At 62.4% G+C, this 56540-nt stretch carries 55 protein-coding genes and 1 pseudogene (1 of these 56 running past the window's edge); 25 read left to right on the top strand and 31 right to left on the bottom strand.

From position 1 onward, the window contains the following. The 6 genes from araG to AABE10_RS05020 all read right to left on the bottom strand — a co-directional run. Window positions 1–196, bottom strand: partial view of an L-arabinose ABC transporter ATP-binding protein AraG gene (araG, locus tag AABE10_RS05045; protein WP_428983259.1) — the 5' end (the start) only. The gene continues 1355 nt to the left of window position 1, outside the view; only the first 196 of its 1551 coding nucleotides appear in the window; its start codon is at window positions 194–196; its stop codon lies beyond the left edge, outside the window. Window positions 197–238: 42 nt separating this feature from the next. After that, window positions 239–1243 (bottom strand): arabinose ABC transporter substrate-binding protein, encoded by a 1005-nt coding sequence (locus AABE10_RS05040; protein WP_342932158.1) that lies wholly within the window; start codon window positions 1241–1243, stop codon window positions 239–241. A 48-nt stretch (window positions 1244–1291) separates the two neighbouring features. Next, window positions 1292–2221 (bottom strand): Gfo/Idh/MocA family oxidoreductase, encoded by a 930-nt coding sequence (locus AABE10_RS05035; RefSeq protein ID WP_342932157.1) that lies wholly within the window; start codon window positions 2219–2221, stop codon window positions 1292–1294. A 5-nt stretch (window positions 2222–2226) separates the two neighbouring features. Beyond that, window positions 2227–3186: a dihydrodipicolinate synthase family protein gene (locus AABE10_RS05030; RefSeq protein ID WP_342932156.1), complete on the bottom strand. Its 960-nt coding sequence runs from the start codon at window positions 3184–3186 to the stop codon at window positions 2227–2229. 69 nt (window positions 3187–3255) lie between these two features. Then, the gene (locus AABE10_RS05025) at window positions 3256–3639 is read right to left on the bottom strand and encodes a hypothetical protein (RefSeq protein WP_342932155.1); all 384 of its coding nucleotides are present in this window, start codon (window positions 3637–3639) and stop codon (window positions 3256–3258) included. 19 nt (window positions 3640–3658) lie between these two features. Then, entirely contained in the window at window positions 3659–5410 is a 1752-nt protein-coding gene (locus AABE10_RS05020; protein WP_342932154.1) for an IlvD/Edd family dehydratase, read from the bottom strand. Between the two features lie 118 nt (window positions 5411–5528). Between AABE10_RS05020 and AABE10_RS05015 the strand changes: the two genes are divergently transcribed. Then, entirely contained in the window at window positions 5529–6485 is a 957-nt protein-coding gene (locus AABE10_RS05015) for a LysR substrate-binding domain-containing protein (RefSeq protein WP_342932153.1), read from the top strand. Between the two features lie 45 nt (window positions 6486–6530). On the opposite strand, the pseudogene AABE10_RS36365 reads toward AABE10_RS05015, so the two are convergent. Continuing rightward, window positions 6531–6656 (bottom strand): annotated as a pseudogene (locus AABE10_RS36365) (4Fe-4S dicluster domain-containing protein); the annotation flags it as partial. Window positions 6657–6754: 98 nt separating this feature from the next. On the opposite strand from AABE10_RS36365, the gene AABE10_RS05010 reads away from it, so the two are divergent. Continuing rightward, on the top strand, window positions 6755–8242 hold the full coding sequence (locus tag AABE10_RS05010; protein WP_342932152.1) for an alpha/beta fold hydrolase: 1488 nt from the start codon (window positions 6755–6757) through the stop codon (window positions 8240–8242). Window positions 8243–8593: 351 nt separating this feature from the next. Continuing rightward, window positions 8594–8827 carry a hypothetical protein gene (locus AABE10_RS05000; RefSeq protein ID WP_342932151.1) on the top strand — a complete coding sequence of 78 codons (234 nt, stop codon included), beginning with the start codon at window positions 8594–8596 and terminating at the stop codon, window positions 8825–8827. 120 nt (window positions 8828–8947) lie between these two features. Here the strand turns inward: AABE10_RS05000 and AABE10_RS04995 are convergent, their stop codons facing one another. After that, on the bottom strand, window positions 8948–9556 hold the full coding sequence (locus AABE10_RS04995; RefSeq protein WP_342932150.1) for a DUF3331 domain-containing protein: 609 nt from the start codon (window positions 9554–9556) through the stop codon (window positions 8948–8950). Between the two features lie 616 nt (window positions 9557–10172). Between AABE10_RS04995 and AABE10_RS04990 the strand changes: the two genes are divergently transcribed. From AABE10_RS04990 to AABE10_RS04970, 5 genes are all read left to right on the top strand, one after another. Then, entirely contained in the window at window positions 10173–11594 is a 1422-nt protein-coding gene (locus AABE10_RS04990) for a cytochrome ubiquinol oxidase subunit I (RefSeq protein ID WP_342932149.1), read from the top strand. Next, entirely contained in the window at window positions 11591–12592 is a 1002-nt protein-coding gene (cydB, locus tag AABE10_RS04985) for a cytochrome d ubiquinol oxidase subunit II (RefSeq protein WP_342932148.1), read from the top strand. The genes AABE10_RS04990 and cydB overlap by 4 nt, the downstream gene beginning before the upstream one ends. A 298-nt stretch (window positions 12593–12890) precedes the next feature. Further along, a complete protein-coding gene (locus AABE10_RS04980) occupies window positions 12891–13130 on the top strand; it encodes a hypothetical protein (RefSeq protein ID WP_342932147.1) in 240 nt (79 codons plus the stop codon). 235 nt (window positions 13131–13365) lie between these two features. Then, window positions 13366–15366 (top strand): hybrid sensor histidine kinase/response regulator, encoded by a 2001-nt coding sequence (locus tag AABE10_RS04975; protein WP_342932146.1) that lies wholly within the window; start codon window positions 13366–13368, stop codon window positions 15364–15366. A 342-nt stretch (window positions 15367–15708) separates the two neighbouring features. Next, window positions 15709–17295 (top strand): sensor domain-containing diguanylate cyclase, encoded by a 1587-nt coding sequence (locus tag AABE10_RS04970; RefSeq protein WP_342932145.1) that lies wholly within the window; start codon window positions 15709–15711, stop codon window positions 17293–17295. Window positions 17296–17455: 160 nt separating this feature from the next. On the opposite strand, the gene AABE10_RS04965 is transcribed toward AABE10_RS04970, so the two are convergent. The 11 genes from AABE10_RS04965 to AABE10_RS04915 form a co-directional block, all read right to left on the bottom strand. After that, window positions 17456–17755: a DUF4148 domain-containing protein gene (locus tag AABE10_RS04965; protein ID WP_342932144.1), complete on the bottom strand. Its 300-nt coding sequence runs from the start codon at window positions 17753–17755 to the stop codon at window positions 17456–17458. A 75-nt stretch (window positions 17756–17830) separates the two neighbouring features. After that, complete coding sequence (locus tag AABE10_RS04960; protein ID WP_342932143.1) at window positions 17831–18445, bottom strand: hypothetical protein; 615 nt, start codon at window positions 18443–18445, stop codon at window positions 17831–17833. 49 nt (window positions 18446–18494) lie between these two features. Continuing rightward, a complete protein-coding gene (locus AABE10_RS04955; RefSeq protein ID WP_342932142.1) occupies window positions 18495–19289 on the bottom strand; it encodes a molybdopterin-dependent oxidoreductase in 795 nt (264 codons plus the stop codon). Window positions 19290–19292: 3 nt separating this feature from the next. After that, window positions 19293–19886 carry a cytochrome b/b6 domain-containing protein gene (locus tag AABE10_RS04950; protein ID WP_342932141.1) on the bottom strand — a complete coding sequence of 198 codons (594 nt, stop codon included), beginning with the start codon at window positions 19884–19886 and terminating at the stop codon, window positions 19293–19295. A 522-nt stretch (window positions 19887–20408) separates the two neighbouring features. Next, on the bottom strand, window positions 20409–21041 hold the full coding sequence (locus tag AABE10_RS04945; protein WP_342932265.1) for a LysE family translocator: 633 nt from the start codon (window positions 21039–21041) through the stop codon (window positions 20409–20411). Between the two features lie 173 nt (window positions 21042–21214). After that, the gene (locus tag AABE10_RS04940) at window positions 21215–22567 is read right to left on the bottom strand and encodes an epoxide hydrolase family protein (protein WP_342932140.1); all 1353 of its coding nucleotides are present in this window, start codon (window positions 22565–22567) and stop codon (window positions 21215–21217) included. 21 nt (window positions 22568–22588) lie between these two features. Continuing rightward, window positions 22589–23521: an NAD(P)H-binding protein gene (locus tag AABE10_RS04935; RefSeq protein ID WP_342932139.1), complete on the bottom strand. Its 933-nt coding sequence runs from the start codon at window positions 23519–23521 to the stop codon at window positions 22589–22591. Between the two features lie 106 nt (window positions 23522–23627). Further along, entirely contained in the window at window positions 23628–24665 is a 1038-nt protein-coding gene (locus AABE10_RS04930) for an alpha/beta hydrolase (RefSeq protein WP_342932264.1), read from the bottom strand. 53 nt (window positions 24666–24718) lie between these two features. After that, entirely contained in the window at window positions 24719–25711 is a 993-nt protein-coding gene (locus AABE10_RS04925; protein WP_342932138.1) for a carbon-nitrogen hydrolase family protein, read from the bottom strand. A gap of 73 nt (window positions 25712–25784) precedes the next feature. Beyond that, complete coding sequence (locus AABE10_RS04920; RefSeq protein ID WP_342932137.1) at window positions 25785–26267, bottom strand: MarR family winged helix-turn-helix transcriptional regulator; 483 nt, start codon at window positions 26265–26267, stop codon at window positions 25785–25787. 210 nt (window positions 26268–26477) lie between these two features. Beyond that, window positions 26478–27515: a GlxA family transcriptional regulator gene (locus AABE10_RS04915; RefSeq protein ID WP_342932136.1), complete on the bottom strand. Its 1038-nt coding sequence runs from the start codon at window positions 27513–27515 to the stop codon at window positions 26478–26480. Window positions 27516–27620: 105 nt separating this feature from the next. On the opposite strand from AABE10_RS04915, the gene AABE10_RS04910 reads away from it, so the two are divergent. From AABE10_RS04910 to AABE10_RS04885, 6 genes are all read left to right on the top strand, one after another. Next, window positions 27621–28157 carry a Tautomerase enzyme gene (locus tag AABE10_RS04910; protein ID WP_342932135.1) on the top strand — a complete coding sequence of 179 codons (537 nt, stop codon included), beginning with the start codon at window positions 27621–27623 and terminating at the stop codon, window positions 28155–28157. 13 nt (window positions 28158–28170) lie between these two features. Then, entirely contained in the window at window positions 28171–28590 is a 420-nt protein-coding gene (locus tag AABE10_RS04905) for a hypothetical protein (RefSeq protein WP_342932134.1), read from the top strand. Between the two features lie 59 nt (window positions 28591–28649). Then, window positions 28650–28988, top strand: a complete 339-nt coding sequence (locus tag AABE10_RS04900; RefSeq protein WP_342932133.1) for a hypothetical protein — start codon at window positions 28650–28652, stop codon at window positions 28986–28988. Between the two features lie 176 nt (window positions 28989–29164). Next, a complete protein-coding gene (locus tag AABE10_RS04895; RefSeq protein WP_342932132.1) occupies window positions 29165–30139 on the top strand; it encodes an alpha/beta hydrolase in 975 nt (324 codons plus the stop codon). Between the two features lie 394 nt (window positions 30140–30533). After that, on the top strand, window positions 30534–30857 hold the full coding sequence (locus AABE10_RS04890) for a helix-turn-helix transcriptional regulator (protein ID WP_342932131.1): 324 nt from the start codon (window positions 30534–30536) through the stop codon (window positions 30855–30857). Window positions 30858–30972: 115 nt separating this feature from the next. After that, window positions 30973–32034, top strand: coding sequence for an alkene reductase (locus AABE10_RS04885; protein WP_342932130.1), 1062 nt, complete (start codon window positions 30973–30975; stop codon window positions 32032–32034). Between the two features lie 90 nt (window positions 32035–32124). On the opposite strand, the gene AABE10_RS04880 is transcribed toward AABE10_RS04885, so the two are convergent. Further along, window positions 32125–32655: a GNAT family N-acetyltransferase gene (locus AABE10_RS04880; RefSeq protein ID WP_342932263.1), complete on the bottom strand. Its 531-nt coding sequence runs from the start codon at window positions 32653–32655 to the stop codon at window positions 32125–32127. Window positions 32656–32799: 144 nt separating this feature from the next. Between AABE10_RS04880 and AABE10_RS04875 the strand changes: the two genes are divergently transcribed. Both AABE10_RS04875 and AABE10_RS04870 read left to right on the top strand, forming a co-directional pair. Beyond that, on the top strand, window positions 32800–33411 hold the full coding sequence (locus tag AABE10_RS04875) for a LysE family translocator (protein WP_342932129.1): 612 nt from the start codon (window positions 32800–32802) through the stop codon (window positions 33409–33411). 28 nt (window positions 33412–33439) lie between these two features. After that, window positions 33440–34594 carry an FUSC family protein gene (locus AABE10_RS04870; protein WP_342932128.1) on the top strand — a complete coding sequence of 385 codons (1155 nt, stop codon included), beginning with the start codon at window positions 33440–33442 and terminating at the stop codon, window positions 34592–34594. A 60-nt stretch (window positions 34595–34654) separates the two neighbouring features. Here AABE10_RS04870 and AABE10_RS04865 read toward each other — a convergent pair whose 3' ends face one another. Both AABE10_RS04865 and AABE10_RS04860 read right to left on the bottom strand, forming a co-directional pair. Beyond that, entirely contained in the window at window positions 34655–34963 is a 309-nt protein-coding gene (locus AABE10_RS04865; RefSeq protein WP_342932127.1) for a helix-turn-helix domain-containing protein, read from the bottom strand. Window positions 34964–34998: 35 nt separating this feature from the next. Beyond that, complete coding sequence (locus AABE10_RS04860; RefSeq protein ID WP_342932126.1) at window positions 34999–36423, bottom strand: PLP-dependent aminotransferase family protein; 1425 nt, start codon at window positions 36421–36423, stop codon at window positions 34999–35001. A gap of 256 nt (window positions 36424–36679) precedes the next feature. Here AABE10_RS04860 and AABE10_RS04855 point away from each other — a divergent pair, with 256 nt between their 5' ends. Next, a complete protein-coding gene (locus AABE10_RS04855; protein WP_342932125.1) occupies window positions 36680–39001 on the top strand; it encodes an FdhF/YdeP family oxidoreductase in 2322 nt (773 codons plus the stop codon). Between the two features lie 27 nt (window positions 39002–39028). Here the strand turns inward: AABE10_RS04855 and AABE10_RS04850 are convergent, their stop codons facing one another. Next, a complete protein-coding gene (locus AABE10_RS04850; RefSeq protein WP_342932124.1) occupies window positions 39029–39892 on the bottom strand; it encodes an NmrA family NAD(P)-binding protein in 864 nt (287 codons plus the stop codon). A gap of 149 nt (window positions 39893–40041) precedes the next feature. On the opposite strand from AABE10_RS04850, the gene AABE10_RS04845 reads away from it, so the two are divergent. Continuing rightward, window positions 40042–40974 carry a LysR family transcriptional regulator gene (locus AABE10_RS04845; protein ID WP_342932123.1) on the top strand — a complete coding sequence of 311 codons (933 nt, stop codon included), beginning with the start codon at window positions 40042–40044 and terminating at the stop codon, window positions 40972–40974. A 19-nt stretch (window positions 40975–40993) separates the two neighbouring features. On the opposite strand, the gene AABE10_RS04840 is transcribed toward AABE10_RS04845, so the two are convergent. Beyond that, on the bottom strand, window positions 40994–41389 hold the full coding sequence (locus AABE10_RS04840) for a hypothetical protein (protein ID WP_342932122.1): 396 nt from the start codon (window positions 41387–41389) through the stop codon (window positions 40994–40996). Between the two features lie 307 nt (window positions 41390–41696). Here AABE10_RS04840 and AABE10_RS04835 point away from each other — a divergent pair, with 307 nt between their 5' ends. Both AABE10_RS04835 and AABE10_RS04830 read left to right on the top strand, forming a co-directional pair. Further along, window positions 41697–42605 carry a glutamate/aspartate ABC transporter substrate-binding protein gene (locus tag AABE10_RS04835; protein ID WP_342932121.1) on the top strand — a complete coding sequence of 303 codons (909 nt, stop codon included), beginning with the start codon at window positions 41697–41699 and terminating at the stop codon, window positions 42603–42605. A gap of 110 nt (window positions 42606–42715) precedes the next feature. Further along, entirely contained in the window at window positions 42716–42937 is a 222-nt protein-coding gene (locus AABE10_RS04830; protein WP_152764277.1) for a hypothetical protein, read from the top strand. Between the two features lie 31 nt (window positions 42938–42968). Here the strand turns inward: AABE10_RS04830 and AABE10_RS04825 are convergent, their stop codons facing one another. Together AABE10_RS04825 and AABE10_RS04820 are read right to left on the bottom strand one after the other, a co-directional pair. Then, on the bottom strand, window positions 42969–43892 hold the full coding sequence (locus tag AABE10_RS04825; protein WP_342932120.1) for a recombination-associated protein RdgC: 924 nt from the start codon (window positions 43890–43892) through the stop codon (window positions 42969–42971). 86 nt (window positions 43893–43978) lie between these two features. After that, window positions 43979–44551 (bottom strand): nitrogen fixation protein NifQ, encoded by a 573-nt coding sequence (locus AABE10_RS04820; RefSeq protein WP_342932119.1) that lies wholly within the window; start codon window positions 44549–44551, stop codon window positions 43979–43981. Window positions 44552–44989: 438 nt separating this feature from the next. On the opposite strand from AABE10_RS04820, the gene AABE10_RS04815 reads away from it, so the two are divergent. After that, entirely contained in the window at window positions 44990–46630 is a 1641-nt protein-coding gene (locus AABE10_RS04815; RefSeq protein ID WP_342932118.1) for an L-lactate permease, read from the top strand. Window positions 46631–46980: 350 nt separating this feature from the next. Next, window positions 46981–49050 carry a putative bifunctional diguanylate cyclase/phosphodiesterase gene (locus AABE10_RS04810; protein WP_342932117.1) on the top strand — a complete coding sequence of 690 codons (2070 nt, stop codon included), beginning with the start codon at window positions 46981–46983 and terminating at the stop codon, window positions 49048–49050. Window positions 49051–49116: 66 nt separating this feature from the next. On the opposite strand, the gene AABE10_RS04805 is transcribed toward AABE10_RS04810, so the two are convergent. The 4 genes from AABE10_RS04805 to dapA all read right to left on the bottom strand — a co-directional run bounded on the left by AABE10_RS04805 (window position 49117) and on the right by dapA (window position 52431). Beyond that, complete coding sequence (locus AABE10_RS04805) at window positions 49117–49569, bottom strand: polymer-forming cytoskeletal protein (RefSeq protein WP_342932116.1); 453 nt, start codon at window positions 49567–49569, stop codon at window positions 49117–49119. A 57-nt stretch (window positions 49570–49626) separates the two neighbouring features. Next, window positions 49627–50019, bottom strand: a complete 393-nt coding sequence (locus tag AABE10_RS04800) for a hypothetical protein (RefSeq protein ID WP_342932115.1) — start codon at window positions 50017–50019, stop codon at window positions 49627–49629. Continuing rightward, on the bottom strand, window positions 50012–51199 hold the full coding sequence (locus AABE10_RS04795) for a M23 family metallopeptidase (protein WP_342932114.1): 1188 nt from the start codon (window positions 51197–51199) through the stop codon (window positions 50012–50014). Before AABE10_RS04795 ends, AABE10_RS04800 begins: the two co-directional genes overlap by 8 nt. Before the next feature lie 368 nt (window positions 51200–51567). Next, the gene (dapA, locus tag AABE10_RS04790) at window positions 51568–52431 is read right to left on the bottom strand and encodes a 4-hydroxy-tetrahydrodipicolinate synthase (RefSeq protein WP_342932113.1); all 864 of its coding nucleotides are present in this window, start codon (window positions 52429–52431) and stop codon (window positions 51568–51570) included. Window positions 52432–52855: 424 nt separating this feature from the next. Between dapA and AABE10_RS04785 the strand changes: the two genes are divergently transcribed. Both AABE10_RS04785 and AABE10_RS04780 read left to right on the top strand, forming a co-directional pair. Further along, window positions 52856–54148 (top strand): aspartate carbamoyltransferase, encoded by a 1293-nt coding sequence (locus AABE10_RS04785; RefSeq protein ID WP_342932112.1) that lies wholly within the window; start codon window positions 52856–52858, stop codon window positions 54146–54148. 352 nt (window positions 54149–54500) lie between these two features. Then, window positions 54501–55256, top strand: coding sequence for an SDR family oxidoreductase (locus AABE10_RS04780; RefSeq protein WP_342932111.1), 756 nt, complete (start codon window positions 54501–54503; stop codon window positions 55254–55256). 96 nt (window positions 55257–55352) lie between these two features. Here AABE10_RS04780 and AABE10_RS04775 read toward each other — a convergent pair whose 3' ends face one another. After that, on the bottom strand, window positions 55353–55925 hold the full coding sequence (locus AABE10_RS04775) for a YbhB/YbcL family Raf kinase inhibitor-like protein (protein WP_342932110.1): 573 nt from the start codon (window positions 55923–55925) through the stop codon (window positions 55353–55355). Between the two features lie 215 nt (window positions 55926–56140). On the opposite strand from AABE10_RS04775, the gene AABE10_RS04770 reads away from it, so the two are divergent. Continuing rightward, window positions 56141–56335 carry a hypothetical protein gene (locus tag AABE10_RS04770; RefSeq protein WP_342932109.1) on the top strand — a complete coding sequence of 65 codons (195 nt, stop codon included), beginning with the start codon at window positions 56141–56143 and terminating at the stop codon, window positions 56333–56335. Window positions 56336–56540 lie beyond the last annotated feature (205 nt).

The following is a 56540-nucleotide window of genomic DNA, read 5'->3' as shown; positions in this document are numbered from 1 at the left end:
TGGATTTACCCGCGCCGTTCTCTCCCATCAGGCCGTGTACTTCACCCGCGCGCACTTCCAGCGACACCCTGTCGAGCGCGCGCACGCCCGGAAAACTCACGGTGATCCCGTGAAGTTCCAGATAGGCGCGCTTGCCCTGTTGGGCTTCAGCGTTCGCCGCTTCCGTCGCGCCCGCACCAGTCATGGTTTCAGTCATTGCATCCCTGCTCTTCTTTCGCCTTTACACTCGACGCGATCGTCAGATACCCAGTTCCGTGCGCACCGCCTGCCAGTTGTCGCGCGTCATGAGCTTGCCGGTGGTCTGCGTATCCGCGGCCGGCTCTTTGCCGCTGCGAATCCAGTCGATCAGGTTCTGCGCGCTTTGCTTGCCGTGGTTCGTCGAGCTGACAGCGATCGTGCCGAAGAAGCCCGTCGGTTCCTTTTTCTGGAACTCGGCGAACGCCTCACCCGCGCCATTGATGCCGACGCCAATCACATCCGCGGAAGGAATGTGCAACTGCTCGGTTGCACGCACGCCGCCCAGCACGCTTTCCTCGTTCAACGCGAAAACCACCCACTTCTTGATGTTCGGATGCTTGGACAACACCGGCGATGCCGCATTGAAGCCGCCTTCGTCGTCAGTGGTCTTTTGCGGCGCGTCGAAGATGTTGTCCTTCTTGAAACCGTTCGCGAGCAGCGTCTGCGTCGCGCCATCCGTGCGCAGCTTCGCCGTCGGCAGCTCATAGTCGGTGATGCGGATCGCACCCACTTCTTCCGGCTTCCAGCCGCGCTTCTTCATCTCATCCGAGATCGCCTGACCGACCTGATTGCCGATCTTGAACGCGGACATGCCGAGGTGCGGGACGTCCCCGAGCGGTTTGCCCGACGAGTCGACCAGTTGATCGTCGACGGTGACGAACTTCATGCTGTAGCGTTTTGCGCGTGCGCGGATGGCCGGTCCGAGACGCACGTCGGGCGCGCAGATCACGAAGCCCTGTGCCCCTTGCGCGCCGAGGTTGTCGATCGCGGCGAGCACCTTCTCGCCGTCGGGCGTCCCGATGTTGACGACCGAGAAGTTCTCCTTCTGGCCAAGCGCCGTGGCAGCCTTCTGTTCGTTGATGAACCACGCCTGCTCGGGCATCTTGACGAGAAAGCCGATCTTGGTTGGCGAATCGGCGTGGGCCGCCATGTTCATGCCGAGCGGCGCGATGCACATCGCCGCAAACATTGCACGAAGCGTGAATCGGCGGATTTTGCTGGTCATGTTTCTAGTCTCCTCTGATATGGTCGTTGCTAAGGGTCGATAAAGCGTCTAGCGGCCGAAGGCCTCAACTTCAATCTGCTTGCCAAGCAGGAATGCATCGGCAACGAGGCGCAACGGTCGCACGTCGACGTCGTCGGTGCCGTGCGCGATGAGCCAGTGAAAGCGTTCATAGAGCGCCGCGTACTCACGCTCCGGGCCGAGTTCGATCGAATCGCCCGCGATTGCGAGGCGCTTGCCGCCTTCGCTGATCGAAAGCAGGCCATCCGTCGTTTCGACATCGATCTGCCATTGCTCGACAGGGCCGTGACGCCAGTCGAATTCGACGCGCACGGGCACGCCATCGGCGTCGATGCAGTCGAGTCCGGCAGCGATGGGCGTCGCGCAATCTGCCGGCACATGCAGCGTTGCGCCGCGCAGCAGCACTTCATGCGGCAGGATGCGCGTCACGATCGACAGCGCGTTGATGCCCGGATCGAACACGCCGAGGCCGCCCGGTTGCCAGATCCATTGCTGCCCCGGATGCCAGCGCCGTACGTCTTCCTTCCAGCGCACGCGCACGGCGCGGATCGTGCGTTCCGCGAGCCAGCGGCGCGCGGGTTCGACAGCGCTGGCACAGCGGGAATGCCAGGTGGCGAACAACGTGCGGTTCTGCTTGCGTGCGAATTCGGCAAGCGCGATGACCTCGCTCACGCTCGCACCAGGCGGCTTTTCCAGCATCACATGCTTGCCCGCTTCGAGCGCGGCGCGCGCCTGTTCATAGCGCACTTGCGGCGGCGCGCACAACGCGACGGCATCGAGGTCGGTTTCGGCCTCGAGCATTGCGCCGATGTCCGTGTAGTTGCGCACGCCGTTGACCTGCGCGTTGCGGCTCGAGGCCGCGACGAGCGCAAACCCCGGGTTGCCCGCGATCGCCGGCAGATGTTGGTCGCGTGCGATCTTGCCCACGCCGACGATGCCCAATCTGTAGGGTGCGTTCATGCTTTTTATTTACCCCACTGCAACACAAGCGGATTCAGACGACGCGCGATGTCGACCAGCTCGGCGCGCGTGTCCGCATGCATCGCGGGCAACGGATGACGCGGCAGTTCGCACGCAATCACGCCGCCTTCTTTCATCAGTGACTTGCAGGCGAGCAGACCGGCCTGGCGGTTCTCGTGATTGATGAGGGGCAGCCACTTCTGATAAAGATTGAAGGCATCGTCGATGCGGCCTTCGCGATGCGCTTCGATGATCGGGCGAATGCCGTCCGGAAACCCGCCGCCCGTCATCGAGCCCGTCGCGCCCGCGTTCAGGTCCGCCAGCAGCGTGATCCCCTCCTCGCCGTCCCACGGCCCTTCCACCGCTTCGCCACCCAGCCTGATCAGTTCTCGCAGCTTGTTTGCCGCTCCCGGCGTTTCGATCTTGAAGTACGAGACCTGCTCGATCTCGCGCGCCATGCGTGCGAGCAGCGGCGCCGAAAGCACGGTGCCGCTCGCGGGCGCGTCCTGAATGATGATCGGAATATCGATCGCATCGGACACGCGTGCGTAGAACTCGTAGATCTGCGACTCGGGCACGCGGAAAGTCGCGCCGTGATACGGCGGCATCAGCATGACCATTGCCGCGCCCTGCTCCTGCGCGCGCCTGCTGCGCGCGGCGGCCACGTTGGTGCCGTAATGCGTGGTGGTGACGATCACGGGCACGCGGCCCGCTACGTGTTCGAGCACGGTACGCGTGATGACGTCGCGCTCTTCGTCCGAGAGCGAAAACTGCTCGGAGAAGTTCGCGAGAATGCACAGGCCGTCCGAACCCGCGTCGATCATGAAATCGACAGCGCGCTTCTGGCTGGCAAGATCGAGTTCGCCGGTCTCCGTGAAGGTAGTCGGCACGACGGGGAAGATGCCCCGGTAGCGGGGCGTACGGCTCGTGTTCTTGCCGGGTTGCGGCACCTGTGGATTCGTCATCCTGTCTCCTCATTCATGTCACCAGTCCGCGTCGCATCGCAACTTTGCGTGGCGCGCGGATCTTTCCCGTCAGCGCTTTACGAAGTGCGCTGTGTTTCCGGGTTGCCCGCGAAGCGTCGACGCCGGTCGAGTGGATCGGCGTGCGCGCGCGCCGCAGCCCACTTTCTGCCATCGCGCGCTCGATGAGTTGATCGCCGGGTGCTTCGATACGCGCCGCGCAATCGTCGAGAAATTGCGCGTGCTTTGCGGCATGCAACGCTGCAACGCGCGATAGACGTCGACCGTTTCGTCGGCAAGCCCGCAGGCTTTGTCGACGTCGGTGCTCAATGCACTGCGAAATACGGGTTGCGCGATGGGCTCGCGCGTCGCCGCGTCGATCGCCTGGAACGGCGCGCCTTCGTCGCGCTTTGCGCGGCCCGCGATCAGCAGTTCACCCGTGAGTTGAATCGTCATGATCTGCCTTCGATGCGCGTCAGTGCGAATGACGCGGCACGGCAGCGCCACGTTTCCCGACGAGGAAGTCGAGGTCGCAGCCTTCGTCTGCTTGCAGCACGTGATCGACGTAGAGGCGCGCGTAACCGCCCTTGCCCATCTGCTCGGCGACGCCGGGCGCCGTGGCCGGATCGATGTCGCACAGACGGCGCTTCAGTTCTTCCTCGCTGATGTCGAGATGCAGGCGTCCCGCTTCGCAATCGAGCTCGATCCAGTCGCCGTTGCGCACGGCGGCAAGCGGGCCGCCCGCCGCCGCTTCAGGCGCGACGTGCAGCACCACCGTGCCGTACGCGGTGCCGCTCATGCGCGCGTCGGAGATACGCACCATGTCCTTGACGCCCTGGCGCAGCAGCTTCGGCGGCAAGCCCATGTTGCCGACCTCGGCCATGCCCGGATAGCCTCGCGGTCCGCAGTTCTTCATCACGAGGATCGAGTCCTTGTCGACATCGAGCGATTCGTCTCCGATCGTCGCCTTGTAGTGATCGAAGTTTTCGAACACCACTGCGCGGCCGCGATGCTTGAGAAGCTCGGGTGTTGCCGCCGACGGCTTGAGCACGGCGCCGCGCGGGGCGAGATTGCCGCGCAGGATGCAGATGCCGCCGTCCGCGATGAGCGGTCTGTCGAGCGGGCGAATCACCTCGTCGTTGTAGTTGGGCGCCTCGCGTACGTTGTCCCAGATCGACTTGCCGTTGACGGTCAGCGCGCCGGGATGCGGCAGCAGGTTCGCCTCGCCCAGGCGCCGCAGCACCGCCGGCAGGCCTCCTGCGTAGTAGAACTCCTCCATCAGGAAGCGCCCCGACGGTTGCAGATCGACAATGGTCGGCGTGCTGCGGCCGATGCGCATCCAGTCCTCCAGTTCGAGCGGCACGCCGACGCGCCCCGCGATCGCCTTCAGGTGGATCACGGCATTGGTCGAGCCGCCGATCGCCGCATTCGTTCGGATCGCGTTCTCGAATGCCTCGCGTGTGAGGATCTTCGAGAGCTTCAGATCTTCGAGCGCCATTTGCACGATACGGATGCCCGACATGTGCGCGAGCACGTAGCGGCGCGCGTCCACAGCCGGAATCGCCGCGTTGTGCGGCAGCGACACGCCGAGCGATTCGGCCATGCAGGCCATCGTCGAAGCCGTGCCCATCGTGTTGCACGTACCCGCCGAGCGGGACATGCCCGCTTCTGCCGACAGGAAATGGTGCAGGTCGATCTCACCCGCCTTCAGCGATTCGTGCAGTTGCCACACTGCGGTGCCCGAGCCGATGTCCTTGCCTTCGAGCTTGCCGTTGAGCATGGGACCGCCCGTCACGACGATCGCGGGCACGTCGACGCTCGCCGCGCCCATCAGCAGCGCGGGCGTGGTCTTGTCACAGCCGCACAGCAGCACGACAGCGTCGATGGGATTGCCGCGGATCGCTTCTTCCACGTCCATCGACGCGAGATTGCGCGTGAGCATCGCTGACGGACGCAGGTTCGATTCGCCGTTCGAGAACACCGGAAACTCGACGGGAAAACCGCCTGCTTCATAGATGCCGCGCTTGACATGCTCGGCGAGCTTGCGGAAATGCGCATTGCAGGGCGTGAGTTCGGACCACGTATTGCAGATGCCGATAATCGGCCGGCCGTCGAATTCGTGATCGGGAATGCCCTGATTTTTCATCCAGCTTCGATACATGAAGCCGTTCTTGTCAGTGGTGCCGAACCACTGTTGAGACCGCAGTTTGGGTTTGATTGCCGACATCGTCTGTCTTTCGGGAGGGTCAGATTTGCGTGCAGTGTATGAACAAAATTGATAACCTACTAATGAAAACTTGGACGCTTTCCATATCAGTTCATATATCGGTATTAATACTTAGTCGATGCTGGATACGAACCCCTGGTACGTGCGCACGCGCCTGAAGACACGGCAATTGCTGCTGGTCGTCGCGCTTGCAGAGGAAGGCAACATTCATCGCGCCGCAGCGGTGCTTAACATGACGCAGCCAGCCGCTTCCAAGCTGCTGCGCGAACTCGAAGAGATGGTTGGCGCGGTTCTGTTCGAACGCATGCCGCGCGGCGTGCGGCCAACGCTCTATGGCGACGCACTAGTGCGGCACGCTCGCGTCGTGCTGGGCAGTCTCGAACAGGCCCAGGACGAGCTCGCCGCTCTCAAGGCGGGACGCCTCGGTCACGTTGCAGTCGGCGCAATCACGTCGCCGGGAGTGCGGGTTCTTCCGGCAGCTGTCGCGGCCGTCAAGCGCATGCACGCGAACATCCGCATCTCGGTTGAAATAGACACCAGCAATGTGCTGCTTGAGCGGCTGTCGCAAGACAAGCTCGACATCGTGCTCGGGCGACTGTCGGCCGAGCACGACAAGCTTCAGTTGCGCTACGAGGCGCTCGCGGGGGAACCCGTCCGCGCCGTGGTTCGCAGCGGTCATCCGCTGTTGGGCGTGACGTCGATCGAACTGGCCGACGTCCAGCGCAGCGCGTGGATCGTGCCGCCGGCGGGCAGTGTGCTACGGCATCGTTTCGAGCTGATGTTTCAGCGTGCGAGCCTCCCACCGCCGTCGAACGTCGTCGAGACGGCCGCTTTGCTCTTCGTCACGCGTGTGCTTGAAAAAAGCGACATGATTGCGGTGCTCGCGGAAGACGTTGCGCGCTACTACGCGACGCATGGCATGGTGGAAATCCTGCCTCTGCCGATGGAATGCAGAATGGACGACTTCGGGCTGATCACTCACGGTGAAAGGCTGCTCTCGCCCGCTGCGGCGCTGATGATCGACGCGCTGCGCGCAGCGAGCCGCGAGACGTATGATCTGCCCTATCGTTCCTGAACGGGCGCCGTTGATGCTAGCGCAACAGCTTGGGCGCAGAAGTTAGACAGCCGCCGCGTAGAAACGCGACTCCGGGCCCGCGCAGGTGCGCAGGGTTCACGTTCACGGCACGCTCGCATCCTTGAACGTAAGAAGGGCCGGCTGGTTTTCCTCGTGGTTCGTATCGGCGATAAGCTGACGCTGTACGGTTGCCGTCTGGATGCCGCAGGCCTGACCTTTGTCGGCGAACGCGATATTTGTAACCCCTTCAAGTCGCACTCAATACGAGCATGAGCGCCGGAGCGTCCAGGCGACGCCTGAACGCAGCACACGATGTGCCGTGCGCACACGGCGGCTTCCCGGACGCGACCGCAAGAAGGACCGCCGCTTGCGGCATGCGCCGAGGTAAATCTGCATACGACGCGCGAAAGGAGGTCGATATGGCCAGGATCATCGAAACGAGGCTGATTACACAGGCACCTGACGCCCTTTGGAGAGAGATCGGGCAGTTTGGCGCCGTCGGTCGATGGCACCCCATGCTGTCCAAGGTCGACAGCGAAGGCGAGCACGAGGGTGGCCTGCGCATGGCCGAGGGCAAGGACGGCAGCCGGCAAATCGAGCGCCTGGTTGAAACGGACCCAGAGCGGCACTTCTATCGTTACAGGATGGAATTCACACCGATGCCCGTTCGCGACTACGTCGCCGAATTTCGGATCGATGCCAACGCGGACGGCACGAGCACGGTCGTCTGGTCCGCGCAATTCGCGCCGCTGTCGGATGATGAGGGAACGACCGGCATGATCAGCGGCTTTCTGAACGCCGGCCTCGACAACATCGCGCTTCTGTATGGCAACGCGCCAATCGACGATCAAGCGGGCACTCGCACCGCGCAACGGAATTTTTTCACTTGCCGCACGAAAGAACTCGAAGTGGCCTACGAGGTATCAGGCCCGGCTGACGGACGGCCGCTCGTGCTCGTCCACGGCTGGCCCGACGACGTCACTTGCTGGGACAAGACGATCGCGCGGCTCGGCGACCAGCACTTCCGGATCTACGCGCCGTATCTACGCGGATCCGGGCCGACGCGCTTCCTGCATCGCGGTACGCTGCGCAGCGGCGCGATCGCTGCACTGACGCTCGATCTGTCGGAGTTTCTGGACGCACTGGACCTGAAGGACGTCGTGCTCGCCGGCTATGACTGGGGCGCGCGCGCCGCATATGGCGTCGCTGCGCTGTTCCCCGACAGACTCACTGGCATCGTTGCCGCCGCGGCTGGCTATGCGACCGCGATTCCTCCCGCCGAGATGCCCTATGAACTGGCGCAGGCGTACTGGTACGAGTGGTACGTCGCAACGACATACGGAAACAGGGCTTACCGCGACGACCGCGAACGGCTATGCAGATATCTGTGGCAGAGCTGGTCGCCCCCGTGGCCGGACAGAGACACGGAGTTCGAAGCGATGGCGGGCTCTCTCAACAATCCCGACTGGGCCGACATCAGCCTGCACGCTTATCGGCAGCGCTGGCATGATGCCCGTGGCGCGGAAGAGCACGAACAGGTTGAACGCCGCCTGGCGGAGCCTCCCACGATCCGTGTCCGGACGATCATGCTTCAGGGCGCGGAGGACCGGGACAATATGCCCGTCACGTCCGAAAACAAGGAGCGCTACTTTACGGGCGGCTACGAACGGCGCCTGCTCGCAGGCGTCGGGCACTTCGTTCCGCGTGAAGCGCCCGATGACTTTGCCGACGCAATATGCGCGATCGCAGAACGCTGAATAAAAGGAATCCATCTCCTTCTGCAATGAGGCCATGAGCGGCCCAGGAAACAGCTCTTGCTCGAACGATTTATCGATGTACCCGACACTCACCGGAGGGATCGAATCTGGCGTGTCGCCGCATGCGATCCTTTCGCTCCTCCTGGTATTTGCGCGATCGTATGACGCCGCCGGCGCGAGGGACGTGTTGATGCGCTGTCCGTCGACGAGCGCCGTGCATGCGCCACATTGGCCCTGATCGCTGCCTGTCTTTGTGCCTGTCAGTGCGGAGCCTCTCGTCGCATCCGGCCCTGTGGTGCCAACACCGGTCTATCAGCTTAAAGTACTGGTATTCAGCGTCGGGGCGCCGCCATGAACCTTGAAGACGAAATGCGGGACCTCCAGCTTGCTGACAATGCCATTGCGGCGGCGCGGTCCCGGATCGCCCGCCAGGTCGAATTGCTGCAGGCGCTTGAGAAGGATGGGCGCAATACCCGGCTCGCTGAAAAACTTCTCGCCGAAATGCAGCGCACACTGCGGACGATGATTGAATTTCGCGCGGTCATTGCAACAGCTATCGACAGCATGACGTCAAAAAAGCTGTAGCTGTTTTTCGCGGCCGCCTTTCGGCCGCCGGAAAGGATCGCGATACCGTCATGTCGTTCGCGCTGCCAACCGGACAGGGAACTGACAGTCTCCGCTAACGCTGCTGTGGCGCGTCAAGCTCTACCTCGCCGGACGATCTGCAGTCGTGTCCCGAGAATCAGATACTCCATCGCTATCGATCGATTCGTCGACAGCGCCTACTTGCGAGGCGAGGATCACCCGATCGCCGTTCGCGGGATAGTAGCGCTTATGTAGCCGGGGCGAGAATACGACATCGCCCCGGTGTACAGCCAAACCCGACAGATCACAAAACGAATCTTTTCGTGCGAGTCCGATCCGCCAGACCTGGTCGGCATAATGACCGAACAGCGGATCGCTCCAGCACAGACGTATCGATCGGGATGACACCCGTTCAATGTCCGAGATCCTCGCAGCGCCGCGTTCGCAGTGCGATGGCCCGACCGCTGCGCCAAAAGCTGCCTTGCGATGACGGAACCTTTCCTTGCGAGTCTCTGTAGCCCGCTGAGCTGCCGCGACGGCGGCGGGTAGCGGCGTCAATACGTCAAGCAACGTCCGGCATACCGAATCCGATCGAATGCATTGAGTCATCGTGATCCCCGGAAAAACGAAAGAAGAAAGCCTGTCGGCCAGGAGATGCGCCTCGTAACCGTTCCTGTTGAAAATCAGGTTCGCATTACCTGTAAGAATGCCTCTCGCTTTCAGTGCCATTCGACATTTACCTTGCCTCGGCGCGCTGTCATTCGACGTTTGATTTTATTTGGCCCGAGATGTGAATGTTAAGTGCGCGGCGCTGTCCGTATCTCCTACCTTGCGGACAAGCCAGTCTCTTCAAAGGCCGCCGACCGGTGGATAAAACAGACCCACCTCGGCCGGTTCGCTGGCCCGCATAAACCGCAGCGAACGCGGCTTCATTGTCTGATCTGTTCGTCGGCCCGACCGTCAGCAAGCTTCGCGCGCCGATCCATGCAAAGAGCGCATCAAGACCGCGCCAGTGGCCTGACGAAACGCTTCCGTTATCAGAAAGTTCGATGACGGCGATGCCATTTAACGCACGGGCAGCGGTTTATGCCCGGGCGAGCAACAGGTCGAGTCGTTGCAGCACCATGAGCGCTTGCTCCAGCCCTCTTTGTTCCGCGACCTTGCCATCCGTGATCCGATAGACCGTCGTGACGAGGCACTGCACGTTCCCTGCTGCTTCATCGCACGGAACGCCGGATGCTCATCCTCGCTCGTTGCGAATGGCGATGTGGCGTTCGCGCATGCGTTCGATATCGCTATTGTCGAACGGCACGTCTGCCACGCCCGTGCTACGACGGAGTTACCGATGCAAATCAGTAGCCTTCTTTTGTCACGCTTTCAGTTCGCGTGGGTCATCGCATGGCATATCCTGCTGCCCGCGTTTACGGTGGGTCTGTCATGCTACATCGCGACACTTGAAGTCCTGTGGTGGCGCACGCATCGTGACGTGTATCGCCGGCTGTCCGCGTTCTGGATTCGCATCTTCTCCGTATCGTTCGGAATGGGCGTCGTATCGGGGATCGTGATGCCATTCCAGTTCGGCACCAACTGGAGCCGCTTTATCGGCGCGACGGCGAGCACGCTCGGGCCGCTGATGACCTATGAAGTGCTGATGGCGTTCTTCCTCGAATCGGCGTTTCTCGGCGTGATGCTGTTCGGACGGCGGCTCGTGCCGCAAGGCGTGCATGTGTTCTCGTCGATCATGGTCGCGGTGGGCACGCTGTTGTCATCGTTCTGGATCCTGGCCGCGAATAGCTGGATGCAAACGCCATCCGGCTACCGCATCGTCGACGGACGCTTTGTTCCGTCGAGCATGGCGGATGTGATCTTCAATCCTTCGTTCCCGTTTCGCCTGATGCACACGGTGACGGGTTTTCTCGTGACGACGGCGTTCGTCGTGCTCGGCGTCGGCGCGCATTATCTGCTGCATCGACGCGCCCTCGAAGAAAGTCGATTGATGGTCAAGATGGCGCTGATCTTTCTGTGCGTGACGGTACCGCTGCAGGTGGCGCTCGGCGATGCGCACGGCCTGAACACGCGCGAGCATCAGCCCGCAAAGCTCGCCGCGATGGAAGGACTGTGGGAGGCGGGCAGCCGCGTGCCCGCGAACCTCTTCAGCATCCCCGACGAAAAACAGGAACGCAATCGCTTCGAGATTTCGATTCCCGTGCTCGGCAGCCTGTATCTGACACACGATCCGAACGGCGTGGTCCGTGGACTCAAAGACTGGCCGCGTAGCGACAGGCCCCCCGTCGCCGTTGTCTTCTTCGCGTTCCATCTGATGGTCGGCCTCGCGCTCCTGATGCTGGCCGTCGTCATCTGGGGTGCGGTGCTGCTCAAGGGCGCGCGGCTCTACGCAAACGGCGCCTGGCTCAAGACCTGCCGCACGACGACGCCGATCGGCTTCTTCGCCGTCGTCGCAGGCTGGACGACGACGGAAGCGGGACGCCAGCCGTGGACCGTCTATGGCCTCATGCGCACGGCCGATTCGGTTTCGCCGTCGCTGTCGACAGGTGACGTCGCACTGTCATTTGGGCTGTACGTGCTGGCCTATCTCGCGATGTTCGGCAGCGGCTTCGTGCTGCTCAGGCGTCTTGTGCGCGCCGGGCCGATCGGGCAGGAACCGGAAACACCCGTGCGCCCGCAGCGCGGCGCGCGTCCGCTATCGGCCGTCTCCGGGCCCGAAGGTACGTACGAGCCGTCCACGACGAATGGAGAAGCACGATGAATCTTGACCTCGTGCCCCTGTGGACCGCCATACTCGGCCTTGCCGTGCTGATGTACGTGCTGCTCGACGGCTTCGATCTCGGCGTCGGCATGCTGTTTCTCGTGCGGCGCGACGAGCCCGACCGTGACCTGATGATCGCATCGCTTGCTCCCATCTGGGACTTCAATGAAACATGGCTGGTGCTCGGCGGCACCGTGTTCATGGCCGCATTTCCCGGCGCGTTCGAGATCGTGATACCGGCCGTGTACTTCCCCATTGGTCTGATGCTGATCGGGCTGCTGTTTCGCGGCGTCGCGTTCGAATTCCGCGAGGTGCCGGGCGCACGCAAGTGGCTGTGGAACGGCGCATTCGGATTCGGCTCGCTGCTCGCGACGCTTGCACAAGGCGCCGTGCTGGGCGCGTTCGTCGAGGGTTTTCCGTCGTCGCATGGCATTTTCACGGGCACGAGCTGGGATTGGGTCCGGCCGTTTCCGCTCTTCTGCTCGCTCGGTCTCGCAGCCGGCTATGCACTTCAAGGCGCGACGTGGCTCGTCATGAAAACGGAAGGCGCCTTGCAGGCCTGGGCGCGTTCGATGGCGCGCGGCTGTGTGGCCGCGGTGCTCTTTTTCATCGCGGCTGTCAGCGTGTGGACGCCGCTCGCGGACGACCGCATCGCCGAGCGATGGTTCACGTGGCCGAACATGCTCGCATTCAGTCCCGTGCCGATCATTACCGTCGCGCTCGCGTGGTGGCTCATACGCTCATTGAACCGCTCGGGCCATGCCGCGCCTTTCGTGTGCTCGGTGGGACTTTTCTTCCTGTCGTTCTCGGGGCTGGTTCTCAGCTTGTGGCCGTATGCGGCCCCGCCGCATGTCACGCTATGGGACGCCGCGTCGTCGCAAGTGTCGCAGGAATTTCTGTTGATCGGCACGATGTTCATTCTGCCGATCCTGCTGATGTATGTGTGCTGGTCGTATTGGGTGTTCCGCGGCAAGGTGCGCGGCGGTGGCTATCACTGAGCAGGCGGCGAACGCTATAGTCTCTGTGACTGTTCCTACCACATACGTCACGGTGATCATCATATTGCGAGGCTGGGCGCCGATGGTTTCACCCGTGCTGTCGGCGACCGCATGAATGAGTTCCCGTTTGCTCATGCGTAAGTGCATCGAACTGCTGATTCAACAGAACGAGAATCATATGACCGGTCCACTCACCGCCGTGGAGATTGCGCCCCGGAGCATTCGACCATCGCACGTCATCGCTATCGCGAAAATGCCCTACAATCACTGAGTTAGCACTACCCCGAGGGGGACGTGCATGTACTTCGTTCATCACGGCGTCGCCATCCGGCCCTCCGTATCACGCACGGGCAACACTTTCGTTGCCCGCGTTTCGATCCTCGAAGAGGATGGCGAGACGACTTCCCTGGGCAACCTGGGGCAATTTGCCAACCGCGAGTCGGCCTTCGCGTTTGCTGTGCGTTGCGGGACCGCGTTTGCGGACGACGAGCCGCTACCCGAACCACCCTGCACTATCGACATCACCGACCGTACGTAGCGCCATGAGCGGGAGGAGCGAAGTTGTGCCCCGGATCATGCCGGCTTGCCCGCTTTGCGCAGGTGCGACCAGGCGGCCCGTCCATTCGCTCGCCGGCAGTCTGCGCCCGGCGTGATCCCGGAGGCAGCAATCCATCCGTTCCCGTTCAGTGAGAACGGAACATCGTTGCGAGGCGGATGTTCCTCAGGTGTGAGGTGTTGCTGGCTCGCACTGCAACAAAACACGAACTGGTCCGATGAAGAAAGACCCTCCCGTCAGGTTTGCCGATGTCGCTGACTATCTCGCCCGACATCGCAGCCAATTGACCCGCCACTGGCTGCGTGCAGTGGGGCAGCGTATGCACATCCGCCCCGTGAGTCGGGACGCGACGGTACGGCTCATCAATCAGCTTCCCCAGCTTTTCGACGAGTTGTGTGCATTGCTGCGCGACGCCGGCCCGACGGATATCGCGGTGCGAGCCCAACATGACGCGCGGGTTCACGCGACCGAACGGTGGCGTCAGGGCTTTGCTCTGGACGAACTGTATCTCGAACTCCATTTGCTGCACCAATGCGTCCAGACGTGCGCGCGGGACTACTACACACTGGCGCCGTCGCCCGATAGCCAGACGGCCACGCGCGACACGATCGAGCAGTTCTTCAGCGATGTCATCCACGGTGCGATTGTGCAGTGGCACGCGCAGCATGACCGGCGGGTCAGCGAAGCGTTTGCAGAGCGCGATCTGGCACTGGCTGCGCAGGCCCGAAGCGATGCACGGCTGCGCATCGCCGCTGCAGCGGCAGGACTGGGCATCTTTGAATGGGACCCCGAGACGGATGCGGCAGTATGGGAAAACGATCGCATGTATGAAATCACTGGACAGCCGCGCGAACGCGGAGCGCTGTCGGCACGTGAATTCGTCGAGCTGGTGGTGGATCCTGGCGACAGGGAGTCCTTGCGCAACGCGCTGAATGCTGCCATCACCTCTTCGGAGGATTTTCACGCGACATTTCGTATTCGCACGGTGCAGACGGGCACGCCGAATGTGCTTGAGGTGTCGGGAAGGTTCCTGCCGGATGCATCGGGTAGCCGGCGGGTTCTGGTTGGTACGATGGCCGATGTGACAAACCGTGTGAGCGCCGAAGAGGCGCTCAGGCAGGCGGACCGGCGCAAGGACGTATTTCTGGCGACACTGGCACATGAACTCCGAAATCCGCTTGCGCCGATCCTCAACGCCGCGCATCTGCTCCGGCAAACCGACCGGTCGCACGATCAGCTTGACTGGTTGCAGGGACTGGTCGAGCGACACGCAACACACCTTTCACATCTGATCGATGATCTGCTCGACCTCTCGCGCATCACCGCCGGCAAGATCACCCTGCGCATGGAGGTGTTCAGCATCTGGTCCGCGATTGACCGCGCCATCGAAATCAACGCGCCTGCGGCTGCCCAGCATGCGCACCGGCTCGAAGTCGTCGACTCGCGAACGGATCCGCTCTTTGTGCGTGGCGACTCCACCCGCGTCACGCAGGTACTGGCCAACCTGCTGGACAATGCGATCAAGTACACGGACGAAGGTGGTCATATCCGACTGAGTGCCGCCCGCGACGATCCCTACGTGACGATCGCGGTCGAGGATAACGGCATCGGCATGGACCCCGCCGCGATACCGTCGCTGTTTGAGATCTTTGAGCAGGCGCCCACTGCGCTCGAATCGACCCGCACCGGACTGGGTATCGGCCTCTCGGTCGCGCGTGCTCTGATCGCCATGCACGGTGGCGCGGTATCGGCGTCCAGTGATGGGCCCGGCAAAGGCAGCCGCTTCGTCGTACGGCTACCGCTCTGCGACGCACCTACGCGTGCGTCGCAGAGCAGCGACGCGGATCGTGCCGCAACCGCCGCGTCACGCCGGGTCCTGATCGTGGATGACAACCATGACGCTGCGCTATCGCTCGCCATGATCCTCGATCAGCACGAAGTGCGCACCGCGAATTCCGGGGAAGTGGCGCTTGCCATCGCCCAAAAGTTTAATCCGGACGTAGTGCTGCTCGATCTTGGGTTGCCCGACATGAGCGGGTATGAAGTCGCGAAGCGCCTGAGGGAGTTTGCCGCGCCTTCCCGTCCGGTGCTCATTGCATTGACCGGCTATGGCCAGCCCGAGGACCGGCGGCGCACGCGGGAAGCGGGATTCGATTATCACCTCGTGAAACCGGCGCGGCCGGAAGACGTCGTGAGTCTGTTGGCGACGGCGTTTTGACCCGCCTTGCCGCGCCGTCTGCCTCAGGCAAAAACATGGGCGAGCCAGTAGCCCGACGTCGTTGTCTCCGTGAACGTGTCTCCCATTCAGTTCGTGCGCCCGGCTCTGGCGCCCATCGAGATGCGACGGAAGCATTCTTCTGACTGACGGGCAGGAGTCCCGATTCCGTTCATACGCCGCCGACGCAAAGCGACTGCGTTGGAGCATCGTCCTGACCGCGTCCCTGGGCAAGCCACGTGTGGACGGTACGCGCCGGCTTTTACCCGATCCGGATGTGGGAAAATACCGCCATCGAGAGCGCGCCGTATCGATGCAAAATCGTCCGATGTCCGAACGAGCTTCATGATGCGGCGCGCGATCGCGCAGCGTGACCATGCAGATCGAATCAAAATCCAAGAGCGACGCGCCGTGCCAGCACCCATCGATAACGAACACGATTCCGTCTCGTCGACTTTCTCGCGCAAGTACTCAGCATCTGGCCTGATCGTGCTCGGCGGCCTTCTGATCTCGCTGATCATGGTTGGGCTGTGCGCGTTAGTGCTCTATCAGGGCCGGCTCGATGCGCTGGAACGGGCCCGGGGCACATCCGGAAACCTGGCGCTGATTGCCGAGCGCGACATCGAACGCAACTTCGAGTTGTATGCGCTTTCGTTGCAAGCTGTCGTCGATGGACTCATGCGCGCCGATGTGATGGCGTTGCCACCCGCATTGCGCAATGACGTTCTCTTCGATCGTGCAGCCTCCGCAAAGTATCTCGGCTCGGTGCTGGTGCTCGACGCCGCCGGAAACATCGTCATCGACTCCGCGAGTACCACACCGCGGCACGGCAATTTCGGCGATCGTCAGTACTTCACGATCCAGCGAGACCATCCTGAAACAGGTCTTTTTATCAGCGATCCGTATGCATCCCGGTTGCGCGGCGGCGCGCCGAGTATCGCATTGAGCCGTCGTTTGTCACATGCGGACGGCTCGTTCGCAGGCATCGTGATGATTGCGGTCAATCTCGAGTACTTCAGAGAGCTTTTTGCAGGGCTTTCGCTTGGCCCGCATGGCGCCGTATCGCTGATCAATCAGAATGGCATCATGGTCATGCGGCAGCCCTATGAGGCGCGCATCGTCGGACGCAACATCAGCAGGGCCGACACGTTCAGGCGTTTTCGCTCTGCGCCGGAAGGCAGCTTTAGTGAAACAGCCTCGATCGATGGCGTGAGGCGTCTCTACTATTTCCGCAATTTCCCGAAGTTGCCACTCATTATCATGGTGGCTGAAGCCGAGCAGGATATCTATGCGGGGTGGCGTCGCAGGGCAATCACGATCGGTTCTCTGATGGCGGTGTTCGCGGTCGTTTTCATGATGCTTTCATTCGTGCTTGCCGCGCAGTTGCGACGCCGGATGCGCGCTGAATCCCAGTTGAAACTGCTGGCGCGCACCGACGGGCTAACCGGCTTGCACAACCGTAGAACGCTAGGCGAGGTTCTCGACCACGAATGGCGCCGGGCACGCCGCACTCACTCGATCTTCTCATTGCTCTTTGTCGACATCGACCGCTTCAAGACTTACAACGATTCATATGGCCATCAGGCGGGCGATGACACCCTCGCGGCCGTTGCGCGCTGTATCGGCGAGAACATCCGCCGACCTGCGGACACGGCGGCACGCTATGGCGGAGAGGAATTCGTGGTCGTGCTGCCCGATACGGCGATCGCCGGCGCTACGATAATCGCGGAAAAAATCCGTGCTGCCATCTGTAATCTGTGTATCGAGCACGCCGGCAGTGAATACGGCCGGGTGACGGCAAGCATTGGACTGGCAAGCTGGCGACCCGAGCTGGACCAGGACGTGGCCGCCCTCATCCGGTCGGCCGATGAAGCGCTCTACAAGGCAAAAGCATCGGGAAGAAATCAGGTCGTGCCGGCATATGCGGCATGAACCCCTCGTCGATTAAAACCGCAGCTTACCGCGTGCATTCGGTGAAAGGAGAGCCGTGGGCCGCGGTTTGCACGCCCACGCTGCAAGGCGTCAGCACCGCGATGCGACGCGCGGTTGCCGCGCGCCAGGTCTGAGGGTATCCGCAGTGGCTCCGGGCTTCTCACCTTGGGCACTCTGTTTCGAACCAATAGTCGACGAGGCGCTGCGCCGCCTGCAGATCCTCTGGGTAGTATGGGTCGTCGTACCATGGCGACGGGTCGTAGCCTGCCTTCCTGAGAGCCGCCAGCTCGCTTTGGTGCTGCGCCATCGACGGAGGTGCGTTGCTTCTAAGCGCAGCCAGGTCGCGGCACTCCGTTGGACTCAGATGCGGCCCGCTTTGCGGCACGCCGCCGACGGCACATCCAGTCAGCAGGAGCGCCAATACAGTGAGCGTCGAGCGGTTTCCCGGAAGGTTTGCCATAGCGCATCTCCACGCGTCCGATTGGCGCAACGCGAGCGGTGCGATACCGCCCGTCGCGCGTGACATCGGCGGCCTTCACATCGGCGGCACCACGCCGTCCTTTTCGACCACGACACGTTGCGCAACGTAAGTTCCCTGCGACGCAGGCGTCGCGACAATGAATACCTTCTTGCCCGGCGTCAGGTCGCTGTGCTCCGCGGGCGTGAACGTGACGACGGGCACGTTGGGCGGCACCGTCACCACGTTGCTGCCGCCCTTGTACGATAGCTTCAGATCCCGGCCGCTCGTGCTTTGCACGACGGTGTCGACGTTCGCATTGGTCATCGAGCTTTTCGGGCCCAGGTCCCACGCATAGTGCCCTTCACCCGTGCCGCGCGCCGACTCTGGGAACACCACCACTTCCGTTGCCGTGAGCTTGCCGTCGGCGCCCGTGGTTGCCGCCGTGCCGATAAACGTACCCGGCTTGATATCCGATAGCTGGATCGCCTTCACGGCCGAAACGCTCGCAGCCGGTTTCACGTCGACCGACACCGTATCGCCGCTGCGGCGATGGACCTTGAGCGTCTCACCGTCGTGCGAGACGATTTCGCCGCGAATGCGCGCGGGCTTCGTGGCGGGCGCCTGCGCGAAAGCAGCGCCCGCGAGTGCAGCAGCCATAAAAGCTGCGCCAAGTTTGATGCGCAAGGACATAGAAGCTCCCACTGGATGATTGAAGGATGGAGGAACAAACATCATTGCCTCACGTGCCGCTGAACCAGTTATAGCCCTGGTTCTCCCAATACCCGCCCGGATACTGGTTCGTGATTTCAATAGCGACGATATGCTTGGGATTCTTGAAGCCGAGCTTGGTCGGCACGCGCAGCTTCATCGGGAAGCCATACTTCGGCGGCAGCACGTCGCCGTCGTAGGTCAGCGTAAGCAGCGTCTGCGCGTGGAGCGCTGTGGGCATGTCGATGCTCGTCCAGTAGTTGTAGTCCGCGCAATGCAGCGACACGTACTTCGCACTCGTGTCCGCGCCCGCGCGGCGAAGGAATTCCGAAAAGCGCACGCCGCCCCAGCGACCGATCGCGCTCCACCCCTCGACGCAGACAAGACGCGTGATCTGGCTTTCCTGCGGCAGCGCGTGCAGTTCGTCGAGCGACCAGGTACGCTTGCCGTGCGCAAGGCCGCTGACCTGCAGACGATAGGTCGCGGCATCGATCTCGGGGACATCGTCGATTTCATAGAACGCGTTGAACGGAAACGGTCGCGTGATCATCGATTCGGGATAGGTGGGCGCCAGCCTGTTCGGATCGAACAGCAGCGCCTGCACGTCGTCGTTGAAGAACGAAATGCGGCGAAGCGCGATATTCACCGCCTTGTCGTTGGTCAGATCGCAACCGGACAGCAGCGCGATGCCGCCCAGCGTCAGCAACCTCTGGCCGAACAGGCGGCGCGCGGGCGATTTGAGTTCGCGCTGCGCGTCGCGGACGATCGATTCACCATGTGTCGCGAGAAAGGTGCCTTGTTGTGCGGTTCGTTTCCGGATCGTCATGATTTATCGTCCGCGTATCATCAGCAGCAGCGAGCGCGGCACGAGCGCAACCATCGCGATATGAACGACGAAAAACGCCACCAGTACGCTCATGCACACGAAGTGCACCACGCGCGCGTTGTCATATCCGCCCATCAGCGTGCGCAGCAGCGGGAATTGCACCGACTTCCACACGGCAAGCCCCGACAACACGATCAGCACGATGTCGGCGATTACGACGAGATAGGCGAGCTTCTGCACTGAGTTGTAGTGCGCGAGATCGTCGTGTTTCAGGCGCCCACGCAGCGCAGCGACGAGATCGGCGGCCAGCTGTTTCGGCCTGACGGGCAGCAGCTTGCGGCGAAAGCGCCCAGACGCCAGATTCAGCGCGAGATAGACGATGAAATTGGCGACCAGCAGCCACATCACGGCGAAATGCCATAGCAGCGCGCCGGCGAGCCAGCCGCCAAGCGTGATCGAAGATGGAAACTGAATGGCGGGAAAGATCGGCGACGCGTCGTAAATCTGCCAGCCGCTCATTACCATCAGGACAACCGCGACAGCATTGATCCAGTGCGTAATCCGCACCCATACGGGTTGAACCGTGTTGCGACTCAAGATCACTCCAGGTCTGGTACCTTCATTCCAGTGCCGCGGGAGCCTTCAAGGCAGACGCCGTCAGCGCCGGCACAAGGCGCAGGCAGGATCCGACAACGAATCGCGCTCCGATCGTCAGATCGCCACTGCATACAAGCGCTAACGCGATAGATCGACGGTTATTCCGTCGTGGAGATTTTTCTTCTTGCAATCGACTTTCAATGGCGATGCGCATCGCGCGGGAAGGCGGTTCCGCTTGCACAGAAAATGCAGCATGCGGCATGCCTTACTACGCGCCTACGTCGACTCGAATGCTGCGCGCGATGGAGCGGCGGCCTCGATGCCCAAACAAACTGATCATTTGTGCCCATTTGACCAGCCTCGTCCCGTTGGCGAGAACGCGGCAAAAGTCGTTGTCCACTCGCTCCTTACTGCTTCTCCGCGCCGCCACTGGAGCAAACTCTCTTTTATTTTTTCTCTCAAGGCCTGAAATTCGCGCCGATGGTTTCAAGCCGCTGGTCGCCTTTAGCGATTGATAGCGCTCTACAGACGCGACGCCAGGAGTCGGACGCCGGCAATTCCGAATACCACGGCCAGGCATCCTTCCAGGGCGCGGCGGGTCCGCGCGTATATTCTGCGAGCCGAATTCGTCGAAAACAGTACCGCATAACTGCCGAATACCAGACATCCGATGGCCGCACAACCTACAACCAAAGCACTATGCGTAGGCCCTGCGCCATTCGACGATAGCGCAACAATCGAAACCCACACGAGAATGGCTTTGGGATTGGTGAGATGGAGCATCACTCCGCGTGAGTAGATGCTCGTCAAGGTCTGTGTTCGTTCCACGTCCCCTACTGACGCAGCGGAAGCCGCAAGCGCATTGCGTCCGGACTTGAAGGCTAGCCACAACAGATACAAACCACCAAAAATCTTCACTGCAACGATGAATTGAGAATAGGCGATCAGGGCCGCAGACACGCCTAGCGTTGCCACCGTCGCCCAAAACATCGACCCCGAGACGACACCGAGTGCGAACATTAGCGCCGCCTTTCTGCCGTGACTCGCCGCTATGGAGACGATTGCAAGGTTGCTCGGCCCGGGACTCGCGGTGCCAACGAAATACGCTGCGTAGGCAAGCAGCAGGTTTGTCGAGAAGTGGGCGTTTGCCGTCATATTCGGGGACCAGCAATGGAAGTTCGCCCGATCATCGGGCTTTGCTGAAACTTGCGAAAGTGGCAATGTCGCCATCTTCCGAGGCATATCGGACATAAGCGCCAGCGTTCGTCGAAAGTGACAGAACCAAACGACAAGCGCTCCGACGCACGCACGTCGAAGCGCTTCGCACATTACGCACGCAAAGGCCGCAACCCCGTGCGCACTTCATTCGCGAAGATCATCGGCTGTTCCCATGCCGCAAAGTGCCCGCCCGTTTCGGGCTTATTGAAGTAAATCAGGTTGTGATAGGCCTTTTCAGTCCAACTCTTTGGCGCCTGGTAGTTTTCACCCGGAAAAGCGCTTACAGCGGCGGGCACGTTCACGTCGGCCGCGAGGAAGAAGTTCGCGTGCGATTCCCAATAGAAACGCGCCGCCGAAATGCCCGTGTTGGTGAGCCAGTAAAGCGTGATGTCGTCGAGTATGTCGTCTCGCGTCAACGCGCCTGCTGAATGACCATTGACGGAGCGGCCGAGCACCGCCGCGCTCAGCGCCGCAGCGGGCTGGCCGTAGCCGTCGCCGTGATCGAGCAGCCAGGACGCCAATGCGACGGGCGAGTCGGCGAGTCCGTAGAGCGTCTGCGGACGCGTTCCCATTTCGAGCGCATAGCCGCGCTTCTTCTTGAAGTTGGCGCTCAATTGCTCGTACGCATGGCTCTCCTCATCCGATAAGCCGGCAGGCATCGGGTCGCCCGCAGTGAGCGACTTCAGTATCTGTGCCGGAACGGAGGCAGGGAAATTCACGTGAATGCCGATCAGCTCGGGCGGCGCCTGTTTGGCCATGATGTTCGTGACAATGCCGCCGAGATCGCCGCCCTGCGAAGCGAAACGTTCATAGCCGAGCCGTTTCATCAACGTGACCCACGCGCGGGCAGTACGCTCCGGTCCCCAGCCCGTAGTCGTAGGTCGCGCCGAAAAGCCGTAGCCGGGCAACGATGGAATCACGAGGTGGAATGCATCCGAAGCCGGTGCGCCGTACGCGGTCGGATTGACGAGCGGGTCGATGATCTTGAACTGTTCGATGACCGAGCCGGGCCAGCCGTGCGTCACGATCAACGGCATCGCGTTTTCGTGCTTCGAGCGCACATGGATGAAGTGGATATCGAGTCCATCGATCTCGGTGATGAACTGCGGATACGAATTCAGCCGCGCTTCGCATTTGCGCCAGTCGTAGCCGGTCGCCCAATATTGCGCGAGCCCTTGGATGGAGGCGAGCTGAATACCCTGCGATTCGTCGGGCACCGTCTCACGATCGGGCCAGCGCGTGGCGTTGATGCGACGCCGCATGTCGGCGAGCTGCGCGTCGGGAACGCGAACGCGGAACGGGCGAAGCGCGGACTTGTCACCGTTTGCGGGTTCCGTGATCTTGCCGATTGCGGGGCTCGTGTCCGCGAAGGCGAAGCGGCTCAGCGAGCCTGCCGCGAGCGCTGCGGCGGCCATACCGACAAAGTGCCGGCGCGATGAGGATCGGGGCGTGTCTTTTGACATGGGATCGGTCTCCTGCCTTGATCAGCGCGTCGCGCTGCGGGTGAAGTCCGCGATGTGCAGCTTCACGAAGTCGTACATGCTCATGGGCTTACTGCCCGTGAGTTCGAAGAGGTCGTTCGTCATGCGGTCGTATCGGCCTTGAGCGTGCAGGTCGGCCATCACGGCCAGATGAGCGACGACGTGAGCAGGAATGCCGAGTTCGCGCAATTTCTCGGACCACGGCGCGACAGGCACATTGCGGTAACGGATGGGCCGGCCGAGCGCTTCCGAAAAGATGCGCGCGGCCTGCTCGAGATCCGTAGATTCGAGGCCCGTCAGGTTATAGATCTTGCCGATATGCGGCGCCGGGTCTTCGAGAATCACCGATACGGCATTGGCGACGTCAACGGCTGAAATGGGCGACGTCTTGCTGTTGCCGAGCGGCAGTGCGAGTTCGTCGTTGTCGCGCACGCCGGCTGCGCCAAGCGTCAGGAAGAAGCTCTCGAGAAACGCCGTCGGCCGTACCGTGACGACGGGCAGCCCCGACCATTGCAAGACCTGCTCTGCGAGCCAGTGCAGTTTATGTTGGGGGCTGTCGGTCGTCTGCGTGATGCTCATCTCCGTGACAGTCATTTGCGACATGTTCACGATCGCTTCGACGCCATGATGACGCGCCACTGCTGCAAAGTTGACGGTTGCTTCGAGATAGGCCGCAGAGACGGACATGCCGAAATAGACGCGCGAACAGCCTTCGATCGCGCGGTGCATCGAGGCGAGATCGGTCAGATCGCCGACCACGACTTCCGCGCCAAGGCGGCGCAACTCGTCCGCGCGTTCGTCTTCCTTGCGGACCAGCGCCCGCACTTTATAGCCCTTCGCGAGCAATGACGTTGTCACGTTGCGGCCAATGCCACCAATCGCGCCTCCGGCACCCGTCACGAGAATGGGCCGATCATGGGCAGGTTTCGTTGTCATATCACATCCTTTCAAGGAGAAGCTTCACGTTATTTATGTATGCATATACACACGTAGACATGAAAATGTGCGCGTACATACGCTGATCAACACGAAGATCGGGTCGTCATTCGCGGGCGTTTTGCAGAAAGCCGAGCATTGTCTGCGTGACCAGTTCGGGCTGCTCCTCCTGGATAAAGTGCCCGCTGTTCTCTATGTCGACGGCGCTCATATTGACCGCCTTTTGCCCGACGACCATTTTCATCCACTTGTATGCGGGACCGCCCATCACGAGAACGGGCATTTGCAACTGGCCATAATTCTTGTTGTCGCTGACGTCCTGAGGGAATGCCTGATACCACGCGTTGCCTGCGCGAATCGCGGTGGCGCTGTCATAGGCGTGCTCATACACGGCGCGGTCGCGTGAGTCGACTGCTTTCTCATTCACAAGAAAGTAGTGGAAGAGCCAGTCCTGTTCAAGCCGGACGCGGCCTGCCAGCAGTTTCTCCGGCAAACCTCTGATCTGGTTGAACGCGAACCACCACAGGTTCGGGCGCGCCGAACCGAGCCTGTCACCGTATGCGCCTTGTACGGGCAGAAGCGGGAACGTCTGCAGGCTCTCGTCGGGATGTGGAAACTCCATCATCACCAGCTTGTCGGTGGCTTCGGGATAGTTTTCCGCATAGGCGAACGCCACCGCCGAGCCGATGTCGTGTCCCGCGATCGCAACCTTGTCGTATCCGAGCGATTGCGTCAGCTCATGGATATCGGCGGCCATCGTTTTCTTGTCGTAGCCGTCAGCGGGTTTCGACGATGCACCCATGCCGCGCAAATCCACGGCGATCACGGTGTAATGCCCGGCAAGCGCCGGCATGATCTTGTGGAAGGTCCACCACGTTTCCGGCCAACCGGGCAGCAATACGAGCGGCTCACCCTTGCCGCCCGCCACATAATGCAGCCGCACGCCGTTTACGGTTGCATAGCCATTTCTGAATCCGGGCAGCGACTTCACCAGCGTACCGTCTGACACGTCGGTCTTTGCGCTCACAGGCTTGCGCGCATGCCTTGCGACGGGCGTATCCGTTGCAGACGGCTGTGCGTAGCCGAGGGAAGCAGTTGTGATCAGCGCCGCAACGACGATGCTCGCGGAGCCGGTCCCGATCATTGGTTTCAAAGCAGGTTCTCCTTCGATACAGGGGCAGTTCGAGATTCGCGGAATCATGCAGCCTGCGTGCACAGATCGTCGGACGCCTGGTCGTTGACGATCATCGGCTGCGCAGCGCGTTCGCGAACATGCGCGGTCGGCGTACGGTCGATCATCAGACTCAGCAGTTCAGGGCGGTTGTAGTGACCGGCCGAATCCATCAGCATCTTGCGGCGATCGATTTGCGTGAAGTCGAGATCGACGATGACTTCGCCTTCGCCCGAGCGAAGTGGTTCGGCCATCAGCATGCCGTCAGGAGAGACGATCGTAGTGAAGCAGCCGCCCGAGATCGGACCGATTCCACAGCCGGTGTCCTTCATGATCTGCGCCTGCTGGTCGGCGTCGAGCCACGCCGTTGCGTTGACGACGAAAGCGGCGGACTCGAGCGCATGCTGGCGGATGTTGATTTCCATCCGCTGCGCGAAGCCCTCGCCAAAGGCCGAGCCCGGATACATCGCCGAATGGATCTGCTCGCCGTCGGCGATCATCGCGTAGCGGGCGAGCGGGTTGTTGTGCTCGAAGCATGCGAGTTGGCCGATTCGGCCGACCGCGCTATGGACGGCGCGCAGGCCCGAGCCGTCTCCCTGGCCCCATACCATCCGTTCAAAATGCGTTGGCGTGATCTTGCGGCGGCGCTGGATCAGCGTGCCGTCGGCATCGAAAAGCAATTGTGTGTTGTACAGCGTGCCGCCATCGCGCTCATTGACACCAATGGACACAACCATGCCGGCCTTTCGCGCGGCTTCTCCGATTGCGTCGGTCGCGGCGGACGGCACGGTCACGGCCTGCTCGAGCAGGCGCAGATGTTCGGCGCCAGACAGAAGCTCGATGCCCGTCTGGACAGCCGCAAAGTAAGGGTAATAAGGCACGACCGTTTCGGGGAAGGTGGCGAACTGCACGCCTTTCTGGCCGAGTTCGTGGATCTTCTGCACGACCTTGGCGACGGTTGCTTCACGACTGTAGAGCACCGGGCTGAACTGGACGGCGGCGGCTTTGACGACTTTCATGACAGACTCCTTGACTAGGGGATTGGAACCAGGCGTTGGTCGATCTTGCATATGCAACATCGACCGAAAAAATTCAGACCATGCGCAGCGGCAAATCGCGTGCGATATTCATGAGCTCATGAGCACCGTTTTCTCCCAGAAGTCGCATCGCGTGACGCTGTGCAGCCGACCACGCGCTCGCGGCGCTTTTGAGCAGCACCTCGCCGTCATGCGTGAGCGAGAGAGGACGGCTGCGGCCATCGCTAGCAGGGGCGCCTTCGGCAACCCATCCCTGCGCGATCAGCGGCTGCAGATTCCTTGTGAGCGTCGATCGCTCGTGATGATTCCTGCGGCCGAGATCTGAGCGGCTAATGGGCCCGAACTCCGCGATGAGCACGAGCAACGAGAACTGCGGCGCGACGATGCCGAGCGGCCGCAACGCATCGTCATAGACGGAGGTCAGGACACGGGAGATCTGCCGGGCGCGCGTCACCAGACAATTGCGCGCGATCTGGCCGCTCAGCGGTTGATCTGCAATTCGATCCAGTTCAACGGTTCCGTTCGGCTCGTGTTGCATATGCACTACCTCGGTTTGCCCAGTTTTTGCGGCGCGGCCTTCTGCTCGCAATGGGCGTATTTGAGCGGACGAACGTATCCCGCTCGTGTCCTGAAGTTGGTAGTGTGTAAGCGCGCGTATCCCTATCTGTTTGCAGATACGCCGGGATACAAAGAGAAGGTGCGGGGCGAGAGGGAAATGACGAGGGTGGTGGCGTAACGTCGCGAAGCCTCAGCTGCCGTTGCCGCCTGGTTCGGCTTCTACGTTCTCCCCCGCTGCACGCGAAAACCGCATTTGATATTCACTCGGGGACAATCCCGTCTTGCGTTTGAACAACTGCCGGAATGTGCTGATATCGCCATAACCGACACGTTGACTCACTGCCTCGAGCCCAATAGGTCGCGTTTCCAGTAAGCGTTTCGCGACCTCGATGCGCAGATTCTGCAGATACGTCAATGGCGCGAGCCCGACGGCTTCCTTGAAACGGCGATTGAGCGTGCGTTCGCTGACAGCAAGCGATGCCGCCAGATCGCTCAACCGGAATCCCTTCTGCAACGTTGCCTCCATTTGCTGCTGGGCGCGCGCGACGAGCGTGTCGGTGTGCCCATGTTCATCGAGAAGCGTTGCATAGGAAGCCTGCGAAATCCGGTTCATGTCGATCAACAGGGCCTTCGCCGTCATCGTTGCGAGCGCTTCACCAGCGAATGTTTCGACGAGCCGCACCGCAAGATTCAGATACGACGTCACGGAACCGCCCGAGATGATGCCGTCTTGCACGATCAGCAGTTCCTGTGCGCGAACTTCGACACGCGGATAGCGGCGCGCGAAGTCGGCGGCTCTCGCCCAGTGCGTCGTTGCGGCGCGGCCATCCAGCAGGCCGGCCTCGGCGAGCAGGTAATTGGCCGTGCAATAAGCCGCCAGCACGGCGCCTGCCTTGCGTTGACGCCTCAGCGCGGAAGACAGTTCGTTCAACTGCTCGCGGCGCCCGATGAACGCGTCGATGTTCGAGAAGAACGGTGCCGTCAGCAGAACGGCGTCGGCCCGCTTGCGCGGGTCGATCTTGCCGTCGACGTGAATGGTCTGGCCTGACGCAGCCGTGATGGGCCGCCCGTCGAGCGATTCCACCCGCCAAACGAACACGGGCGCGGAGGTCGAGCCTGGCGCAGCCTTGCGCGCATGGAACTGATTGGCCGCGCTAAAGACGTCAACGGGGCCCGCGACACCGGACGCGAGGATTCCGTCATAGACCCAGATGCGAACGATGGCCATTGCGTGTCCGAAATTCCCTGAATAATGGCGATGCTGCCACTTCCAGGCGCACGAGTAAACCCCGATCATGGCCGCATCCGATGAACCGAAAGCAGGAGCAGCACCATGCCAATGATCGATGCACTGTGGCCCGAAGACGCCTTGGCGCCCGACGCCGAAGCGCGCCTCGTCAAGGAACTGACCGATATCCTCATCGCGGCGGAAGGCTACGATCCCGACAGTCCGATCGCGCAGCGCGTCACCGTGTTCCATCTTCATCGACCTGCCGCGATTTACATCGGCGGTGAACGCGCGAACACGATCCGTTACCGGATCATTGCGTCTGCGCCCGAAGGGCAATACACCGACGAATCGCGTCGCTCGCTCGTCAGACAGGTCACGGAAGCGGTGGCGCGCGCGGAGAACCGGCCGTTTGATGACGTCGCGCCGCGCGTCTGGGTCTTCCCGACCGAGATACCGGATGGCGCGTGGGGGACGCGCGGTGCGATCTGGACGTTGCCCGACATTCATGCGCTGCTGGCGGGCGAGTCCGAGCGCGGCGCGGGTATTGAACGGCTCGCGCGACGCCGCCGCGAGAAAGCGCGCATCACGCTCGAAGCAGCGCTCGATGCCGCTAGCGCGGGCATCGCGAACAAACAGTAATGGAGCACCCAGCATGAAATTCAACGACACAGCCCCCGTGATGGCACCCGCGGGGGGCCCGCCGCTCTGGCTGGCCAGCCTCGCTGAAAACGCGACGCTCGAAGCCACCGTCCTGAAGCGCCCGATCGAGGGGCGAGCCGATATTCTCTCCGTGATCAAACACGCAATCTCGCTCTATGAGTTCCAGCATCACAGCTACAAGGCCGAGATCGGCAACGGTTTGTACATGGAGTCCTATCGCTCGCAGATCCAGGGCGTGCCGATCGAGACGGTGGTCGTCGCGCACGTTAACGAACAGGGCGAGACGGATTCCGTGGTCATCAATCATCGCCCGCTCGGTGCAGCGCTGCTGTTTTCGAAGCTGATGTGGGAGCGCGTCGATGAGCGCTTCCGCGATTGCTATCTGACGGGATCCGAATCCGCGGCGCTATGAAACGCCTTCTTCTTAATTTGACAATAGCGTCCGTGATGGTCGCTTCTGCTGGAGTCTCCATGGCACACACCACTCCGATGCCAACCACGCCAACCACGAAGATATTGGCGATTGGCACTTTTCCCCCGGGCACGGACATGCAGCTTGTCCAACACATTCTTCCGACTGAAGTCCGCGAGACGGCGCAGCTCTACCTCGAGGGCAAGATTGATCAGTGGTATTCACTGCAAGACCAGGCTGGGGTGGCGTTCATCCTGAACCTTACGGATGTGGGTCAAGCGCATGAAATGCTTGAGGCACTTCCCTTGGGGAAAGCGCACTTGATGACATTCTCGCTCCTTCCGATAGGCCCACTCAAGCCGCTGACCAAGCTTGTGAATCCGACTCCACCCCAATAGAAAGTACTGGTTAGCACTGTCGAATACCCAGCAGAGCGTCCGGAATCTTGAAACACTGAAGTGCAATTTACTTAACGCAACTTCTATTGAGCATATGGGTATATCTACACTACAGTGCCTCTTATCGTGCATACGCGCTGCACGCGTCACACGAGCATTAGACGAGAATCACGATCATGTTCAAACGTTTAACGAAGGCGACAGTCTTCCCCGCCGTAGCGATGAGCCTTTCCGCATGTTCCAATCTGCCGGCGTCATGTTCTTCGGCGGCAAAGATTGAAGTCGGCGAGGTGCAGGTCAATCCTGACATCAAGCTGCGTCATATGGTCTATCGGCCCGCGCATCCTAAGGGTACGGTACTTTTCCTGCACGGCTTTCCCGAGACAATGTACGCGTGGAAACCGATCGCCGAATCGCTGTCCAGCGACTACGAGGTGCATGCGTTTGACTGGCCGGGCTACGGACAGTCCTCGCGTCCTGACGCCGATCGCTTCTCCTATGCGCCGATGGATTACGCCCATGTGCTGGCAGACTATATCCGCACGTCGGGCATCGACAGTTCGAAGCTGGTGATCTACGCCACCGATATCGGGGCATTGCCGGCGCTTCTAGCAGCATTGGAACAACCGAATATCGCCAGGGAGATCATCGTTGGAGACTTCGCGCCGTTCAACCGCCCACAGTACATGTACGAAAGCCTGCAGGGCCTGAAGTCCAGGCCTTCGTCCGACGCCGTGCGCACCGCGATGAACATGAACCGTGATGAAATCCTGGCGAATACATTCTTTCGCGGCTTGTCGGCGGAAGAACGCTATGCGTTGCCCCAGGAGTTCAAAGACGATATCGCCAAAGGCTGGGGCGGTGATACCACAGCGGCTGACGCCTTTTACCACTACTACTCCTGCTTCACCCGCGACCAGGACTACTTCGAAGCCAATATGGCAAAGCTGAAGGTCCCCGTGAAGGTAGTGTGGGGCGAGCAGGATATCTACATCAAAAAGGAAATGGGCGTTGAGTACGCAAACCGTAACGGTGTGAAGCTCACGATTCTCCCTCAGCTCGGCCATTATCCGCATCTGCAAGCGCCTGAACAGACGGTGGATGAAGTTCGGGCCGTGTTTAGCGCGCGCGGCACTCCTGAGAGTGACTGAGCGAGTGCGCCGTCGATCCAGCGAGCCGGCATACATTGACATACGTTGTATTTCCCGCCGCTAATCGACGGCAGCCTTCTTGCCAGACATCTGCCGTGCATCTGTGGAAGAAAGAACGACAGCAGTCGGTCATCAGCGCTATCCGCAACTCCGGGCAGAGTGAACTCGACTTCAAACCGCTCCGAAAGTCATTCTGCGACCCACGCTCATAAAGTGTCCTCGCTCGCGAGCTCGTCCGGTTTTGATCGTCGTCACCTATCACCCCCATTAACCGTAGGGCCTTGCGAGCATATCGCAAAAATCCGATATAAGATTCGGTCCATAGCGATGCAGATGCCGACTTCCCGGCACGAGAATCTGCCCGCCGTTTGTCGTCTCGTTTGTTATCCGTTTCATGAGCACGAAGCCTAACCCGAAGACCATCGACATCGACGCAATCCACAAGGCGCTGGCGAACCCGGCGCGCCGCGCGATTCTTGCGAAGCTGCGCGAACCGGAGAAGTACTTTCCGGACCAGGAGCTTTCGTACGAACACGGCGTTTGCGCAGGCCAGTTCGACGCGTGCTGCGCGTTATCGCAATCGACCATGTCGGCGCACCTCGCCGCGTTGCAGCGCGCCGGGCTGATCACGTCGAAACGCGTCGGTCAATGGGTTTTCTTCAAGCGCAACGAAGCCGTCATCGCGGCGTTCCTTGCGCACATGAACGCGGACCTCTGACGGGCGCTCACACGCGTTCATGCGCGCTCATGCACTTTCGCGCGCATCTTCGCTCTTCCCCGATTGCAGTTTTGACACATACACACGGGCTCGTTGCCCGCAAGGACTGGACGTTATGCCGACTCTTTTCGATCCGCTTCAGATTGGCGCTCTAACACTGAAGAACCGCATCGTGATGGCGCCGCTCACGCGTCAGCGCGCCGGCAATGTGCGCGTGCCGAATACGCTGATGGCGAAGTACTATGCCGAGCGCGCAAGCGCTGGGCTGATCCTCTCCGAGGCGACGTCCGTGACGCCGCAAGGCCTCGGTTATGCGGACACCCCCGGCATCTGGTCGGACGAGCAGGTCGAAGGCTGGAAGCTCGTCACGGACGCCGTCCACAACGCGGGCGGCAAGATCTTCCTGCAACTGTGGCACGTCGGCCGCGTGTCGGACCCGATCTTCCTCGATGGCGAACTGCCCGTCGCGCCGAGCGCGATCGCACCGCAAGGGCACGTGAGCCTCGTGCGTCCGCAGCGTCCTTTCGTGACGCCGCGCGCGCTCGACATCTCGGAGATTCCGGGCATCGTCGCCGCATATCGCAAGGGCGCGGAGAACGCGAAGAAAGCGGGCTTCGACGGCGTCGAAGTGCACGGCGCGAACGGCTATCTGCTCGACCAGTTCCTGCAGGACAGCACCAACAAACGCACCGACGCATACGGCGGCCCGATCGAAAACCGCGCGCGCCTGCTGCTCGAAGTGACGGACGCGTGTATCGACGTATGGGGCGCGGATCGTGTCGGCGTGCATCTCGCGCCGCGCGGCGACTCGCACACGATGGGCGACTCCGACCCGGCCGCGACGTTCGGCTATGTCGCGCGCGAACTCGGCAAGCGCAAGATCGCGTTCATAGCGGCGCGTGAAGCGCTCGGCGACGATCGCCTCGGCCCGCAACTGAAGAAGGCATTCGGCGGCGTCTATATCGCGAACGAAAGCTTCACGAAGGACAGCGCACAAAAGCTGCTGGACGCGGGCGACGCGGATGCCGTCGCGTGGGGCAAGCTGTACATCGCAAATCCCGATCTCGTGCGCCGCTTCGAACTGGATGCGCCGCTCAACGAGCCGATCCCCGCGACCTTCTACGCGGAAGGCGAAACGGGCTACACCGACTATCCGGCACTCGAAGCGGTGAGCTGACCTTTCGGTTGCACGCGCAAGCGCAATAGCAAGTAGCACGACGACGCGGCCGGAACTGTTCCGGCCGCGTTTGTTTTTTTATGTCGTGCATCAGTCGACGGGCTTCACAACGCGGCGCATGAACACGCGCCGCGTTTCATCGACGCCGCGTGCAATCCGCAGCGCGCGGATGCGCTTCAACGCCACATCGAGTTCGCGGTCCTCGAGTACGTTGAAACCGAGCCGCAGATAATACGGCGCATTCCAGGGCACATCGCGAAACGTCGAAAGCACGACATGCGTCGCGCCCCGCTCGCGTGCGCGCGCATCGACGTGATCGAGCAAGGCCGCGCCGATGCGCTGCCCCGCATGCTCGGGCAGCACGTCGAGCGCTTCGACGTAGATCCGCGCGCGCAGCATCGCGAACATCACAAAGCCGACGCACGCGCCGCCGCACTCCGCGACGATCACCTCGGCGGCACGCACCTTCTTCAGCACGAACGGCGCATCCATCGGCCGCGCAGCCGCGATGCCCGCCAGGCCGACGCTCACGAAACGCTGCGCGGCCTCGTATTCGACGAAGCGAATCGACGCGACATCGTCGGGCACGGCGGGCCGGTAGTGGACAGCGGGCGCTTGCATCGGACCAGGAGGTTGCATACGACGGTTGCGGGTGAACGGTTGCGTACGAAGGAACATATTGACATCAGACGCCCTTGCGAAACAACCCGCCCGCCACGCCGATATAATGCCCAGCACGACAGCACGCTTGTCAGGAGTCACACGATGGCACTTTCAGGTCTTCTCGTCTTTGCGCTCGCGCTGATCGTCGCGGCGGGCTCTCCCGGTCCGAGCATCGCGGCGCTGGTCGCGCGCGTGCTCACCAACGGCGTTCGCGACGTGCTGCCCTTTCTCGCAGCAATGTGGCTCGGCGAAGCGCTATGGCTCACCTGCGCGGTCGCCGGGCTCGCCGTGGTTGCGCGCACGTTCGCGCTCGTCTTCATCGTGCTGAAGTTCGCGGGCGTCGCTTATCTGCTGTTTCTCGCGTGGAAGATGTGGCTCGCGCCCACGGACGTGCACGAAAGCACGCTGCCGAGCGGCCAGTCGCCGTGGCGCATGTTTGTCGCGGGCATGATGGTCACGCTCGGCAACCCCAAAATCATGGTGTTCTACCTCGCGCTCCTGCCTACCATCATCGACCTGTCGCGCGTCGGCACGCTCGCGTGGCTCGAACTCACGCTGACGATGCTCGCCGTGCTGATGACCGTCGACTTCGTCTGGGCGCTGCTCGCCGTCAAGGCGCGCGCGCTGCTGACGAGCCGCCGCGCCGTGAAGATCGCGAACCGCGCCAGCGCGACGATGATGGCGGGCGCGGCGGCCGCAATCGCGACCCGCTGATTTTCTTTCTTCTCGACAGAGCCCGCGCATGCCCGTCCACCTGTTCAGGCAAACGGGCCGCGACGCACTGCTCGCGCTCGGCCGCGAACTGAAGGCCTGGAGGCCGTCCACCGAACGAGCGCTGTTCGGCATCGAGGCGATGATCTCGGTCGTGCTGTCGGTGGCGCTCGCGCATCTGCTGGATCTGCCGAACACGTGGTGGGCCGCGATCAGCGGATTCGCCGTCATGCAGACGCGCTTCCCCGCATCGGCCCAGCGCGCGTTGCATCGCGTGCTCGGCACGATACTCGGCGCGCTGTTCGCCGTGCTCGCAGGGCCCGTCATCGGCGATCGTCCGTGGCTCTTCGTTCCCGTGCTGGGCGTGGTCGGCGGCGTGTGCGTGTATCGCGCGAACGGCTCGTCGGCGTCGTATGCGTGGGTGCTCGGCGGTGTCACGTCCGTGATGGTCTTGTATCAGGCGCACGAACTGCTCAGGTTCGGGCCGACGGCGTCGTTCGCGATGCTGCGCGTCGCCGAAGTGTGCGTCGGCACTGTCGCGTGCCTCGTCGTGTCGGGCGTGTTTCATCTCGGCATCCGCTGGTACGAGCGGCGCCGCCCCGCATCGAAGGTCGTGTCGGCCGCCGCCGCGTCCGCCGACGCGGAACGCCCCACGTTCGAAACGCTGCGCCACGCGCGCATCGTGCTCGCCGTGCAGGCCGGTATCACCGTGTCGATCGTCGCCGCGCTCACCTATGCGCTCGCGCTGCCCGGCTTCGCGCAGGCGCTCGTGACAGCCATCGCGGTGCTGATCCTGCCGCCGTCGTCGCTCGTCGTGCGCTCGCAAAAGCCCGTCGCCGACAAGATGGTGCAACGCGTGGCCGGCTGCCTGATCGCGGGCGCAATCGGCATCGCATTGCTGCCGCTGATGCACGGCCAGATCGTGCCGTGCCTGCTCGCGTTGGCGGCGGGCGTGTGGGCGGGCTGTCACGTGCAGACGGGCAAACAGGGCGCAAGTTACATCGGCCGGCAGTTCACGATCGCGTTCATCATGGTCTTCGTGCAGGATCGCGCGTGGTCCGCCGATCCGCATCCCGCGCTGCTGCGGCTCTCGGGCATCCTGATCGGCATCGCGATTCTCACTTGCGTGATGCTCGCCGCCAGCCGCTTTTCTTTTCTGCCGCAATCGGAAGAAGCGACGCCCTGAGCGCGCCGCTTTCTTCTTCGTTTGCGGCCCGTATCCACGGCCCGCATCGGCGGTTCACATTCACGGCTCGCCGAACAGCGCCTCGCAAAGCTCGAGCCCTTCGGCCGTCAGCGCCGCCGATCCGTGCCCTTCCTCGTCCATCCGCACATTCACCACGCCCGCCGACTGCAACTGCGTCAGATAGCGCCGCAGCGTGCTCATCGGCAGATCGGCGCGCTTGCTGAGCTTCGCTAGCGACCACGATTTGCCCGGCGATTCGCGCGCCGCTTCCCACAGCAGCATCAGCAACTGCTCGACGGTGGGATCGAGTTCGCCGTCCTCGTCGGTGTCGTCGCAGTGCTTGTCGTGTGCCGGGTCATTCGGGTTCAAGTCGAATCTCCTCTGCCGCATCCGTGGTCCATTAGTCATTGCCGCAGGCTCGCCGCCGCCAGCTTGCCGATCGTCGCCAGCGCACGTTCGATTTCCGGCGACCATGCGTAACTGTAATTCAAACGGATGCAATGACTGTACCCGTTCGTCGTCGAGAACATATAGCCCGGACCGACCGTGATGCCATGCTCCAGCGCGAGCTTGTACAGCTTCATCGAATCGACGCCGCGCGGCAGCTCGACCCACAGCACGTAACCGCCCATCGGATGCGACACGCGCGTGCCCTCGGGAAAGAAACGCGTGACCATCGCCGTCATCAGCCGCGCGCGCTGCGCAAAACCCTTGCGCAGCCGGCGCAGATGATGCTCGTAGCCATCCTGCTTCAGATATTCGGCGATCGCGAGTTGCGGAATCGACGGCGTAGTCAGCGTATTGAGGAACTTGAGCTTCTCGACCTGCTCGCGATAACGCCCCGGCATCGCCCAGCCGATCCGGTACGCGGACGTCAGCGTCTTCGAAAATGACGCGCAATGCAGCACGAGCCCTTTGCGGTCATAGTTCTTCAGCGCGCCGGGATGCACGTCGCCGAAATACAGTTCGTGATAGACGTCGTTCTCGATCACAGGTACATCGTGCCGCACGAGCAGCTTGACGAGCTCCCGCTTCTTCTCGTCGGGCATCTGGAAGCCGAGCGGATTCTGGAAGTTCGGCATCACCATGCACGCGGCAATGCGGCGCTTGTCAAGTATCTGCGCGAGCGCGCCGAGCTCGATGCCCTCGCGCGGATGCGTCGCCACCTCGATCGCGCGCATGCCCATGCGCTCGATCGCGTGCAGCATCGCGTAGAACGTCGGCGACTCGACGGCCACCGTGTCACCCAGCTTCGCGACGGCCTGCAGACACAGATTGATCGCCTCGGTTGCGCCGACCGTGACGACGATTTCGTTCGGATCGACGGCGATGCCGTTCTCCAGGTAACGCCGCGCGATCTGGCGGATCAGGTCGGGATTGCCAGGCGGCAACTCGTCGGTGACGCCCCATTGCGTCTTGCGCCGGCCGACGGCATGCGCGTAGCGGTTGATCTTCTGGAACGGAAACAGCGCGGGATCGGGATACGGCGAGCCGAGCGGCACGGCCTCGTCGCTGCCGATCGAGCGCAGCGTCGACAGCACGAGCCGGCTCACGTCCACCTGCGCGGACACGGCAATCGGCTTCGACACATCCAGTTCCTGCACCGGCGCGGCGTCGTCCGCGCCGAGCCGCACAAAGTAGCCGGACTGCGGGCGGCTCTGGATGATGCCCTTGCTCTCCAGCAGCAGGTACGCGCGCAGCACGGTCGTGATCGAAATCTGCCGGTGCTGGCTGGTCTGCCGAACGGAGGGCACGCGTTCGCCCGCACGGAACACACCGCGCCTTATCTGCCCTTCGATCTCCTTCGCCAGTTCTTCGTAGAGCTTCAATGGATGCCTTTGACGTGAGCGCGGCCGCCTTGCGTCGAACGCATGACGCAGACGCGATGAATGAGCCACACAAAACAGGCGGACTACATATGACGCGATTCACACGCCGCCCGCTTTTTAAGCACAGTTCATCGTGATTGATCGTTTTTTCGATAACAGTGTCAACTGTACTCTTTTTCTTTCGCGCATTGTGTACACGCCGGCTACGTGTAATTCCCTCTACTCTTGGTCCACATCAAGCACCACCGGACGCATCATGGACAAGACCACCAAGCCAGGCCGCATCGAACCGTACACGGGACCCGCCGCGGGATGGGGCGCGCTGAAGTATGTGGCGATCAACCTGATCAAGGAAAAGGTCGCGGGCGGCAACTACAGGACGCTGTTCAGGCAGAACCAGCCGGACGGCTTCGACTGCCCGGGCTGCGCGTGGCCGGACCGGCAGCATGCGTCGACGTTCGAGTTCTGCGAGAACGGCGTGAAGGCCGTCGCGGCGGAAGCGACCACCAAGCGCGTGACGCCCGGATTCTTCGCGCAGCACACGGTCGGCGAGCTGATGAAGCAGGACGACTACACGCTCGAACAACATGGACGGCTCACCGATCCGATGGTGTTCGATCCTCTGACGGACAAGTACAAGGCGATTACGTGGGACGACGCCTTTCAGTTGATCGCGAAGCATCTGAAGGGACTCGACAGCCCGCATCAGGCCGCGTTCTACACGTCGGGCCGCGCGAGCAACGAGGCCGCGTTCCTGTACCAGCTGTTCGTGCGCATGTACGGCACGAACAACTTTCCCGACTGCTCGAACATGTGCCACGAAGCGACGAGCCGCGGCCTGCCCACGACCGTCGGCATCGGCAAGGGCACGGTGACGCTCGACGATTTCGAGCACGCCGATACGATCCTGATCTTCGGCCAGAACCCCGCGACGAACCACCCACGCATGCTCGGCGAACTGCGCGAATGCGCGAAGCGCGGCGCGACCATCGTGTCGATCAATCCGTTGCGCGAACGTGGACTTGAACGCTTCGCGAGCCCGCAGCATGTCGCGGACATGCTGTCGCCATCGGGCGTGAAGATCGCGTCGACGTTCGTCCAGCCGAAGATCGGTGGCGACTTCGCGCTGCTCAAGGGTGTCGCGAAGCGCGTGCTGGAACTGGACGATGCCGCCATCGAACAGAACGCCGGACGCGTGCTCGACGTCGCGTTCATCGAAGAACATACGGCGAACTTCGAAGCGTTCGCCGCCGATCTGCGCGAAGAAAGCTGGGACGCGCTCGTCGAAGAATCAGGCGTCGCGCGCGAAGACATCGAAGATCTCGCGCGCATCTTCACAAGCGGCAAGCGCGTGATCTCGACGTGGGGCATGGGCCTCACGCAGCACAAGAACTCGGTGGCGACGGTGCACATGCTGTCGAACCTGATGATGATGCGCGGCAATATCGGCCGCCTGGGCGCGGGCCTGTGTCCTGTGCGCGGTCACTCGAACGTGCAGGGCAACCGCACGGTCGGCATCGAGGACAAGCCGACGCAGGAATTTCTCGACCGCCTCGGCACGGTGTTCAATTTCGAGCCGCCGCGCGTGCACGGCTACGATGTCGTCGAGACGATCGAAGCGATGCTCGAAGGCCACGTGAAGGTGTTCATCGGACTAGGCGGCAACTTCTCGATTGCGACGCCCGACACGCCGCGCACATGGGACGCGTTGCGCGCGTGCGATCTGACCGTGCACATCACGACGAAGCTCAATCGCAGCCATCTCGTGCACGGCAAAGACGCGCTGATCCTGCCGACGCTCGGGCGCACCGAAATCGACCTGCAAAACGGCGCGCCGCAAGGCGTGACCGTCGAGGACTCGATGAGCATGGTGCATGTCTCGTACGGCATGAACAAGCCCGCTTCGGAGAACCTGAGGTCGGAGACGCGCATCGTCGCGCAGATCGCGCACGCGACGCTCGGCAGCAAGAAGGTCGACTGGCTCGCCTATGCGAATGACTACGCGAAGATTCGCGATGCGATCGAATGGTCGATCGACGGCTTCTACGACTACAACAGGCGCATCGCGCAGCCGGGCGGCTTTCATCTGCGCGTCGCTTCACGCGAGCGCGACTGGAAAACGGATACGGGCAAGGCGAACTTCGTCGTTCATCAGATTCAACGCGACACGCCGATCACCCGCGCGCGCGAGCTGCACGGCGAACGCGCGATGACGCTGATGACGACGCGCTCGCACGACCAGTACAACACGACGATCTACGCGCTCGACGACCGCTATCGCGGTGTCTACAACCAGCGCCGCGTCGTGTTCGCGAACGCGGCCGATATCGCGATGCTCGGCTTCAAGCCCGGCGACTGGGTCGACATGGAAACGGTCTGGAATGACGGCATCGTGCGCCGCGCCGAGCGCTTCCTGCTCGTCGAATACGACATCCCGCGCGGCTGCCTTGGCGCTTATTACCCGGAGACGAATCCGCTCGTGCCGCTGTCGAGCGTCGGCGATGTATGCAATACGCCGACGTCGAAGTCGATTCCCGTGCTGCTGCATCCGTCCGCTGCGCCTGCCGCCGCCGCGTGACGAAACTGCGCAACACGGCAGGCCACTTTATGTCGAGCGCTCGACCAGCTGGCGGATCACGGCCTCCACCGTCACGCTGCCCTTCAGCGACGACGCGCTCGCCTCGAATTCGATCCAGCCCTCGTTGAAGCCGTCGAGCATCTGCATGCGCGGCAACGGATTTTTCATTCCCTGCGCGCGAAACAGCGCTTCCCATTCGCCGCGCGGCACGATCTGCATCCGCACCGGCCTGTCCAGCGCGCTCGCAAAGGCGGCCGCGATTTCATCCGGCGTCACGCGGCGCGGGCCTTCGAGCTCGACGACGCGCGCGCCCGTCCACGTGTCCTGAAACAGATGCGCGGCAAGGCGGCCGATATCGTCGGTCGCGACCATCGGCACGGGCTTGTCGAGCGGTTGCAGAAACGCGGGGATCACGCCCGACGTGCGCGCCGGCTCGACATCCCACGCGCAGTTCTCGAAGAACCACGCGGCGCGCAGAAACACGACGGGCATCGGCAGCGTGCGAAGCTCCTGCTCCATGATGCCGAGCTGATTCAGCAGATTCGGCTGCGTGGCTTGCGCGCCGATCGTCGACAGCACGACGACACGCGATGGCTTCGCCGCGTTCAGCGCCGCGCGCAAAGCGGCGATATTGCGGCGCGACTCCGCGAAATCCGGCGACGGATCGAACACGGGCGGCAGCAGCACGAACACGCCCTCGGCGCCTTCGAATGCGCGATGCAGCGCCGCTTCGTCGTGCATTTCGGCAAGCGCGACTTCGCAGCCGCGCGCGGCCCACGGCGCGCCCTTCCCCACGCTGCGCACCACCGCGCGCACCGGCTTGCCCTGCGCGAGCAGCGTATGGGCGACCACGCCGCCGACTTGACCCGTAATACCCGTAATAGCGAACATCTGCAGACTCCCGTTCAATTGAAAATGGTTGCGACGGGATGCATTGTGGTTGCCGGCAGCACTTTACGCCATGACATGAATATCATTTGACTCATGACACAATGGCATCATGATGCAACGTCACGCATGACGCGGAAGAAAGGAGCGCGATGTCCTTCGATGAACGTATTCTCAACGGCATGGGCGTGCTGACGGCGATCGTCGACAGCGGGTCTTTCGCGGGCGCGGGCGAACGGCTCGACATGTCGCAGTCGGGCGTGAGCCGCTCGGTTGCGCGGCTCGAAGCGCGGCTCGGCATACGCCTGTTCGACCGCACGACGCGCACTGTCACGCTGACGGACGAAGGCCGGCGTTTCTATGAACAGATCGTGCCGCTGCTGGGCGGGCTCGAAGAAGCGGCGGCCTCGGCGGCGGGCGGCGCGACGGCCGTGCGCGGACGGCTGCGCGTCAACGTCGATCCGTTCTTCTCGAAGATCGTGCTGAGCCCGCGAGTGGGCCAGTTCGTCGAGCGCTATCCCGAACTTGATCTCGATCTGATCACGCGGGACCAGCTGGGCGACATGATCGCCGACGGTTTCGATCTCGCCGTGCGTTTCGGCGATCCGCGTCCGTCGACGCTCGTCGCGCGCAAGCTGCTGGAGACGCGCATCGTGACGGCCGCGTCGCCGGGCTATCTGAAGAAGTACGGGCGTCCCCTCAAGCCAGCCGATCTGGAGCGCGAGCCACACAACTGCATTCACTATCGCGATCCGGAAACGGGACGTCCGTTCGCATGGGAATTTCACCGGCCGCGCAAGAAAATCGTCGTCGCGGCGCGCGGCCGGCTGACCGTCAACGACGTGTCCACGATGCACGGCGCGTGCCTCGCCGGACACGGCATCGCGCAGATCATGGCGCTGGGCACGCAGCCGCTGTTCGACAGCGGCCGCCTCGTCGATCTCTTTCCCGACTGGCCCGACGAGCGCTTCCCGCTCTACGCGCTTTATCCGTCGCGGCGTCATCCGTCGGCGAAAGTGCGCGCGTTCCTCGACTTCATCGTGAAGATCACGGGCTCTGCGCTCGCCGATACGCCGTGGTACTGACGCGTCGGCGAGCGCCCGCTCATTTGCCGTTCTTCGCCCGCGCCTGCTCGGCGATCGCCTTGTAGTCGTAAGTCGGGTAGAACTCGGTGTGATAGCCGCCCCACGCCGTTTCCTCGATCGCGCGATTCACTTCGCGCAGCCGGTCAGCGGGCACGCGCAGCGTGACGACCTGACCGACGCCCATCATCACGTACCACGACACGATCTCGATCCCAGGCGGCGGAAACGCCTTGTAAAAGCCCTGATCGGCAAGCTCCTGGTTGATTTTCGGCAGCGGCTTCGACTGGTCGTGCTTGAGGAAGATCGTCAGCAGGAACGTGCCGTCGGCTGCGGGCGCGGGCGCCGGCGACGGCGGCGCACCGGCGTTCGTCTGCGCGACGGCGGGCAACGGAGCCATCGCGGCGAGCATTGTCATCAAACTGACTCCTGCAATCCATGTGCGAACGGCGTGCATCGGTTTCCTCCTTGGTTTCGATGGAAAACGGAACGACAGGTATAGAAGCGATGGTTGCATTCATCATGCCATCGCGATCCGGCGCGCACATGAGCATGCACATGAGCGCGCTTTCGCGAACGGCGGATGTCTGCGGCATTAAGGGTTAAACATATGTTGCAATTATTTTTGTTGTGGCAACATCTGTACACACATGCTCCGAACCGTGCCGAACCGTGCAGTTGGCCCGTCCAAAACCGATCGATCCAGATTCAACAGGGGACTTGCAATGAAACGACTGAACTCGCTCGCGCTGGCCTTGTGCGTCGCAGCGACCTGCATCACTTCCGCAGCGAATGCCTCCGCGCAGGAATCGCAGCCCACGCTCGCCAAGATCGAGTCCGCCAATCTGATCGCCATCGGCCATCGCGAAACGTCGGTGCCGTTCTCGTACGTCGATACGAACAATCAGGTGATCGGCTTTTCGCAAGACCTGTGCAACAAGATCATCGACGCGGTGAAAGCGAAGACGCACAAGCCCAACCTTCAGGTGCGCTTCATTCCCGTGACGTCGCAGAACCGCATTTCGCTGGTCCAGAACGGCACCGTCGATCTCGAATGCGGCGTAACGACGAACCTGACGTCGCGGCAAAATCAGGTCGCTTTCGGCGACACGTTCTTCGTCGCGACGACGCGCCTGCTGACGCGCAAAGACTCCGGCATCAAGGACTTCCCCGATCTCGCCGGCAAGACGGTCGTGACGAACCAGGGCACGACGTCCGAGCGCATTCTGCGCAAGATGAACGAAGACAAGAAGATGAACATGCAGATCATCAGCGCGAAGGACTACGGCGAAGGGCGCATGACGCTGGAGACAGGCCGCGCCGTCGCTTACATGATGGACGACGTGCTGCTCGCGGGCACGCGCACGCTGACGGCGAAGCCCGCTGACTGGGTGATCGTCGGCACGCCGCAATCGTCGGAGGCGTACGGGTTCATGCTGCGCAAGGGCGACCCGGAGTTCCTGAAGGTGGTCGACGAAACGCTCGCGCACGTGATGAAGAGCGGCGAGATCAACGCGATGTACGATAAGTGGTTCATGAAGCCCGTGCCGCCGAAGAACATGAACTTCGACTTTCCGATGAGCGACAACCTGCGCACTCTCTACAAGAATCCGAACGACAAGGCTTTCGAATAACGCTGTGTCCAGGGCGCACCAGAAGCGCGCCGGAGGCATAGCGCCGAACGTAAGCCGCCGGAGTAGAATTGTACGAATCGAAACTCGTGACGATCTGCTCCGGAGCTGCAATGACATCGCCCCCGCCCAACGAGGAACACAAGCGCTGGAAACCGTCGCCCACGCTGCTGAACGTCCTCACCGCGCTGATCGGCATCGGAACGCTGTGCGCCGGAATCGGCTGGCTCGTGTATAGCTGGTTCGTCGATCTCGAAGTGCCTTACTTCGCCATTCCACTCGTGTTGTGCGTGCCCGTCATCGTGGCCGTCACGTTCAGGAACATGTTCGACTGACGGGGTTCGGTTCGCACGAACCCCACACCGGTTACGCCGCCTTCGCGGACGCCATCCCCTCGTCGAGCTCGCCGCCGAGCGCATCGACAATCCCCTCCAGCAACTTCGCGAGTTCGCCTGTCATCAACATGACGTCGGAATCGAACTGCTCGTCGTCGTTGAGCGCGGTCGGATCGGCGGCTTCCTTGATCACGTCGAGCGGCGTCACGCGCTTGATCGTCAGCGACGGCGTCAACACGAACGACACGCGGTCGTTCCACGTCATCGCAAGCCGCATGCACTGCTTGCCCGCTTCGATGTGGCGGCGCATGTCGTCCGCTTCGAGCGCGTGGCCGACGTAGCGCACCGTTGCGTTGCCTTCGGCGGGCGAGCGCAGTTCCGTGTCCTGATCCAGCGTGAAATTGACGGGGCCCTCGCCCGCCAGCAGCCAGTTCGTCATTGCGGAAACGGGTGCCTGCGCGACGCGCACGCTGCCGATCGGCAAGCGGTCGATCGACTTCACCAGCAGCCCCAGCACATCGTCGCCGAGCGCCTGCGACGCGGCATCGATCACGAGCCAGCCGTTGATGGTGTCGATCCACACGCGCGTGTCGCGCTGGATGCTGAACGCGCGCGGCAGCAGCTCGTCGGTGACTTGCTCCTTCAGATCGCGCATCTGCTTGCGGCCGGGCTTGAAGCCCTGCTGCTCTTCGAGTTCCAGCGCGCGCGCCTTCGTCACCTGCGTCACGACCGATGCCGGCAGCAGTTTCTTTTCGGCGCGGAACGTGAGCAGCATCTGCTTGTTAATGGAGTAGACAAGCGAGCCGTCGTTGCGCGGCGACGCCCAGCCCTGGCGCTGCACCTCGACGCTATTGGCAGGCTGGAACGCATGCGGCGCGAGCCATTTTTCCATTTGCTCGACGCTCACATTCCACGGAGCGGGAAGACGGTGAAGCTGCAGATTCTTGAACCACATGGCGAGATCGGGCAAAAGCGCGTCATTCTATATGACGGCGGGTTTCCACGTGAGGGTTTGCCCGGATCACCGGTGCTCACCGGCAATCAACGGGCGGGATAGCAGAAGCCATAGTCCTCGCAACCGGGACAGCCCGGCGCGGGCGCAGGCGCGCGGCCCTCAGCGAGCGCCAGTTCGCGCGCGAGGAATTTCTTCCAGCGCAGGCCGTCGACGTTTCGCGCGACGAGCCGCGGATAGTGGCGCGTGAGAATGTCCGTCACATCGTCGCGCCCATCGAGACCGAGATCGCGCCACAGATGATCGGGGCGCAGGCACGCCGTCGCGACGATCGTCGCGAGACATTGCGCGTCGCGGTCGGCGGCTGGAAGCGTCGATTCATGGCGCAGCAGCAGTCCGCGCATCGCATCGACAAACGCCTGATGTTCCGATGAGGCGATGCGTTCGGATACAGAGAGCGACGCCCGTGCACCAGGAAAGTGACGCGACAGCAACGCGTCGAGCGCATCGCGCGCAAGGCCAAGGTGCAGCAACTCTGCGCTCGCAAGCTTCGCACCGATCAGACGCGCGAACATCACGGTATCGGCCGCATCGCCATGCAGTGCATGATCGAGCAGACGCGCTACTGCTGCGTCGCGTGCGCCAATCGGATCAGACGTCATGTCATTGCTCCCGTTCGTGTCCCGCTTCGCTTCAATGTGCGGGCCTCGCTATTTTCACATGGGCGAACGTTAAATCAGCACACTGCGGCGCTCGTCCGCCATGCCGGCCGGCTGGTATGACCACCTCCAATTGATCGCCGCGCTCCAATGACCAGACGGCGGCAATCGTTATGTGCACGGGTTACATGCCCGCCGATCCGTCTGCCCCTTCGCACAAACTGGTATTACCACATTCGCGGCAGATAGACACTGCACGGCGATGCAGTAAAAATGCGCCAGGTTTGGGGCACTGCGGAATCGAATCGCGCAAAGAAAGCAGGCTACAAACGCGGCGTCGCCAGGCGCCCGTGCGGTAAAGAAACTGCGATTCCCAGACCAGCAATAAATCGAATACCCAGTTCGCCGATCCCGGGAACGGACACAGGAGACAAGGACAATATGGCATTACCAACCGCCGTACCGCCAGGGGTACTTTTCGCGCAACCGCTGACGCCCGTCGGCAATTCGCTTCTCTTTTCGTTTCTCGTTGCAGCCGTCCCCATCGCGGTCGCGCTCGTCATGCTCGGCGTGCTTCGCCGGCCCGCGTGGCAGGCGTCGCTGGCGGGCCTGATCGCCGGTCTTGCGATTGCGACAGGCGTATGGGGCATGCCGGCCGGCATCGCATTCGATGCCGTCGGCGCAGGCATGGCGCTCGCGCTCGTGCCCGTGATGTGGATCGTGGTCAACGCGCTGCTGCTCTACAACATCGCGGTCAAGTCCGGACGCTTCGAGCAGTTCCGTCAGTGGATGCTGGACCATCTGCCCGACGACAGGCGTCTCGTGCTGCTCGTCGTCGCGTTCTCGTTCGGCTGTCTGCTCGAAGGCATTTCCGGCTTCGGCACGCCCGTCGCGATCACGAGCGCGCTGCTGGTCGGTCTGGGCTTTCCCGCGCTGGAGGCGCTCACCTTCACGCTGATCTTCAACACCGCGCCCGTCGCGTTCGGCGCGCTCGGGGTGCCGATCACCGTGCTCGGCGCCGTGACGTCGCTGCCCGCCGCAACCCTCGGCTCAATGGTCGGCAGACAGCTGCCTTTCTTCGCGCTGCTGCTTCCGTTTTACGTCGTCGGCATCTACGGCGGCTTCCGTTCGATCCGGCAACTGTGGCCGGCGCTCCTCGTGTCGGGCGGCAGCTTCGCGCTCGCGCAGTTCGTCACGTCGAATTTTCTCGGCTACCAGCTCACGGATGTGCTGTCGTCGCTCACGTCGCTGATCGTGACGATCGCCTTCCTCAAGGTCTGGCGCCCCGAGCCCGACCCCAGGTTCGCCGTCGTGCGCAGCGCGGGCATCGAGAAGAACGGCGCGCGCGTCGGTTACGGCGGCTGGCTGCCGTGGATCATCGTGTCCGTGGTGGTGATCGTCTGGGTCCATGCCGACATCGCGTCGATCGGCGATATCAAGGTGAAATGGCCGGGCTTGCACAACGCCGTCTACGTGACGCTCTACAACAAGCCTTATGCCGCCGTCTGGGACTTCCAGCCGCTCGGCACGGGCACGGCGATCCTGCTCGCGGCCGTCATCACGGCCGCGTGGACGCGCACGAGCGTCGGCAGCTTCTTCGAGTGCGTATTGAAGACGTGGCGTCAGACACGAATTGCAATCGCGACGGTGATGATGATCGTCGGCCTCGCGTATCTGCTGAACTACTCGGGCATGAGCTACACGCTCGGCATGGGCGTCGCGTCGACGGGCGCGCTGTTCCCGCTCGTTTCGGCGTCGCTCGGCTGGGTAGCCGTGTTCCTGTCGGGCAGCGACACGTCGGGCAATGCGCTGTTCGGCAACCTGCAGGTCGTGGCCGCGCGCCAGGTAGGCCTGGACCCGGTGTTGATGGCGGCGACGAACTCGTCGGGCGGCGTGATGGGCAAGATGATCTCGCCGCAGAACATCGCAACGGGCGTCTCGACGACGGAACTGAAGGGCCAGGAAGGCGTCGTGTTTGCCCGCACGTTCTGGCATAGCGTGTTCCTGACCTTGCTGCTCGGCCTGCTCGTGTTCCTTCAGCAACACGTGTTGAGCTGGATGATTCCGACTCTGCCGCATTGACCATTGACCATTAACAGCTGACACTGCATTCGATTCAGTCCGCCAAGCGAGGGCCGCGTCTGTCGTGGCCCTCGCTTGCTTTCTTTCTCCCTTTCTTTCTGCCTTTCTTTCCGCTTTCCTGTCTGCCGGAGGCTGAGTTCATCGGCTTCTGCGCCAGGCCGCGCGCCCGACACCGAATCGCGATCCAATTCGCCGATAACACGCGCAATCGCCTCTTCTAAAGCCTTCGAAATCAAAAGCCCTTAAAACGCGCCAAGCGCTTTCGAATAGATCTTTTGAATCTTTACTCAACTAATCAGAAATTTTGCCGTTAGCCCGTTGTGGGAACATTCCTTTAGCAACGGATCGACATGCAGAGCACTTACAACCTGGGTCTGGTCGCCGTGTCGCTCGCTGTCGCAACGCTCGCGTCGTACACGGCGCTCGATCTCGCCGGACGCATCTCGACAATGGGCCTCGCGCGCGTGCGCCATCTGTGGCTCGCGGGCGGCGCGGCCGCGATGGGCACGGGCATCTGGTCGATGCACTTCATCGCGATGCTCGCGTTTTCACTGCCGATTCCGCTCGGCTACGACTTCGCGATCACCGGCTATTCGCTCGGCATCGCAATCGTGGTGTCGTACTTCGCGCTTTACCAGGTGGCGCGCCGCGCCCTCTCCGTCAAACGGCTCGTGACGGGCGGCGTACTGATGGGCATCGGCATCGCGGGCATGCACTACACCGGCATGGCCGCAATGCAGATGCAGCCGGGCATCCACTATCGCCCGTCGCTGTTCGCCGCGTCGATCGCGGTCGCGATCGTCGTTTCCATCGCGGCGCTGTGGATCGCGCATGCGTTGCGCGACGCGAACGTGCATCGCGTGCTGACCAAGCGCATCGGCGCAGCGGGCGTCATGGGCCTCGCGATCACAGGCATGCACTACACGGGCATGGCCGCCGCCGACTTTCCGCCTGGTTCGATCTGCGGCGCGGCGTACGGCATCAACGCGCAGTGGCTCGCGACGACGATCATGCTGTTCACGTTCGCGATTCTGATCGTCACGTTGATCCTGTCGCGCTTCGATGCGCGCACCACGTTCCTCGCCGGTTCCGTGTCTACGCTGAACAGCCAGATCGTGCGCCTCGCCACCTATGACACGCTCACCGATCTGCCGAACCGCCGCACGCTGACCGAGCGCATCGCGCGTGCGATCGTCGTGTCGAAGTTCACGGGCCGCAGCTTCGCGATCCTGTTCATGGATATCGACGGCTTCAAGACGATCAACGATTCGCTCGGCCACGCCTACGGCGACGAAGTGTTGAAAGCGTTCGCGCACAACCTGCTGCAATGCGTGCGCGGCGCCGATACCGTGTCGCGGCTCGGCGGCGACGAGTTCATCGTGCTCGCGGAAGACCTCGGCACGCCGCAGGATGCGGCAAAGCTGGCCGACGCCGTGCTCGAACGGATGCGCAAAGGCATCGAGACGACGACGCAGAAGCTGCAGATCATGCCGAGCATCGGCATCGCGCTCTATCCGCAGGACGGCGATTCCGTCGACGAGTTGTTGAAGCACGCCGACGCCGCGATGTACGAAGCGAAGCGCGGCGGGCGCAGCGCGTATCGCTTCTTCGAAGCGCACATGAACGAAGCAGCGATGCGCACGCTGAAGATTCAGAGCGCGCTGCACGAAGCGCTCGACAGAGGCTATTTCTCGCTGCATTTCCAGCCGAAGTTCCGCGGCGACAGCGGTGACGTAGCAGGCGCGGAAGCGCTGATCCGCCTGAATCACCCGGAACTCGGCGCGCTCGTGCCGATGGACTTCATCCCGATCGCCGAGCGCTCCGGGCAGATCGTGCAGATCGGCTATTGGGTGCTGCGCGAGGCATGCCGCCATATACGCAGTTGGGAAGCGTCAGGCCTGCCGTCGACGAAAGTCGCGATCAATCTGTCGCCCCGGCAGATGGCGCAGCCGGATCTGATCGAGAAGATGCTGGACATCGTGCGCAGCGAAAACGTCGGTTGCAGCCAGATCATGTTCGAGATCACCGAGTCGGTCGCGATGCAGGACGCAGCCAGGACGACCGACATGATCCGCGAATTCCAGAACAGCGGCTTCGAAATTTCAATCGATGATTTCGGCACCGGCTATTCGAGTCTCGCCTATTTGCAGCGCTTTCGCGTGAAGCAACTGAAGATCGACCGCTTCTTCACGAACGGGCTCGACGCACACGGCCATGAAGGCGGCGCGATCGTGCAGGCGATCATCGCGCTCGCGCACTCGCTGGAAATGGACGTGGTGGCGGAAGGCGTCGAAACGGCCTCGCAACTCGACAAGCTCAAGGACCTGCAATGCGACGAGATGCAGGGCTTTCTGCTCGGCAAGCCGCTCACGGCCGACGCATTCGGCGAGTTGCTTCAGGACCGCATGACGGCCGCCTGATTCGCGCGTGCGCGCGAGTTGCCGATTTGCGCTGCGAGCGAAAAGAGGCGAGCCTTTGCAAAAAGCTTATTGATCGGCGGCTTGGGCTTCGTGGCCTGCATGCGGCACATGCTCTGCCGCGTGCCCGATGTACGGGCTCGTGACCGCGGGCGTCGCTTCGCGGCGAGTCAGCTTGCCGTCGACGGACGCGCCGACATCCATCCGCAACTGCTGGTAATAGATGTTGCCCGTGATGTGCGCGTTCTCCTGCAACTCGACGAAGTGATCGGCGATCACGTCGCCTGTAATCGTGCCGTTGACGATCACGTCGTAGCCGTACACGTTGCCCGTGATCGAGCCGCGATTGCTCAGCACGAGCAGCGTCTCGCATCCCGCCTTGCCCGTGACGTTGCCTTTCACATGACCGTCCATGCGCAGGCCTTCGCTGAACTCGAGATCGCCCGTCAGATGCACGTCGTGCGCAATCAACGTGGCCAGTTTGCTCTGTGTGACGCCCGGTGACTTTTTCTTGCGGAACATGATCGATATCGGATTGAGGTTGAGAACGCGCCGTAGTGCGGCACACGGCGTGCCACACTAACGGCGCGAATGACTCTGGCCTTGCAGGAACAGCACCTGAGCCTTGAGCCGGCTGACTTCGACAGCGAGTGCGTCGGCCGACTTCTGCACCGTCGCACGCGATGCCGCTTCCTGTTTCAGCGCAAGTTGCGCGCGCGTCAGTGCGTCCTGCGCGTCGTCGCGCGAAGCCGGCGCCGTGGGCGTCATGCATGACGCGTGCGTCGCGGCAATGCGCATGTCGTACCCGCGCACCGCCGCTCCGCCCGCCACGACGCACGCGACGCATCCGATGCCAGCGAGCGTCCACGTTGCGATGCGCGCGGCTCGCGAGCGCACGGGCTGTAGCTCATACGCGCGCTGCGCGATGCCGCGCCCGCGCAGGCGGCGCAATGAGCCGATGCGATCAGCCATGAGACGGCTCCATGAAAAGTGCGAGATAGTCGACGGGATCGACGGGCGCGCCGTTGACGAGCACCTCGAAATGCAGATGCGGTCCCGTCGAACGGCCCGTCGAGCCGACGTCGGCGATATGCTGGCGCGGCAGCACGAGATCGCCTTGCTGCACGACGATTTGCGATGCGTGTCCATAGCGCGTGATCAGGCCGTTGCCATGATCGATTTCGACTGCGTTGCCATAGCCGTTCTCCGGCCCCGCATGGATCACGCGTCCGCCCGCTGCGGCGAGAATCGGCGTGCCCGTCATCGCGACGAGATCGACGCCCGGATGAAAGCTGAGGTGATGCGTGAACGGATCGACACGATTGCCGAACGGCGATCCGAAGCGCGCGCCATCGACGGGCATACGGCCCGGAAACGACTCCCAGTTCGCGACGTGCATCGTCGTTTCCTGCTCCAGCGCGGCGAGCGTCGTGACGAGACAGCCGATCTGCTGATGAATCGCGACGGCGTCGCGCATCCGTTCGGACGTCAGCTCGTCGCAGCGACGCGGCGGCAGCGACGGACCGCCTTCGCCGGTTGTCACAGCCGCGTCGCTGGCCCTGTCGTTCTTTGTTGCACTGGGTTTGCTGGCTTTGCCGGGTTTGCCGGCCGAGGCGGAATTGTCGTCGTTGTCTTCGTTCGCTTTTGCCGGGACTTCGCTGGCGGCGCCGCGGTCCTTGCCACTGCCCGCCTTCGCCGCGTTTTTTGTCACCTGTTCGCGGCCCGCCATCTTGCCGTCGCCGCCGACAATCACATCGTCGCCTGCATCGTCGCCGAGCAAATCGCTTGCAGAAAGCGTCGGCGATGCGAACACGGGACGCGGCAAGGTCTTGATCGTCTTCAGCCGCGTTTCGAAATCGTGCAGCGTCGCGACCTGCGATGCAAGCCGCGTCAGACGGGGCTGCATCTGTTCGATTGCCGCATTCAGCTTGCCGAGCTCCGCGATCGTATAGTCGCGCCGGACGCGGCTATCGCCCGTTTGCGCGGCCGCGTCGCTCTTCGGCCACGCGCGGCCGATCATCACGCCCGCCGTCAACGCCAGCGAGGAAGTGCCACACGCGACCAGCACCGCGATCGCGAACGCCATGCGCCGCGTGACGAAACGCACCGCGCCGTTCGTCAGATTGCGGCCCGTGCCCCAGATCAACGACATCAGAGCGTGCCTCTCATCGCGCTCGCGTCGGGACGCGGCACGCACGCGCGATGCCGTGCATGAGTAGCCGACGGACTCACGTTGAGTCGCACGACACGTCGCACGACAGGTCGCACGGCAAATTGCACAGCGGGTTGCACGGTGAAGCGATGAATCAGCATACGCAGGATGACGAAGCGATCTGAGTGTGATGAAAACGGGTGGCGCGAATTATCACGCTGCCCGCCAAACGCACATCTCAAATTCGACGGCATCGGATTCGTCGCAATCCGATGCCAGGCCCACGACTCGCGCGACGCGTGAGAAGCACACCGCCAGAACAACCGAATCGCAATCCGGCGAACAATCGCCTGCGCGTCACCTGCTCGTCATCTGCCGACCAGTTGCGCCAATCGCTCGCGCAAGGTTTCGCTCGCACGCATCATCGGCGCGCGCAGCTCGTTTTCGATCAGGCCCAGCGCGGCGAGCGCGGCCTTCACGGGCGCGGGATTCGGCTCGGACGTCAGCAGACGGATCAGCGGCACGAGCGCGTGAAAAAGCGCGCGGCCTTCGTCGAGGCGCCCCGCCTTCAGCGCGCGGTCGAGCGCGACGAAGCGCTCCGGCCAAACATGCGCGGACGCCGCGATCGCGCCGCTGCCGCCCATGCAAAGCGTATCGAAGATGCGGATGTCGTCGCCGGCAAGCACTTGCAGGCGACCGTCGAGAATCAACATGTGCGTTGTGTCGAGCGAGCCGGCGCAATCCTTGACCGCCTGGATGCGCGGATGCGCGGCGAGCGAGAGCAACGTGTCGGACTCGATGCGCACGCCGGTTCGCGCGGGGATGTCGTAGAGCACGACGGGATGCTCGCTGGCGTCGGCGAGCATTTCGAAGTGCGCGGCGATGCCCGCTTGCGACGGCCGCACATAGTACGGCGCGGAGATCAGCAGGCCCGCGAGCGGCAGTGCATTCAGGCGCAACACGCGCTCGCGCATGCTGCCCGCGTTATTGCCTGACAAGCCGACGATCACGGGCAACGCGCCGCGCACGGCATCGAGCGTGGCGGCGAGCACGGCTTCCTGCTCGTGCGCGTCGAGCGACGACGGCTCGCCCGTCGTGCCGAGCGCCACGATGCCGGCGACGCCCGCTTCCGCGTAAAGCGTCACGAGCCGGCGCAGCGCGCTTTCATCGACTGAGCCGTCAGCGGCAAACGGCGTGACCAGGGGAATCCAGATACCCGAAAAATTGGACATGACTTTTCTCGAACGCGACCGTATGGAACCGTTCAGCGGCGAGGAAGCAGTATCGGAGCGGGAGTTTGAAAACCGGGCTTGATAAGGCTGTTCCGTCGCGCATCTGACGGAACAGCAGCTCCGGTCAGATGAGCGGCTGTTTTTTGGCTTTGGAAGCGGCGCATGCCTGTGCAGCAGCAGCGACGCGCGAACCCAGCGAGCAAAAGCGCGCTGGGTTCGAGAGGTTCGCGAAGCATCGAGGCCGTTTCCATGGACGGCAGTGTAACCGCAAAGCGGCGCGGTTTGCTGCCGCCTTGCATCCGGCGTGCCGGGGCGCCCGACGTCCGGCGACTCGATGCACGAATTTGCTTGACTTCCTCGCGCAGCGAATTAATATACGCATCGCGTATATCGACCATTCACCTGACGAAAAAAGAGGCAGCCCATGAGCGTCCCGCAACAAGCCTTTCTCCGTGACGCGATGCGGCGTCTGAATCTCACCCGCGACGGCTTCGCGACGCGTATCGGCGTGTCCAAGCGCGCGCTCGACACGTGGCTCCTGCCCGATGACTCGCAGGAATCGCGGGCGATGCCGGAAATCGTCGAGCGTTTCGTGTCGGAGATCGTCATCAACGGCGCGCCGGCGGAAAAACATACGCAAAGCGTAGATTCGCAGTCGCTCAGCAGCCAGATTCTGTTCGAAGGCAAGCCGCAACTGCTTTCCGTCGATCAGTTCTCGCGCGACGCCGTCGAGGCGCTGTTCCGCGTCGCGGACATCATGCAGCCGATCGCGCGCCGCCGCAAAATCTCGCGCGTGCTCGAAGGCGCGGTGCTCGGCAACCTGTTCTTCGAGGCCAGCACGCGCACCCGCGTGAGCTTCGGCGCGGCGTTCTGCCGCCTGGGCGGCTCGGTGTGCGATACGACGGGCTTCACGTTCTCGTCGATGGCCAAGGGCGAATCGATCTACGACACGAGCCGCGTGATGGCCGGCTACGTCGATGCGCTCGTGATCCGCCATCCGGAACAGGGCTCCGTGGCCGAATTCGCTCGCGCGACCAACATTCCCGTGATCAACGGCGGCGACGGCCCCGGCGAGCACCCGAGCCAGGCGCTGCTCGACCTCTACACGATCCAGCGCGAGTTCTCGCGGCTCGGCAAGATCGTCGACGGCGCGCATATCGCGCTGGTCGGCGACCTGAAGTACGGGCGCACCGTGCATTCGCTCGTCAAGCTGCTCGCGCTGTATCGCGGCATCAAGTTCACGCTGATCTCGCCGCCGACGCTCGAAATGCCCTCGTACATCGTCGAGCAGATTTCGCGCAACGGCCATGTGGTCGAGCAGACGCACGACCTCGCGAACGGCCTGCGCGGCGCGGACGTCGTCTACGCGACGCGCATCCAGAAGGAGCGCTTCGCCGACGAATCGTTCGAAGGCTACACGCCCGACTTCCAGATCAACCAGGCGCTCGTCGATACCGTCTGCGGCCCCGAGACTTTGATCATGCATCCGCTGCCGCGCGACAGCCGCCCCGGCGCAAACGATCTGAGCACGGACCTCAACCACGATTCGCGTCTCGCGATCTTCCGCCAGACGGACAACGGCATTCCCGTGCGGATGGCGATTTTCGCGGTGCTGCTCGGCGTCGAGAAACTGGTCCAGCATTCGATGCGCGATGCGGCATGGCGTCCGCCCGCCTATCTCGGCCCGGACGATGCCGTGTTTCATGGCATCGACTGAGCGAAAGCCGGGTTCGAAGAAAAACGCGCCTCGATGCCGGAGGCGCGTTTTGTTTTGCTCGCCACGCTCGCCGTGAATCGAGGCCTGACGCCATTCAGCGTTCATCCAACTGTTGGGCTCGTCATCGAAACCGCTCGCTCCTGCCGGCGGTTTTTGTTTTTCGAAAAACGTTCTATGGTTAAACGTGCGTCGGCTTTTGCACGCACGGGACTCAACGGCCCATGACGATTCTTCGGATGCTTCCGTCATCCCGAACGCCACGCACGTCTCTCTCGCAGCTTCGCCTGTTGCCGAAGCCAGGCCAAAGCCCGAGCAAGTTCTCAAACGCGATCCGGCAATCAAGGAGTGAGTCATGAAGATCGTTGTCATCGGCGGAACCGGCCTGATCGGCTCGAAGACTGTCCCCATTCTGCGCGAGGCGGGCCACGAGGTCATCGCGGCGTCGCCACGAAGCGGCATCAATGCGATCACCGGCGAAGGACTCAATGAAGCCTTGACGGGCGCGCAAGTGGTGATCGACCTCGCCAATTCGCCGTCGTTCGAAGACAAGGCGGTGCTCGAATTCTTCGAAACCTCCAGCCGCAATCTTCTCGCCGCCGAAGCGGCAGCGGGCGTCCGGCACCACGTCGCGCTATCGATCGTCGGAATCGAACGGTCGCCCGAGAATGGCTATTTCCGCGCAAAGGTCGCGCAGGAAAAACTGATCGTGACCTCCGGCGTTCCGTACACCATCATCCGTTCGACACAGTTTTTCGAATTTCTCGGCGGCATCGCCGATTCGACCGCGGATGGAAACGTCGTCAGGGTTTCGCCGGGCCTCTTCCAGCCCATCGCGTCGGATGACGTGGCCGCCGCCGTCGCCGATGTCGGGATCGCCCCGCCGCGCAATGGCATCGTTGAGATCGCGGGCCCCGAGCGCGCGCCGTTCGACGAATTCATCGCCCGCTATCTGAAGGCCGTCGGCGATCCGCGTGAAGTCGTGAGAGATTCCAACGCGCGATACTTCGGCAGCCTCGTCGAAGAGCATTCGCTCGTGCCGCTGGGCGAAGCGCGCCTCGGCCGCATCGGTTTCGACGAATGGCTGCGCCGCTCGAAGGCAGCGAGCTGATCTGATCGCACAGCAGACCGCGATGGCGGGATGGCACATACGTGACATCCCGTCCCGGCATCGAATGCTCGACTTCGAACGATCAATTTCGAACGTTCAATTCGAGGCCCGGTGATAGGTCGCGACGTACCTCGCTTGCGCGATCACTTTTCCATGCATCTGATAAGCGACGAGCGCGGGGCTCGACGCCGTCTTCACGTCGATCTGTGGAACCGTAAGCGCCGATGCCGTGACGACATATCGATGCGTCTCTCCTTGAGGCGGGCAAGGTCCGCCGTATTTCGACTCGCCGAAATCCGTCAGCGTTTCGATGGCGCCCGTCGGCAGCGCGTTGGGATTGCCGGAAGCGCCCTTCCCGATCGACGTTTCCGACGCTGGTATGTTGACGACTTCCCAATGCGTCCAGCCGAGTCCCCCCGTCGGCGCATCGGGGTCGTGGATCGTCACGACGATGCTCTTCGTTCCCGGCGGAACGTTCGACCACGAGATGTGCGGCGAAACGTTGTCGCCATGACAGCCGAATCCGCCATACACCTGTTCGTTCGCGAAGCGCCCGTGGTTCAGGTCATCGACTTTGACCGTGAACGGTCCGGCAATCGCCATCGCCGGCATGATCGTCAGAAGCACGGAAGAGCAAAGAGTCGTTCGCAAAAGGACGTTCAATCGCATGGTGCGCTCCGTTGAGAGGTAAGAGTGAACTTGCGATCGAACGATAGCGATCAACGGAACACCGCGGAAGCGAGCCTCGCGAATCATCGCGTTGTCTTGCATGCAACGTCCCCATGCGATACGGGCCATGTTCGCGTTCGCCCTCGCGCGAGCTCATATCAGGCTTCGACAATGGATGAATCGGTTGATGCAATGGGTTGATGCAATGCGAAAAGATGAGCGCGCAAGCAATGCATCCGGCGATCGAGAGCACAGGCCATGAAGGCAAGATCGCCATGATCGCGCCATGTTCGTGCCATCTGAACGCCATGTCGGCGACACGCATAACCCGCGTCGATGAAGATTCGCTTTCAACCCTGCAAGAAAGACGCCTCGCCCATTTACTTTGTTCTCCGTTAAGTGCAACGTGAAGCCGTGACGCGCGGGGCATACCGCTTTTGCAGCGCTTCTTGCAGTACTTCTCTTTCGTAGCGGAATAGCGCGTCTCAGGTCATCGTTTGTGAGAGGAACGGGCCGCCGTTGCGCGTCGCTTTGTGTTCCCGCGCTGTTCTTGCGCGCTCGCGGCACCGAAATTGCTCATTGAAAAGGCTTTGCCTGTATCGAATGCCGTACGAG

It is taken from the genome of Paraburkholderia diazotrophica, from assembly GCF_038900755.1.
Lineage (GTDB): Bacteria > Pseudomonadota > Gammaproteobacteria > Burkholderiales > Burkholderiaceae > Paraburkholderia > Paraburkholderia diazotrophica_A.
The sequence above is the reverse complement of the archived record's forward strand: the minus strand, read 5'-3'. Positions and strand labels throughout refer to the sequence as shown.

Bases quoted from the DNA above. Each gene is read 5' to 3' on its own strand.
- AABE10_RS04915 (WP_342932136.1), bottom strand. From the start codon at position 27,515: ATGGCCATCGTTCGCATCTGGGTCTATGACGGAATCCTCGCGTCCGGT.
- AABE10_RS04825 (WP_342932120.1), bottom strand. From the start codon at position 43,892: ATGTGGTTCAAGAATCTGCAGCTTCACCGTCTTCCCGCTCCGTGGAAT.
- AABE10_RS04900 (WP_342932133.1), top strand. From the start codon at position 28,650: ATGGCACACACCACTCCGATGCCAACCACGCCAACCACGAAGATATTG.
- AABE10_RS04880 (WP_342932263.1), bottom strand. From the start codon at position 32,655: ATGCAAGCGCCCGCTGTCCACTACCGGCCCGCCGTGCCCGACGATGTC.
- AABE10_RS04810 (WP_342932117.1), top strand. From the start codon at position 46,981: ATGCAGAGCACTTACAACCTGGGTCTGGTCGCCGTGTCGCTCGCTGTC.
- AABE10_RS05010 (WP_342932152.1), top strand. From the start codon at position 6,755: ATGAGCGCCGGAGCGTCCAGGCGACGCCTGAACGCAGCACACGATGTG.
- AABE10_RS04935 (WP_342932139.1), bottom strand. From the start codon at position 23,521: ATGACAACGAAACCTGCCCATGATCGGCCCATTCTCGTGACGGGTGCC.
- AABE10_RS04795 (WP_342932114.1), bottom strand. From the start codon at position 51,199: ATGTCGTTGATCTGGGGCACGGGCCGCAATCTGACGAACGGCGCGGTG.
- AABE10_RS04820 (WP_342932119.1), bottom strand. From the start codon at position 44,551: ATGACGTCTGATCCGATTGGCGCACGCGACGCAGCAGTAGCGCGTCTG.
- AABE10_RS04980 (WP_342932147.1), top strand. From the start codon at position 12,891: ATGTACTTCGTTCATCACGGCGTCGCCATCCGGCCCTCCGTATCACGC.
- AABE10_RS04890 (WP_342932131.1), top strand. From the start codon at position 30,534: ATGAGCACGAAGCCTAACCCGAAGACCATCGACATCGACGCAATCCAC.
- AABE10_RS04925 (WP_342932138.1), bottom strand. From the start codon at position 25,711: ATGAAAGTCGTCAAAGCCGCCGCCGTCCAGTTCAGCCCGGTGCTCTAC.
- AABE10_RS04920 (WP_342932137.1), bottom strand. From the start codon at position 26,267: ATGCAACACGAGCCGAACGGAACCGTTGAACTGGATCGAATTGCAGAT.
- AABE10_RS04910 (WP_342932135.1), top strand. From the start codon at position 27,621: ATGCCAATGATCGATGCACTGTGGCCCGAAGACGCCTTGGCGCCCGAC.
- AABE10_RS05000 (WP_342932151.1), top strand. From the start codon at position 8,594: ATGAACCTTGAAGACGAAATGCGGGACCTCCAGCTTGCTGACAATGCC.
- AABE10_RS05020 (WP_342932154.1), bottom strand. From the start codon at position 5,410: ATGTCGGCAATCAAACCCAAACTGCGGTCTCAACAGTGGTTCGGCACC.
- AABE10_RS04945 (WP_342932265.1), bottom strand. From the start codon at position 21,041: ATGACGGCAAACGCCCACTTCTCGACAAACCTGCTGCTTGCCTACGCA.
- AABE10_RS04805 (WP_342932116.1), bottom strand. From the start codon at position 49,569: ATGTTCCGCAAGAAAAAGTCACCGGGCGTCACACAGAGCAAACTGGCC.
- AABE10_RS04955 (WP_342932142.1), bottom strand. From the start codon at position 19,289: ATGACGATCCGGAAACGAACCGCACAACAAGGCACCTTTCTCGCGACA.
- AABE10_RS05040 (WP_342932158.1), bottom strand. From the start codon at position 1,243: ATGACCAGCAAAATCCGCCGATTCACGCTTCGTGCAATGTTTGCGGCG.
- AABE10_RS04975 (WP_342932146.1), top strand. From the start codon at position 13,366: ATGAAGAAAGACCCTCCCGTCAGGTTTGCCGATGTCGCTGACTATCTC.
- AABE10_RS04885 (WP_342932130.1), top strand. From the start codon at position 30,973: ATGCCGACTCTTTTCGATCCGCTTCAGATTGGCGCTCTAACACTGAAG.
- AABE10_RS05015 (WP_342932153.1), top strand. From the start codon at position 5,529: ATGCTGGATACGAACCCCTGGTACGTGCGCACGCGCCTGAAGACACGG.
- AABE10_RS04960 (WP_342932143.1), bottom strand. From the start codon at position 18,445: ATGTCCTTGCGCATCAAACTTGGCGCAGCTTTTATGGCTGCTGCACTC.
- AABE10_RS04875 (WP_342932129.1), top strand. From the start codon at position 32,800: ATGGCACTTTCAGGTCTTCTCGTCTTTGCGCTCGCGCTGATCGTCGCG.
- AABE10_RS05035 (WP_342932157.1), bottom strand. From the start codon at position 2,221: ATGAACGCACCCTACAGATTGGGCATCGTCGGCGTGGGCAAGATCGCA.
- cydB (WP_342932148.1), top strand. From the start codon at position 11,591: ATGAATCTTGACCTCGTGCCCCTGTGGACCGCCATACTCGGCCTTGCC.
- AABE10_RS04835 (WP_342932121.1), top strand. From the start codon at position 41,697: ATGAAACGACTGAACTCGCTCGCGCTGGCCTTGTGCGTCGCAGCGACC.
- AABE10_RS04965 (WP_342932144.1), bottom strand. From the start codon at position 17,755: ATGGCAAACCTTCCGGGAAACCGCTCGACGCTCACTGTATTGGCGCTC.
- AABE10_RS04970 (WP_342932145.1), top strand. From the start codon at position 15,709: ATGATGCGGCGCGCGATCGCGCAGCGTGACCATGCAGATCGAATCAAA.
- AABE10_RS04995 (WP_342932150.1), bottom strand. From the start codon at position 9,556: ATGGCACTGAAAGCGAGAGGCATTCTTACAGGTAATGCGAACCTGATT.
- AABE10_RS04855 (WP_342932125.1), top strand. From the start codon at position 36,680: ATGGACAAGACCACCAAGCCAGGCCGCATCGAACCGTACACGGGACCC.
- AABE10_RS05025 (WP_342932155.1), bottom strand. From the start codon at position 3,639: ATGACGATTCAACTCACGGGTGAACTGCTGATCGCGGGCCGCGCAAAG.
- AABE10_RS04990 (WP_342932149.1), top strand. From the start codon at position 10,173: ATGCAAATCAGTAGCCTTCTTTTGTCACGCTTTCAGTTCGCGTGGGTC.
- AABE10_RS04785 (WP_342932112.1), top strand. From the start codon at position 52,856: ATGAGCGTCCCGCAACAAGCCTTTCTCCGTGACGCGATGCGGCGTCTG.
- AABE10_RS04930 (WP_342932264.1), bottom strand. From the start codon at position 24,665: ATGATCGGGACCGGCTCCGCGAGCATCGTCGTTGCGGCGCTGATCACA.
- AABE10_RS04775 (WP_342932110.1), bottom strand. From the start codon at position 55,925: ATGCGATTGAACGTCCTTTTGCGAACGACTCTTTGCTCTTCCGTGCTT.
- AABE10_RS05030 (WP_342932156.1), bottom strand. From the start codon at position 3,186: ATGACGAATCCACAGGTGCCGCAACCCGGCAAGAACACGAGCCGTACG.
- AABE10_RS04845 (WP_342932123.1), top strand. From the start codon at position 40,042: ATGTCCTTCGATGAACGTATTCTCAACGGCATGGGCGTGCTGACGGCG.
- AABE10_RS04770 (WP_342932109.1), top strand. From the start codon at position 56,141: ATGAGCGCGCAAGCAATGCATCCGGCGATCGAGAGCACAGGCCATGAA.
- AABE10_RS04905 (WP_342932134.1), top strand. From the start codon at position 28,171: ATGAAATTCAACGACACAGCCCCCGTGATGGCACCCGCGGGGGGCCCG.
- AABE10_RS04780 (WP_342932111.1), top strand. From the start codon at position 54,501: ATGAAGATCGTTGTCATCGGCGGAACCGGCCTGATCGGCTCGAAGACT.
- AABE10_RS04895 (WP_342932132.1), top strand. From the start codon at position 29,165: ATGTTCAAACGTTTAACGAAGGCGACAGTCTTCCCCGCCGTAGCGATG.
- dapA (WP_342932113.1), bottom strand. From the start codon at position 52,431: ATGTCCAATTTTTCGGGTATCTGGATTCCCCTGGTCACGCCGTTTGCC.
- AABE10_RS04870 (WP_342932128.1), top strand. From the start codon at position 33,440: ATGCCCGTCCACCTGTTCAGGCAAACGGGCCGCGACGCACTGCTCGCG.
- AABE10_RS04850 (WP_342932124.1), bottom strand. From the start codon at position 39,892: ATGTTCGCTATTACGGGTATTACGGGTCAAGTCGGCGGCGTGGTCGCC.
- AABE10_RS04830 (WP_152764277.1), top strand. From the start codon at position 42,716: ATGACATCGCCCCCGCCCAACGAGGAACACAAGCGCTGGAAACCGTCG.
- AABE10_RS04840 (WP_342932122.1), bottom strand. From the start codon at position 41,389: ATGACAATGCTCGCCGCGATGGCTCCGTTGCCCGCCGTCGCGCAGACG.
- AABE10_RS04940 (WP_342932140.1), bottom strand. From the start codon at position 22,567: ATGTCAAAAGACACGCCCCGATCCTCATCGCGCCGGCACTTTGTCGGT.
- AABE10_RS04815 (WP_342932118.1), top strand. From the start codon at position 44,990: ATGGCATTACCAACCGCCGTACCGCCAGGGGTACTTTTCGCGCAACCG.
- AABE10_RS04800 (WP_342932115.1), bottom strand. From the start codon at position 50,019: ATGGCTGATCGCATCGGCTCATTGCGCCGCCTGCGCGGGCGCGGCATC.